54 protein-coding genes and 2 pseudogenes (1 of these 56 cut by a window edge) are annotated in these 54,169 nt (G+C 62.5%); 22 read left to right on the forward strand and 34 right to left on the reverse strand.

Going from position 1 to position 54,169, the window contains the following annotated elements:
- Nucleotides 1-46: 46 nt before the first annotated feature.
- On the reverse strand, nucleotides 47-724 hold the full coding sequence (gene rnt / locus M5C71_RS25290; RefSeq protein WP_103494165.1) for a ribonuclease T: 678 nt from the start codon (nucleotides 722-724) through the stop codon (nucleotides 47-49).
- Complete coding sequence (gene pyrC, locus M5C71_RS25295) at nucleotides 721-1,767, reverse strand: dihydroorotase (RefSeq protein WP_248768982.1); 1,047 nt, start codon at nucleotides 1,765-1,767, stop codon at nucleotides 721-723. The genes rnt and pyrC overlap by 4 nt, the downstream gene beginning before the upstream one ends.
- Nucleotides 1,768-1,925: 158 nt before the next feature.
- Here pyrC and M5C71_RS25300 point away from each other — a divergent pair, with 158 nt between their 5' ends.
- Together M5C71_RS25300 and M5C71_RS25305 are read left to right on the forward strand one after the other, a co-directional pair.
- Nucleotides 1,926-2,849: an OmpA family protein gene (locus tag M5C71_RS25300; RefSeq protein ID WP_103494163.1), complete on the forward strand. Its 924-nt coding sequence runs from the start codon at nucleotides 1,926-1,928 to the stop codon at nucleotides 2,847-2,849.
- Nucleotides 2,850-2,978: 129 nt separating this feature from the next.
- The gene (locus M5C71_RS25305) at nucleotides 2,979-4,196 is read left to right on the forward strand and encodes an argininosuccinate synthase (protein WP_100944481.1); all 1,218 of its coding nucleotides are present in this window, start codon (nucleotides 2,979-2,981) and stop codon (nucleotides 4,194-4,196) included.
- Nucleotides 4,197-4,259: 63 nt separating this feature from the next.
- Here the strand turns inward: M5C71_RS25305 and M5C71_RS25310 are convergent, their stop codons facing one another.
- Nucleotides 4,260-4,802 carry a hypothetical protein gene (locus M5C71_RS25310; protein ID WP_103494162.1) on the reverse strand — a complete coding sequence of 181 codons (543 nt, stop codon included), beginning with the start codon at nucleotides 4,800-4,802 and terminating at the stop codon, nucleotides 4,260-4,262.
- 891 nt (nucleotides 4,803-5,693) lie between these two features.
- On the opposite strand from M5C71_RS25310, the gene M5C71_RS25315 reads away from it, so the two are divergent.
- A complete protein-coding gene (locus tag M5C71_RS25315; RefSeq protein ID WP_040070340.1) occupies nucleotides 5,694-6,320 on the forward strand; it encodes a response regulator transcription factor in 627 nt (208 codons plus the stop codon).
- Between the two features lie 187 nt (nucleotides 6,321-6,507).
- Here M5C71_RS25315 and M5C71_RS25320 read toward each other — a convergent pair whose 3' ends face one another.
- From M5C71_RS25320 to metG, 8 genes and pseudogenes are all read right to left on the reverse strand, one after another.
- Nucleotides 6,508-6,687, reverse strand: coding sequence for a hypothetical protein (locus M5C71_RS25320; RefSeq protein WP_100944479.1), 180 nt, complete (start codon nucleotides 6,685-6,687; stop codon nucleotides 6,508-6,510).
- 107 nt (nucleotides 6,688-6,794) lie between these two features.
- Complete coding sequence (nth, locus tag M5C71_RS25325; protein ID WP_103494161.1) at nucleotides 6,795-7,433, reverse strand: endonuclease III; 639 nt, start codon at nucleotides 7,431-7,433, stop codon at nucleotides 6,795-6,797.
- A complete protein-coding gene (locus M5C71_RS25330; protein WP_103494160.1) occupies nucleotides 7,430-8,053 on the reverse strand; it encodes an Rnf-Nqr domain containing protein in 624 nt (207 codons plus the stop codon). Before M5C71_RS25330 ends, nth begins: the two co-directional genes overlap by 4 nt.
- Complete coding sequence (locus M5C71_RS25335) at nucleotides 8,046-8,645, reverse strand: RnfABCDGE type electron transport complex subunit G (protein ID WP_248768983.1); 600 nt, start codon at nucleotides 8,643-8,645, stop codon at nucleotides 8,046-8,048. Before M5C71_RS25335 ends, M5C71_RS25330 begins: the two co-directional genes overlap by 8 nt.
- Nucleotides 8,642-9,634: an RnfABCDGE type electron transport complex subunit D gene (locus tag M5C71_RS25340; RefSeq protein ID WP_248768984.1), complete on the reverse strand. Its 993-nt coding sequence runs from the start codon at nucleotides 9,632-9,634 to the stop codon at nucleotides 8,642-8,644. Before M5C71_RS25340 ends, M5C71_RS25335 begins: the two co-directional genes overlap by 4 nt.
- Nucleotides 9,635-9,653: 19 nt before the next feature.
- Nucleotides 9,654-10,451 (reverse strand): annotated as a pseudogene (gene rsxB, locus M5C71_RS25345) (electron transport complex subunit RsxB); the annotation flags it as partial.
- Nucleotides 10,448-11,035 (reverse strand): Rnf-Nqr domain containing protein, encoded by a 588-nt coding sequence (locus M5C71_RS25350; protein ID WP_103494191.1) that lies wholly within the window; start codon nucleotides 11,033-11,035, stop codon nucleotides 10,448-10,450. The gene M5C71_RS25350 and the pseudogene rsxB, both read right to left, overlap by 4 nt.
- A gap of 112 nt (nucleotides 11,036-11,147) precedes the next feature.
- Nucleotides 11,148-13,199, reverse strand: coding sequence for a methionine--tRNA ligase (gene metG, locus M5C71_RS25355; protein ID WP_103494156.1), 2,052 nt, complete (start codon nucleotides 13,197-13,199; stop codon nucleotides 11,148-11,150).
- A gap of 142 nt (nucleotides 13,200-13,341) precedes the next feature.
- Between metG and apbC the strand changes: the two genes are divergently transcribed.
- Complete coding sequence (apbC, locus tag M5C71_RS25360) at nucleotides 13,342-14,436, forward strand: iron-sulfur cluster carrier protein ApbC (protein WP_177102760.1); 1,095 nt, start codon at nucleotides 13,342-13,344, stop codon at nucleotides 14,434-14,436.
- A 185-nt stretch (nucleotides 14,437-14,621) separates the two neighbouring features.
- Here apbC and M5C71_RS25365 read toward each other — a convergent pair whose 3' ends face one another.
- Entirely contained in the window at nucleotides 14,622-14,831 is a 210-nt protein-coding gene (locus M5C71_RS25365) for a cold-shock protein (protein ID WP_002554837.1), read from the reverse strand.
- 374 nt (nucleotides 14,832-15,205) lie between these two features.
- Here M5C71_RS25365 and dcd point away from each other — a divergent pair, with 374 nt between their 5' ends.
- From dcd to M5C71_RS25380, 3 genes are all read left to right on the forward strand, one after another.
- Complete coding sequence (dcd, locus tag M5C71_RS25370) at nucleotides 15,206-15,772, forward strand: dCTP deaminase (RefSeq protein WP_100944471.1); 567 nt, start codon at nucleotides 15,206-15,208, stop codon at nucleotides 15,770-15,772.
- 108 nt (nucleotides 15,773-15,880) lie between these two features.
- Nucleotides 15,881-16,114 carry a hypothetical protein gene (locus M5C71_RS25375; protein ID WP_103498263.1) on the forward strand — a complete coding sequence of 78 codons (234 nt, stop codon included), beginning with the start codon at nucleotides 15,881-15,883 and terminating at the stop codon, nucleotides 16,112-16,114.
- A gap of 188 nt (nucleotides 16,115-16,302) precedes the next feature.
- Nucleotides 16,303-17,148 carry a transporter substrate-binding domain-containing protein gene (locus tag M5C71_RS25380; RefSeq protein ID WP_103498264.1) on the forward strand — a complete coding sequence of 282 codons (846 nt, stop codon included), beginning with the start codon at nucleotides 16,303-16,305 and terminating at the stop codon, nucleotides 17,146-17,148.
- Nucleotides 17,149-17,161: 13 nt separating this feature from the next.
- On the opposite strand, the gene M5C71_RS25385 is transcribed toward M5C71_RS25380, so the two are convergent.
- From M5C71_RS25385 to M5C71_RS25410, 6 genes are all read right to left on the reverse strand, one after another.
- Entirely contained in the window at nucleotides 17,162-17,926 is a 765-nt protein-coding gene (locus M5C71_RS25385; protein ID WP_103498265.1) for an ATP-binding cassette domain-containing protein, read from the reverse strand.
- Nucleotides 17,927-17,933: 7 nt separating this feature from the next.
- Nucleotides 17,934-19,052, reverse strand: a complete 1,119-nt coding sequence (locus M5C71_RS25390) for a succinylglutamate desuccinylase/aspartoacylase family protein (RefSeq protein WP_248768985.1) — start codon at nucleotides 19,050-19,052, stop codon at nucleotides 17,934-17,936.
- Between the two features lie 11 nt (nucleotides 19,053-19,063).
- The gene (locus M5C71_RS25395; RefSeq protein WP_100944466.1) at nucleotides 19,064-19,774 is read right to left on the reverse strand and encodes an ABC transporter permease; all 711 of its coding nucleotides are present in this window, start codon (nucleotides 19,772-19,774) and stop codon (nucleotides 19,064-19,066) included.
- Nucleotides 19,771-20,499: an ABC transporter permease gene (locus M5C71_RS25400; protein ID WP_103498267.1), complete on the reverse strand. Its 729-nt coding sequence runs from the start codon at nucleotides 20,497-20,499 to the stop codon at nucleotides 19,771-19,773. The genes M5C71_RS25395 and M5C71_RS25400 overlap by 4 nt, the downstream gene beginning before the upstream one ends.
- Nucleotides 20,500-20,557: 58 nt before the next feature.
- Nucleotides 20,558-21,337 carry a transporter substrate-binding domain-containing protein gene (locus M5C71_RS25405; protein WP_103498268.1) on the reverse strand — a complete coding sequence of 260 codons (780 nt, stop codon included), beginning with the start codon at nucleotides 21,335-21,337 and terminating at the stop codon, nucleotides 20,558-20,560.
- A 312-nt stretch (nucleotides 21,338-21,649) separates the two neighbouring features.
- Nucleotides 21,650-24,103 (reverse strand): penicillin acylase family protein, encoded by a 2,454-nt coding sequence (locus M5C71_RS25410; protein ID WP_248768986.1) that lies wholly within the window; start codon nucleotides 24,101-24,103, stop codon nucleotides 21,650-21,652.
- A gap of 122 nt (nucleotides 24,104-24,225) precedes the next feature.
- On the opposite strand from M5C71_RS25410, the gene M5C71_RS25415 reads away from it, so the two are divergent.
- Entirely contained in the window at nucleotides 24,226-24,786 is a 561-nt protein-coding gene (locus M5C71_RS25415; protein WP_103498270.1) for a cysteine hydrolase family protein, read from the forward strand.
- 4 nt (nucleotides 24,787-24,790) lie between these two features.
- On the opposite strand, the gene M5C71_RS25420 is transcribed toward M5C71_RS25415, so the two are convergent.
- Genes M5C71_RS25420 through M5C71_RS25430 form a run of 3 tightly spaced genes read right to left on the reverse strand, consistent with a single transcriptional unit; the run spans nucleotide 24,791 to nucleotide 28,389 of the window.
- Nucleotides 24,791-25,888: a DUF1513 domain-containing protein gene (locus M5C71_RS25420; protein WP_248769033.1), complete on the reverse strand. Its 1,098-nt coding sequence runs from the start codon at nucleotides 25,886-25,888 to the stop codon at nucleotides 24,791-24,793.
- Nucleotides 25,889-25,890: 2 nt separating this feature from the next.
- Nucleotides 25,891-26,955, reverse strand: coding sequence for an imelysin family protein (locus M5C71_RS25425; protein ID WP_152741330.1), 1,065 nt, complete (start codon nucleotides 26,953-26,955; stop codon nucleotides 25,891-25,893).
- Between the two features lie 12 nt (nucleotides 26,956-26,967).
- Nucleotides 26,968-28,389, reverse strand: a complete 1,422-nt coding sequence (locus tag M5C71_RS25430) for a di-heme oxidoredictase family protein (protein ID WP_248768987.1) — start codon at nucleotides 28,387-28,389, stop codon at nucleotides 26,968-26,970.
- Between the two features lie 146 nt (nucleotides 28,390-28,535).
- On the opposite strand from M5C71_RS25430, the pseudogene M5C71_RS33775 reads away from it, so the two are divergent.
- A pseudogene (locus M5C71_RS33775) lies at nucleotides 28,536-28,613 on the forward strand (outer membrane lipoprotein carrier protein LolA); the annotation flags it as partial.
- 20 nt (nucleotides 28,614-28,633) lie between these two features.
- On the opposite strand, the gene M5C71_RS25435 reads toward M5C71_RS33775, so the two are convergent.
- From M5C71_RS25435 to M5C71_RS25455, 5 genes are all read right to left on the reverse strand, one after another.
- Nucleotides 28,634-29,974 (reverse strand): imelysin family protein, encoded by a 1,341-nt coding sequence (locus tag M5C71_RS25435; RefSeq protein ID WP_103498273.1) that lies wholly within the window; start codon nucleotides 29,972-29,974, stop codon nucleotides 28,634-28,636.
- Nucleotides 29,975-30,146: 172 nt separating this feature from the next.
- Nucleotides 30,147-32,198, reverse strand: coding sequence for a bifunctional diguanylate cyclase/phosphodiesterase (locus tag M5C71_RS25440; protein ID WP_103498274.1), 2,052 nt, complete (start codon nucleotides 32,196-32,198; stop codon nucleotides 30,147-30,149).
- 286 nt (nucleotides 32,199-32,484) lie between these two features.
- Nucleotides 32,485-33,081 carry a superoxide dismutase [Fe] gene (gene sodB, locus M5C71_RS25445; RefSeq protein ID WP_103498275.1) on the reverse strand — a complete coding sequence of 199 codons (597 nt, stop codon included), beginning with the start codon at nucleotides 33,079-33,081 and terminating at the stop codon, nucleotides 32,485-32,487.
- Between the two features lie 179 nt (nucleotides 33,082-33,260).
- The gene (locus tag M5C71_RS25450) at nucleotides 33,261-33,863 is read right to left on the reverse strand and encodes a LysE/ArgO family amino acid transporter (protein ID WP_103498276.1); all 603 of its coding nucleotides are present in this window, start codon (nucleotides 33,861-33,863) and stop codon (nucleotides 33,261-33,263) included.
- A gap of 5 nt (nucleotides 33,864-33,868) precedes the next feature.
- On the reverse strand, nucleotides 33,869-34,270 hold the full coding sequence (locus M5C71_RS25455) for an ACT domain-containing protein (RefSeq protein ID WP_103498295.1): 402 nt from the start codon (nucleotides 34,268-34,270) through the stop codon (nucleotides 33,869-33,871).
- Nucleotides 34,271-34,365: 95 nt separating this feature from the next.
- On the opposite strand from M5C71_RS25455, the gene M5C71_RS25460 reads away from it, so the two are divergent.
- The 4 genes from M5C71_RS25460 (at nucleotide 34,366) to M5C71_RS25475 (ending at nucleotide 37,869) form a co-directional block, all read left to right on the forward strand.
- Nucleotides 34,366-35,259 carry a LysR family transcriptional regulator ArgP gene (locus M5C71_RS25460; protein WP_103498277.1) on the forward strand — a complete coding sequence of 298 codons (894 nt, stop codon included), beginning with the start codon at nucleotides 34,366-34,368 and terminating at the stop codon, nucleotides 35,257-35,259.
- A 52-nt stretch (nucleotides 35,260-35,311) separates the two neighbouring features.
- Nucleotides 35,312-36,310: an NAD-dependent epimerase/dehydratase family protein gene (locus M5C71_RS25465; protein WP_103498278.1), complete on the forward strand. Its 999-nt coding sequence runs from the start codon at nucleotides 35,312-35,314 to the stop codon at nucleotides 36,308-36,310.
- Between the two features lie 114 nt (nucleotides 36,311-36,424).
- On the forward strand, nucleotides 36,425-37,273 hold the full coding sequence (locus M5C71_RS25470) for an ATPase (RefSeq protein WP_248768988.1): 849 nt from the start codon (nucleotides 36,425-36,427) through the stop codon (nucleotides 37,271-37,273).
- Nucleotides 37,274-37,545: 272 nt separating this feature from the next.
- On the forward strand, nucleotides 37,546-37,869 hold the full coding sequence (locus M5C71_RS25475) for a hypothetical protein (RefSeq protein ID WP_248768989.1): 324 nt from the start codon (nucleotides 37,546-37,548) through the stop codon (nucleotides 37,867-37,869).
- Nucleotides 37,870-37,884: 15 nt separating this feature from the next.
- Here the strand turns inward: M5C71_RS25475 and M5C71_RS25480 are convergent, their stop codons facing one another.
- Nucleotides 37,885-39,003 (reverse strand): enoyl-CoA hydratase/isomerase family protein, encoded by a 1,119-nt coding sequence (locus tag M5C71_RS25480; RefSeq protein ID WP_248768990.1) that lies wholly within the window; start codon nucleotides 39,001-39,003, stop codon nucleotides 37,885-37,887.
- 130 nt (nucleotides 39,004-39,133) lie between these two features.
- On the opposite strand from M5C71_RS25480, the gene ung reads away from it, so the two are divergent.
- On the forward strand, nucleotides 39,134-39,826 hold the full coding sequence (gene ung / locus M5C71_RS25485) for a uracil-DNA glycosylase (protein WP_152741321.1): 693 nt from the start codon (nucleotides 39,134-39,136) through the stop codon (nucleotides 39,824-39,826).
- 142 nt (nucleotides 39,827-39,968) lie between these two features.
- Here ung and M5C71_RS25490 read toward each other — a convergent pair whose 3' ends face one another.
- The 3 genes from M5C71_RS25490 to M5C71_RS25500 are packed head-to-tail and all read right to left on the reverse strand — an operon-like array spanning nucleotide 39,969 to nucleotide 42,981.
- The gene (locus M5C71_RS25490) at nucleotides 39,969-41,483 is read right to left on the reverse strand and encodes a tripartite tricarboxylate transporter permease (RefSeq protein WP_103498283.1); all 1,515 of its coding nucleotides are present in this window, start codon (nucleotides 41,481-41,483) and stop codon (nucleotides 39,969-39,971) included.
- Nucleotide 41,484: 1 nt separating this feature from the next.
- Nucleotides 41,485-41,943 (reverse strand): tripartite tricarboxylate transporter TctB family protein, encoded by a 459-nt coding sequence (locus tag M5C71_RS25495; protein ID WP_152741320.1) that lies wholly within the window; start codon nucleotides 41,941-41,943, stop codon nucleotides 41,485-41,487.
- 57 nt (nucleotides 41,944-42,000) lie between these two features.
- Nucleotides 42,001-42,981 carry a tripartite tricarboxylate transporter substrate binding protein gene (locus tag M5C71_RS25500; protein WP_103498285.1) on the reverse strand — a complete coding sequence of 327 codons (981 nt, stop codon included), beginning with the start codon at nucleotides 42,979-42,981 and terminating at the stop codon, nucleotides 42,001-42,003.
- 244 nt (nucleotides 42,982-43,225) lie between these two features.
- On the opposite strand from M5C71_RS25500, the gene M5C71_RS25505 reads away from it, so the two are divergent.
- Nucleotides 43,226-43,897, forward strand: coding sequence for a response regulator (locus tag M5C71_RS25505; RefSeq protein WP_248768991.1), 672 nt, complete (start codon nucleotides 43,226-43,228; stop codon nucleotides 43,895-43,897).
- Entirely contained in the window at nucleotides 43,890-45,281 is a 1,392-nt protein-coding gene (locus tag M5C71_RS25510) for a sensor histidine kinase (RefSeq protein ID WP_248768992.1), read from the forward strand. The genes M5C71_RS25505 and M5C71_RS25510 overlap by 8 nt, the downstream gene beginning before the upstream one ends.
- Here the strand turns inward: M5C71_RS25510 and M5C71_RS25515 are convergent.
- The gene (locus M5C71_RS25515) at nucleotides 45,278-46,099 is read right to left on the reverse strand and encodes an HDOD domain-containing protein (protein WP_103498288.1); all 822 of its coding nucleotides are present in this window, start codon (nucleotides 46,097-46,099) and stop codon (nucleotides 45,278-45,280) included. The two genes, M5C71_RS25510 and M5C71_RS25515, sit on opposite strands and share 4 nt — an antisense overlap.
- A gap of 23 nt (nucleotides 46,100-46,122) precedes the next feature.
- A complete protein-coding gene (locus M5C71_RS25520; protein WP_248768993.1) occupies nucleotides 46,123-47,064 on the reverse strand; it encodes a folate-binding protein YgfZ in 942 nt (313 codons plus the stop codon).
- A gap of 151 nt (nucleotides 47,065-47,215) precedes the next feature.
- Here M5C71_RS25520 and M5C71_RS25525 point away from each other — a divergent pair, with 151 nt between their 5' ends.
- Both M5C71_RS25525 and M5C71_RS25530 read left to right on the forward strand, forming a co-directional pair.
- Complete coding sequence (locus M5C71_RS25525) at nucleotides 47,216-47,470, forward strand: succinate dehydrogenase assembly factor 2 (protein ID WP_100944438.1); 255 nt, start codon at nucleotides 47,216-47,218, stop codon at nucleotides 47,468-47,470.
- Nucleotides 47,454-47,906: a protein YgfX gene (locus M5C71_RS25530; protein ID WP_103498290.1), complete on the forward strand. Its 453-nt coding sequence runs from the start codon at nucleotides 47,454-47,456 to the stop codon at nucleotides 47,904-47,906. Before M5C71_RS25525 ends, M5C71_RS25530 begins: the two co-directional genes overlap by 17 nt.
- On the opposite strand, the gene nadB is transcribed toward M5C71_RS25530, so the two are convergent.
- Nucleotides 47,875-49,491 (reverse strand): L-aspartate oxidase, encoded by a 1,617-nt coding sequence (gene nadB / locus M5C71_RS25535; protein WP_103498291.1) that lies wholly within the window; start codon nucleotides 49,489-49,491, stop codon nucleotides 47,875-47,877. The genes M5C71_RS25530 and nadB overlap by 32 nt on opposite strands.
- Nucleotides 49,492-50,032: 541 nt before the next feature.
- Between nadB and rpoE the strand changes: the two genes are divergently transcribed.
- From rpoE to M5C71_RS25555, 4 genes are all read left to right on the forward strand, one after another.
- Nucleotides 50,033-50,614, forward strand: a complete 582-nt coding sequence (gene rpoE, locus M5C71_RS25540) for an RNA polymerase sigma factor RpoE (protein WP_017127586.1) — start codon at nucleotides 50,033-50,035, stop codon at nucleotides 50,612-50,614.
- A gap of 31 nt (nucleotides 50,615-50,645) precedes the next feature.
- A complete protein-coding gene (locus M5C71_RS25545; protein ID WP_103498292.1) occupies nucleotides 50,646-51,239 on the forward strand; it encodes an RseA family anti-sigma factor in 594 nt (197 codons plus the stop codon).
- A gap of 8 nt (nucleotides 51,240-51,247) precedes the next feature.
- Nucleotides 51,248-52,225: a MucB/RseB C-terminal domain-containing protein gene (locus M5C71_RS25550; protein WP_103498293.1), complete on the forward strand. Its 978-nt coding sequence runs from the start codon at nucleotides 51,248-51,250 to the stop codon at nucleotides 52,223-52,225.
- A 205-nt stretch (nucleotides 52,226-52,430) separates the two neighbouring features.
- Entirely contained in the window at nucleotides 52,431-53,864 is a 1,434-nt protein-coding gene (locus M5C71_RS25555; RefSeq protein ID WP_248768994.1) for a DegQ family serine endoprotease, read from the forward strand.
- A gap of 63 nt (nucleotides 53,865-53,927) precedes the next feature.
- Here M5C71_RS25555 and M5C71_RS25560 read toward each other — a convergent pair whose 3' ends face one another.
- Nucleotides 53,928-54,169: the end of an RDD family protein gene (locus M5C71_RS25560; RefSeq protein WP_103494224.1), read on the reverse strand. It continues 244 nt past the right edge of the window; 242 of the gene's 486 nt are visible here — the last part of the coding sequence; the start codon falls outside the window, past its right edge — the gene reads right to left on this strand; the stop codon is at nucleotides 53,928-53,930.

Below are 54,169 nucleotides of genomic sequence, written 5' to 3' on the forward strand. Positions count from 1 at the left end.
TTGATGACCGGTTTTTTTATGGGCGGTGATTGCTTCGTCGACCGGATCAGTCGTTGTAGTCTTCCCAGCCACCCATTTGTTTCCAGCGGTTGACGATGCCGCAGAACAGATCGGCGGTCTTCTCGGTGTCGTAGCGGGCCGAGTGGGCTTCGCGTCCGTCAAAGTCGATATCGGCCGCCTGGCAGGCCTTGGCCAATACGGTCTGACCGTAGGCGAGACCGGCGAGGGTGGCGGTGTCGAAGCTGGAGAACGGGTGGAACGGGTTGCGCTTCATGTCCAGCCGCGCCACGGCGGCGTTGAGGAAGCCCAGGTCGAAGCTGCTGTTGTGACCGACCAGGATCGCGCGTTTGCAACCGTTGGCCTTCAGGGCCTTGCGCACACCACGGAAAATGTCGGTCAGTGCGGCTTCTTCGCTGACCGCCATGCGCAGTGGGTGATCGAGCTTGATCCCGGTGAACTCCAGGGCAGCGGCTTCGATATTGGCGCCTTCGAACGGTTCGACGCGGAAGAAATAGGTGTGCTCCGGGAACACAAAGCCTTTTTCGTCCATGCCGATGGTGGTCGCGGCGATTTCCAGCAGGGCGTCGGTGGCGGCGTTGAAACCTCCGGTCTCGACATCGACGACAACCGGCAGGTAGCCACGAAAGCGTGCGGCCATCGGGTGCCGGGAACCGGTACCGCCGCCATTGCCTTCTTGTTCGTCGTCGAAATGCTCTTCACTCACAGCGTTTTCTCCAGCAGGCGCCAGCGCAGTTTTTCACCGGCGCGCAGCGGGATGACTGACAGCTCGCCGAATGGCAGGCTGGTCGGGGCGGTCCATTCTTCACGGACCAGGGTGATCTGTTCGGTGTTCGCCGGCAGGCCGTAGAAGCGCGGGCCATGCAGGCTGGCGAAACCTTCGAGTTTGTCCAGCGCATTGCGCTGTTCGAAGGCTTCGGCATACAACTCGATCGCGGCATAGGCGGTGTAGCAGCCGGCACAACCGCAGGCGGCTTCCTTGGCGTGCTGGGCATGGGGCGCCGAGTCGGTGCCGAGGAAAAACTTCGGATTGCCACTGGTCGCTGCCGTCAGCAGGGCTTCCTGGTGCGTGCCGCGCTTGAGGATCGGCAGGCAGTAGAAGTGCGGGCGGATACCGCCCACCAGCATGTGGTTGCGGTTGTACAGCAGGTGATGAGCGGTGATGGTCGCGCCGACGTTGGCCGGGGCCTCGCTGACAAACTGCACCGCATCCGCCGTGGTGATGTGTTCGAACACCACCCTCAGGCTCGGGAAACGCTCGACGACGCGGCGCATATGCTCGTCGATGAAGAGTTTCTCGCGGTCGAACACATCGACCTCGCCACGGGTGACTTCACCGTGGATCAACAGTGGCATACCGACTTCGGCCATGGCTTCCAGGACCGGGAAGATCGTGTCGATGCTGGTCACGCCGGAGTCCGAGTTGGTGGTCGCGCCGGCCGGGTAGAGCTTGGCGGCGTGGACGAAACCACTGGCCTTGGCGGCGCGGATGTCCTCGGGCTGGGTCCGGTCGGTGAGGTAGAGCACCATCAACGGTTCGAAGCGGCTGCCGGCCGGGCGCGCAGCGAGAATACGCTGGCGATAGGCGTCGGCTTCCGCGGCGTTGCGCACCGGTGGCAGCAGGTTTGGCATGATGATGGCGCGGCCGAAGGTGCGCGCAACATCCGCGACAGTGTGGGGTAACGCAGCACCATCGCGAAGATGAATATGCCAGTCGTCGGGACGCAGCAGGGTCAGGCGGTCGGACATTGGGGATTCCAGGCGGGTCGAACTGAAGGGAATGCTACCGGAAAAGACGGCCTCAGGCACTCGCTATCAAGTTTTGCCACGGGCAACCGATACCACAGAGGTAGGGCGTGGAATCGGCATGCCTGTCTTGACGATGTAGACATTCAGTGGAGCCTCCCGTGCGCCAGCGTTATTTAGCCTTGCTCAGTATGTTCGCCAGCCTGCCCGCCATGGCCATGACTTTCCAGACCCGTCTGGAGAGCATCGAGTGGAAGGTGGAAGGGGACAAGTTCGAGTGTCGGCTGAGCCAGCCGATCACCGACTTCGGTGCCGGTGAGTTCGTGCGCCGGGCCGGCGAGCAGGTGACCTTTCGCCTGAAATCCTACAACCACGTACTCGGTGGCGGTTCGGCGACCCTGCTGGCCGCTGCGGCACCGTGGCAGCCGGGGCGCGGCGACATCAACCTGGGCTCGGTGCAGATCGGCAGTGGCGATGTGCTGTTTAACAGCTCCCAGGGCCAGGCCGGGCGTCTGGTCAGTGGCCTGATGGAGGGCCGCAGCCCGTTGGTTCGTCACTACTCCAGAGACGGTGGCGTTTCGGAAATACGCCTGCTGCCGGTGAAGTTCAGCAAGGCCTACAGCGACTACCAGGAGTGCACCGCGAAACTGCTGCCGAAGAATTTCGAGCAAGTGAAACAGGCGCAGATCGGTTTTCCCGGCACCGGCGTCGACCTCGATGCCCAGGCCAAGGCCGAGTTGCAGGTGATGCTCGACTTCATCAAGGCCGACCCGACCGTCAACCATATCGAGCTCGACGGGCACTCCGACAATGCCGGCAATCGCCTGGCCAACCGTGACCTGTCACGCCGCCGGGCGCTGGCGGTGATGGACTTCTTCAAGGCCAATGGCATCCCCGAATCGGAGATTGTCATGCGCTTCCACGGCGAACGTTATCCGCTGGTGCCGAACAACAGTGCGGCCAACCGGGCGAAGAATCGCCGGGTCAATATCCATCTGGAGCGTGTCCCGGTCGCCGAGAAGTCCGCGCCGGCTCCTGCTCCCGCGCCTGTCGCCAATGCGGCGAGTGCCGCGAAGACCTCCTGAAGCGGCTGTTTTCGTCGCCGCCTCGACATTATCTGTCGCTTTGCCGTCCTAAGCTGTCGCGCCTCTGTAAATCCACCGGTTTGAGCGTTAGAATCGACGCCTTTCCGTACAACCCCGTGGAGTGATGGCATGGCCGACGTAAACAAGGTCGTTCTGGCGTATTCCGGCGGCCTGGACACTTCGGTGATCCTCAAGTGGCTGCAGGATACTTATAACTGTGAAGTGGTGACCTTCACCGCTGACCTGGGTCAGGGCGAAGAGGTCGAACCTGCACGTGCCAAGGCGCAAGCCATGGGCGTGAAAGAGATCTACATCGACGACCTGCGCGAAGAGTTCGTGCGCGATTTCGTGTTCCCGATGTTTCGTGCCAATACCGTCTACGAAGGCGAGTACCTGCTGGGTACTTCCATTGCGCGTCCGCTGATCGCCAAGCGCCTGATCGAAATCGCCAACGAAACCGGCGCCGACGCCATTTCCCACGGCGCTACCGGCAAGGGCAACGACCAGGTCCGTTTCGAACTGGGTGCCTACGCCCTCAAGCCCGGCGTGAAAGTCATTGCTCCGTGGCGTGAATGGGACCTGCTGTCCCGTGAAAAGCTGATGGATTACGCTGAAAAGCACAACATCCCGATCGAGCGTCACGGCAAGAAAAAATCCCCGTACTCGATGGATGCCAACCTGCTGCACATTTCCTATGAAGGTGGCGTGCTGGAAGACACCTGGACCGAGCACGAAGAAGACATGTGGCGTTGGACCGTCTCCCCGGAGAACGCGCCTGACAAGCCGCAGTACCTGGAACTGACCTACCGCAACGGCGATATCGTCGCGCTGGACGGCGTCGAAATGACCCCGGCCACCGTGCTGGCGACCCTGAACCGTATCGGTGGCGAACACGGTATCGGTCGTCTGGACATCGTCGAGAACCGTTATGTGGGCATGAAGTCCCGCGGCTGCTACGAAACCCCGGGCGGCACCATCATGCTGCGCGCGCACCGGGCGATCGAGTCGATCACCCTGGACCGCGAAGTCGCTCACCTGAAAGACGAGCTGATGCCCAAGTACGCCAGCCTGATCTACACCGGCTACTGGTGGAGCCCTGAGCGTCTGATGCTGCAGCAGATGATCGATGCTTCCCAGGCCCACGTGAACGGTGTGGTTCGCCTGAAGCTGTACAAGGGCAACGTCATCGTCACCGGCCGCAAGTCCGACGAGTCGCTGTTCGATGCCAACATCGCCACCTTCGAAGAAGACGGCGGCGCCTACAACCAGGCCGACGCGGCCGGCTTCATCAAGCTCAATGCGCTGCGCATGCGCATTGCGGCGAACAAAGGCCGTCGCTTGTTCTGATCGGTTGTTGCCCTGAAAAGCCCCGGCCACTGGCCGGGGCTTTTTTTTGCCGTCGGGACGGTATTATTCATCCCGATTGTCGTTGCGGTGATTGAGTTCGAAGCGGTAGTTTTTCCCGAGTTCGCAGACCTGGCGCACGGTCAGGTCGAGTTTTTGTGCGATTTCGATGGCGGTGTAACCGAGCGCGCAATAGTGCATGGCATGTCCGGCTATCGCATCCTGGGCGAACTCCGCGGTGGCGGAGTGCGACGCCCGGCATTTTCGAGTGAGGTGCAGCGAGCGGCTCTGGACGATCTTCAGACCGTTCTCCCGGGCCATGCGCTTTATCTCGTTCTTGTTCATCTTGAGCGAGTACTGCAGGGCGCAGATGCCCGCTCCTTTGGTAATCAGCTCGCGCAGCAGTTCGGTTTTGCGGGCTCTTTCCTGTTCCTCTTCCTCCGATGTGGGGGCGTGATCACCAGTGTCCGGCGGTGCTTGCTCGCAGACCGGGCCCTGCACGCGATCAATGGTGCCGCCGCGTTTGAGGAAGTCGTCTATGGCCAGATCCAGGTCAAGATCCAGAGGTTTGTGTGGGCTGAGATGCTTTTTGAAGGTGTGGTCGTTCATTATATATGGCCTGCTCGTCCGAGTCGTAGGATAGACCTTTGCTAATGTCATTCGATGTTAGGAATTGAATAAACGATTGGGTGGTGTTCGAAGGTCTTGAAGTGAGTCAGCAAGTATCGAGTTTGCAGCCCGCCAGGAAAGGATCAAGTCAGAGGGGGTTGCTTTCGGGCGATGCTTGTAGAATTGAAGGTAAGCGTTCTTGGCGGGGTGTAGTCCATTTCCTGTTCTTTTTATCGGTTGTGGATTGGCGTTTTTAAAGTGTGAGGTTTTACGGCTGTTAATGCTGAGGGCCGGGCGATATGGAGGTTGAACGACTCGGGGCAGATTGTGTAGGGGCGCGCGAAGAGCGCATGCAAGTTGTCAAACGTTTCTGATGACTGAATCTTAGAATAAACATCTTTTTGATAATGCGGTCTTTACTTATGTGTATGCCGGAGCGTTTTATGGCCACTTCCCGAGCCTGGCCCCGTGTGGCCCATGGGCACGGGTGTCACCTGTCCAGGCAACGAGCGCGGGGGCGCGGCCAGGGCAGGGCTTGCCACACAGGAATGCATTATTTCTTGTTGCAGAAATCCATTAGACACACCATCGCCTTGCGTTCTAATGTTTGAAACCGGCAAAACGAAGCAAGAGGATGTCGTTCTGCTGGGGCCATAATGAAACTCTTCCGGGGAGGGGTGTTTATCATGGACTGTATGGCGCCCGGACGACTGGTTGTCCTCTGAGGCGTTGCACTTTTTATGATGGTGCTTTTTTTGTAGGGCAAATCTCTGTTGTTTGTAGGGAATGTCTTTGGCTGGTACTGCCCGGTGGAGGCGCTATGCCCAGGAGGGTATGACTAGGCTATTGTGCTGACTCTGAAAATTCGAACAGCGAAAATTGGACTTGCCCATGAATAAAGTGCTGATCGTGGATGATCATCCCGTCATTCGTCTTGCTGTACGTATGCTGATGGAACGTCATGGCTACGAAGTCATTGCGGAGACGGATAACGGTGTAGATGCTTTACAGCTGGCGCGGGAACATGCGCCGGACATTGTTATACTCGATATCGGGATCCCCAAACTGGACGGGCTGGAAGTCATTGCCCGTTTAACGTCTATGGGACTTTCTTTCAAAGTTCTGGTGTTGACCTCGCAGGCCCCGGGGCATTTCTCCATGCGTTGCATGCAGGCCGGCGCCGCGGGTTATGTGTGCAAACAGCAGGACCTGACTGAAATGCTCAGTGCCATCAAGGCGGTGCTATCCGGCTACAGCTATTTCCCCAACCAGGCCTTGCACACGGTGCGCTCCAGCCTGGGGAATGCCAGCGAGGCCGATATGGTCAACCGGCTTTCCGGCCGTGAAATGATGGTGTTGCAGCAATTGGCGAGAGGGAAGAGCAACAAGGAAATTGCCGATGGCATGTTCTTGAGCAACAAGACCGTCAGTACCTACAAAACGCGTTTATTGCTCAAGCTCAATGCCCGCTCGCTGGTTGACCTGATCGAGCTGGCACAGCGCAACGGCCTGGTTTAACGGCTGGCATTTGGCAGAGGACGCTTGGAGAAGGGGGAAGGCAGCAGGGACGACAAGGAGAGCCCCTGGTATTTAGCCGGCAGGAGAGGGCCGCCGGTGCGGCATCGATGATGCTCCGTGTGAACAACGACACCTCTATAAACCGAAAAGCCTCCGCAAAGGAGGCTTTTGAGTGGGCGCATGTTAATTACAAGTCGAAATCATAATCTGCCAATTGCCTTTTCAGGCGGCGCTCTTCCAGCAGGTTATCGATGGTGCGGCGCTTGCTGAGGTTGGTTTTGGCGACTTCCACCACGGGTTCGCTGTCCTCGGTTTCGGCAGCGATGAAGTCGTCTTCTACGTCCAATTGCTCTTTGTCGGTGCTCATAAACATAACTCCGGGCTAAGACTGCCGTTGGCGCCCCTTATATCGATAAATGCCCGTCTGGTAAAAAAGATTTTTTCAATCGCCTCATCAATAAAACCAATAGCGCCTCAATCGTCCGAGGTCTTGTCCTTGTAATCACACAGGTCTTCGATCCGGCAACTGCCACAACGCGGTTTGCGCGCCTGGCAGACGTAACGCCCGTGGAGGATCAACCAGTGGTGGGCGTCGAGCAGGTAAGGCTTGGGTACAAACTTCATCAATTGCTTCTCGACCGCCACCACATCTTTGCCTGGCGCCAGGCCGGTGCGATTGCTGACCCGGAAAATATGCGTGTCGACGGCCATGGTCAGCTGCCGGAACGCGGTGTTGAGCACCACATTGGCGGTCTTGCGGCCGACGCCGGGCAGGGCTTCCAGGGCCTCGCGGGTTTGCGGCACTTCGCCGCCGTGGTTTTCCACCAACAGACGGCAGGTCTCGATCACGTTCTTGGCCTTGCTGTTGAACAGGCCGATGGTCTTGATATACGCCGACAGCCCTTCGACCCCGAGGGCGTGGATGGCTTGTGGGGTGTTGGCCACGGGATAGAGCTTGGCGGTCGCCTTGTTCACGCTGACGTCGGTGGCCTGGGCGGAGAGAATCACCGCGATCAACAGTTCAAAGGGGCTCGAGTAAGCCAGCTCGGTCTTGGGATCGGGATTGTCTTCGTGGAATCTGCGAAAGATCTCCAGGCGTTTGGCGGCGTTCATGGGGCGGTGGATTCCTTTGAAATTGAGGTTGGGCCCGGCTTGGCTGGCTGGCGCTGGCTCCAGGCCTGCCTGGCGGCCAGCAGCAGGCCCAGAAGGATAAAGGCCCCCGGCGTCAGGCTGGCCAGGTGCAGCCCGTCCTGGGTGGTCCACAGGCGTGGCAGCTCGCTCGCGCTCGGGACCAGCCAGCGCATATGATCCAGCAAGGTGCCGTTACCCAGCAGTTCTCGTAGCGTTCCCATGAGCAGCAGGCCAACCCCGAGGCTGGCGAGCAGGGTGGCGCTGGTCGTCAGGTGACGGCGCTCGAATGCTCCCAGGCGTTCCAATAGCAGGCATTGCAGGCTGATCAGGGCCGGGTAGATGCCCAGGGCCTGGTGCAGTTCCCAGGCCCAGGCCTGAAGGCCGAGCGACAGGCAACTGACCAGGGTGGCGGCGAGCAGGATGCTGCCCAGCGCGGCCAGCCCCGGGTGAATCCAGGGCTTGAGAGCCCGGCTCAACAAGCCATAGGCGCTGATCGTGATCAGGCTCAGGAGCCCGATCGAGAACGCCTTGAGCAGCGAGTCGCTGGCACCGAGCAACGGCGTCAGGACCAACGTTCCCTGGAACATCGCGGGTCTATTCATGAGCAGCTGTTCCCATGAGTGGCGCCAGGTGTTCATCGAAGTAGCGCAGGGCATCATGAATGGCGTCGACGGCGGCGCGGGAGGTGATTGTTGCGCCGGCAATCTGGTCGAATTGCCCGCCATCTTTTTTCAGTTTCCAGTCGTTATCGGGGGTATCCGCACTGGATTTGCCCAACCACTGTCGCCACCAGAGATTACCCGGGTCAGCGATTTTTGCTCCCAGCCCGGGTGTTTCCGAGTGCGACAAGGTCTTGACCCCGAGCAACCTGCCGTTGGCGCCAATCCCGATCATCAGTTCCAGCGGGCCACCGTAACCCTGGGTCCGACTTTGCAGGACAACCGCTGCCGGTTGTCCATCCTTGAGCATCAGGACGGCGCTGATCAGCAGGCTGTGGGGTTGCTGCGGCGCCTCCAGCAACAGTGGGCGGTTCTGGTATTGCCCTGGCGGCAAGACATCGAGCAGCCTGCGGTTTTCAATCGCCTCGCGTTGCTCCTGGACCCGCGGCCACGCGTGTTGCCGTGCCTGCCAGGTCAGGCCGATCCCCAGCCCGGCGATGGCCAGCAGGATAAGTGCCGAGGCGGTTCTGTTCATGCTGTCGGCTCCTTCACAGGGCTGGCCGTCAGGCGTTCCAGGGACGGTACCGCGAGGTTCATCAGCAGCACGGCAAAGGCCACGCCATCGGGGTAGCTGCCCCAGGTGCGGATCACGTAGGTCAGCGTGCCGACGCCGATGCCGAACAGCAGGCGTGCCCTGGGGCTTTTGGCGCCGGAGACCGGCTCGGTGACGATGAAAAATGCACCGAGCATGGTCGCGCCAGTCAGTAGGTGAAACAGCGGCGAGCCGTGGGAATCCGAGCCGGAACCATTCCAGAACAGCAGGCTGAGGATAAACAGGCTGCCCAGCATCCCCGCCGGCGCATGCCAACTGAAGACTTTTTGCCTGAGCAGAAAGGCGCCGCCGGCAAGAAAGGCCAGATTGAGCCATTCGCTGCCCTTGCCGCCAAAATGCCCGAACGCGGGGTTGCCGGCAAAGAGCTCGTCCATGGTCAGGCTTTTGTTGATACGCAGGGTATCGAGTGCGGTGGCCTGGACCCAGGCGTCCGGCTGCCCGTCGAGATGCACGCCGAAGACCGATTGCAGGCCGCCGAGCAGGTCCAGGCCATGGTTGATCGACCAATGGGTCATGGTGCCGGGAAAGCTGACGAGGACCAGGGCATAACCGAGCATGGCCGGATTGAATGGATTTTTCCCCACCCCGCCATACAGGTGTTTGCCCAACAGCAAGGCGCTGGCCGCCGCGGTGATGGTCAACCACCAGGGGCAATAGGGCGGCAGGGCGATGGCCAGCAGGACGGCGCTGACCAGGGCGCTGCCGTCCATCAACGCGGGGCGTACCGGACGGCGACGCAAACCGAGGGCCAGCGCTTCGGCTGCCAGCGCTGTGGTACCGGCCAGCAGCAGGTTGATCAGGATGGCCCAACCCGTGAGCCAGAGCAGCACCGCGATTCCAGGCAAGGTGGCGAGCAACACCCATTGCATGGCCTGGCGGGTGCGTTCGTCTGGCGTTTCAAGGGGCCGCATGGGCTTTCTCGGCGTCGCGCAGGGCCTGTTCCGCCGCCTCGAATTGCTCTTGCAGCAGCACCAGTTGCGCGGCCTGTTCGGCAATGGGCGGGTGGCCGAAAGCTTTCAGCGATTTGTTCAACTGCGCCCGGCTCATGGCCAGAGTGATCTTGGCTTTTTTCAGGGCCGCGTCGGCGGCCTCGGCTTTCTGCGCCTTGATCCGCGCAATGGCGTCCTGCACCGGGTTGGTCGCAACGGGCTCGGGTTGCGCCGCACGCTGCGTACGGGCCAGGCGTTCGGCCTGCTTGCGCTGTTCTTCGGCGTGCAGCCGGGCGTTACGGTTTTCGAAGCGCCGCCGGGCGCGATTGCGTTTTTCCGTGCGCGCCTGTCGTTCTTCGGTGCTGTTGGCCAGGCCGCCGACCACCGGCACGACCTGGGCGATGGGCAGCGGATGCATTTCGATGCAATCCACCGGGCAGGGCGCCACGCACAGGTCGCAGCCGGTGCACTCGTCGACGATCACGCTGTGCATCCACTTGGCCGCGCCGACAATGGCATCCACCGGGCAGGCCTGGATGCACTTGGTGCAACCGATGCACTCGGCCTCGCGGATAAACGCGACCTGGGCCGGGGCGCTGCCGCGTTCCGGATCCAGCAGCAGGACCGGCACGTGCAGCAGTTCGGCCAGGGCGGCAATGGTTTCGCCACCGCCCGGCGGGCATTTGTTGATCGCTTCGCCCTGGGCGATGCCTTCGGCGTAGGGCTTGCAGCCCGGGTGCCCGCATTTACCGCATTGGGTCTGCGGCAGCAGGGCATCGATACGTTGAATCAGGCTCATGGTTTGACCAATGCAGTTAAACCGAGGAAAGCCACGCCCATCAAACCGGCGCCGATCAGCTCGATCGGCAGGCCGCGAAAGGGTAATGGAACCTCCTCGTGGAAAGTACGTTGGCGCAGGTCGTTGAACAGGTTCAGGACCAGCCAGAAACCCAGTCCGGCACCCAGGCTGGTGAGGAGCGCCTGGGCCAGTCCCTGGTCATTGGCGGCGTTGAGCAGGCTCAAGCCGAGGATGCCGGCATTGCCCAGCAGCAGCGTTGTGAGTCCGGCAAACGGCAGGCGTGGCAGGCAGCGCGCAAGCAGGGTCAGGACCGGGCCGATCAGCAATACGCTGGTGGGCAGGAAGACGAACAGCTTGAAGGCCTCCAGGCCCTGGGGCAGCAGCACATAGTGGTAGAGGCTGTGGCTGATCAGCGTTGTGATCAGCATCAGGGTGCTGGTGGCAATTCCCAGCGCGTGGAGTGCCAGGCGTTCGCCGGCGGCGTCTGGCCTGGCCTGCAGCAGTGGATCGACGCCCAGGGGCCAGTGCAACACGAAATTGTTGAGCAGGGCTGCACTGACGAGGGGAAAAACAAAATCGATCATGATCATGCCGGATTAGCGAACAACACTGATTATCCGGCAAGGAGGGACTGCGTACCAGTTTTGCGACATCGCGGGCCATGAATGCACATGGCCCGCGAGCAGGGGCGGACGGTTACTTGATCCGCTGGCCTGGCTTGGCGCCGGTGTCCGGGCTCAGCAGGTAGATTTCTTCACCGCCGGGGCCGGCCGCCATCACCATGCCTTCGGAGATGCCGAAGCGCATTTTCCGTGGCTTGAGGTTGGCGATCATCATGGTCAGGCGACCTTCCAGTTCGGCCGGGTTCGGGTAGGCGCTCTTGATCCCGGAAAACACGTTGCGTTGCTCATCACCGATATCCAGGGTCAGGCGCAGCAGCTTGTCCGCGCCCTCGACGGCTTCGGCCTTGAGAATCAGCGCGACGCGCAGGTCGACGGCGGCAAAGGCGTCGAAGTCGATTTCCGCCGACAGCGGGTCCTTGGCCAGCTCGCCGTTGCCTTGCGGGGCGGCGCTACCGGTGTCGGTCTGGCTGGCGGTGAGGTCTTCCTTCGAGGCGTCGGTCATGGCTTGTACTTTTACCGGGTCGATACGGGTCATCAAGGGCTTGAACTCGTTCAACTGATGGTTGGCGAGCAAGGTGGCGTGATCGTTCCAGGTCAGCGGCGCGACATTCAGGAAGGCCTCGGCATCGGCGGCCAGCAGCGGCAGCACCGGCTTGAGGAAGATGATCAACTGGCGGAACAGGTTGATGCCCACGGCACAGACGGCCTGGACTTCATCCTGCTTGCCTTCCTGCTTGGCCAGGGACCAGGGTGCCTTGTCGGCGATCCAGGCGTTGGCGCGGTCGGCCAGACCCATGATTTCGCGCATGGCCCGGGCGAAATCCCGTGCCTCGTAGGCCTCGGCGATGCTCGGGGTGGCGGCGAGGAAGGCGTCGGTCAGTTCCGGCGCGGCGTTGCCGGCCACCAGCACACCGGCATTGCCCTTGTGGATAAACCCGGCGCAACGGCTGGCGATGTTGACTACCTTGCCCACCAGGTCCGAGTTGACCTTCTGCACGAAGTCTTCCAGGTTCAGGTCGAGGTCGTCGACGCCTTTGCCCAGCTTGGCCGCGTAGTAGTAACGCAGGTATTCCGGTGACAGGTGGTCCAGGTAGGTACGGGCCTTGATAAAGGTGCCGCGGGACTTGGACATTTTCTGGCCGTTGACGGTCAGGTAGCCGTGCACGTTGATCCCGGTCGGCTTGCGGTAGCCCGCGCCTTCGAGCATCGCCGGCCAGAACAGGGCGTGGAAGTTGACGATGTCCTTGCCGATGAAGTGGTACAGCTCGGTGGTGGAGTCCTTGCCCCAGAACGCGTCGAAGTCCAGTTCCGGACGCCGTGCGCAGAGGTTCTTGAAGCTGGCCATGTAGCCGATCGGCGCGTCCAGCCAGACGTAGAAATACTTGCCAGGCTCATCCGGGATCTCGAAGCCGAAATACGGCGCATCGCGGGAGATGTCCCACTGTTGCAGGCCGGCATCCAGCCATTCGGCGATCTTGTTCGCCACGGCGTCCTGCAAGGTGCCGCTGCGGGTCCAGGTTTGCAGCATGGCCTGGAAGTCCGGCAGCTTGAAGAAGAAGTGCTGGGAATCCTTGAGCACCGGCGTCGCCCCGGAAATCGCCGATTTCGGGTCTTTCAGGTCGGTCGGTGCATAGGTGGCGCCGCATTTCTCGCAGTTGTCGCCGTACTGGTCTTCGGTGCCGCATTTCGGGCAGGTGCCCTTGATGAAGCGGTCGGCCAGGAACATCTGCTTTTCCGGGTCGAAATACTGGGTGATCGAACGCGTGGCGATATGCCCGGCGTCGCGCAGGCGCAGGTAGATCTGAGTGGACAGTTCGCGGTTTTCCTCGGCGTGGGTCGAATGGAAATTATCGAACTCCACGAGGAAGTCGGCGAAGTCGCCGCTGTGCTCGACCTGGACGTTGGCGATCAACTGTTCCGGGGTGATGCCTTCCTTCTCGGCGCGCAACATGATGGCCGAGCCGTGGGCGTCGTCAGCGCAGACGTAGATGCATTGATTGCCGCGGTGCTTCTGGAAGCGCACCCACATGTCCGTCTGGACATACTCGACCATGTGGCCAAGGTGAATGGAACCATTGGCATAGGGCAGGGCGCTGGTGACGAGGATCTGGCGTGGCTCGGACATGGGGCTCGGCTACTTGAAGTGAAACGGAGATCGGCCACTATAAAGCCCCGGCGCACATAATTCACCCCTTGTGGAATGTCTCTGCGCTTCAGAACGGTTAGGATAGCTGCCTGTTTTACTCAGTCTTTTTCGGGAGTTGCCCATGAGCGCAGTCAATCGCGCAGCGGTGGAGGCCGTCCTCCGCCAGTACACCGACCCTTATCTGAACCAGGACCCGGTCAGCGCCGGCTGCGTGCGGGCCATCGATATCCAGGGTGATCGCGTAACGGTCCGGCTGGAGCTGGGTTATGCCGCCGGCCTGTTCAAGAGTGGCTGGGCGCAGATGCTGCAGATGGCCGTCGAAGGCCTGGACGGCGTGGCTTCGGCCAAGGTCGAGATCGATTGCGTGATCGCCGCGCACAAGGCCCAGGCGCAGATCCCGGGCCTGGCCAACGTGAAGAACGTGGTGGCAGTGGCCTCCGGCAAGGGCGGGGTGGGCAAGTCGACCACGGCGGCCAACCTGGCGCTGGCGCTGGCTCGCGAAGGGGCTCGGGTGGGGATTCTCGACGCCGATATCTACGGGCCGAGCCAGGGCATCATGTTCGGCGTCGCCGAAGGCACACGGCCGAAGATCAAGGACCAGAAATGGTTCGTGCCCATCGAGTCCCATGGCGTGGAAGTGATGTCCATGGCTTTCCTAACCGACGACAACACGCCGATGGTCTGGCGCGGTCCGATGGTGTCCGGGGCTTTGTTGCAATTGGTGACCCAGACCGACTGGGGCAACCTGGACTACCTGGTGATCGATATGCCGCCCGGGACTGGCGATATCCAGCTGACCCTGGCGCAGAAGGTTCCGGTGGCCGGCGCGGTGATCGTCACCACTCCCCAGGACCTGGCCTTGCTGGATGCGCGCAAGGGCGTGGAGATGTTCCGCAAAGTGAATATCCCGGTGCTGGGTGTCGTGGAGAACATGGCGGTACACATTTGTTCGAACTGCGGTCATGCCGAGCACCTGTTCGGCGAGGGCGGCGGTGAGAAGCTGGCGAGCCAATATGGTGTCGAGCTGCTGGCTTCGTTGCCGTTGTCGATGCTGATCCGTGAGCAGGCCGATGGTGGCAAGCCGACGGTGATCGCCGAGCCGGACAGCCAGATCGCCATGGTCTATCAGGAGCTGGCACGGCACGTGGGCGCGCGGATCGTGTTGCAGGAAGCGGCCAGCCAGGCGATGCCGAATATCACCATCAGCGACGATTGATGCCGTTGCGCCTCAATCGAGGCGCAGCGCGGTCCCTGTAGGAGCCAGCAAGCCGGCTCCTACAGGATTTGTGTCGTACGCTGGGTTGGCGTAGGTCCCGATACCTGGCGCAAGCTGGCAAAAACACCCGGGCACAAAAAAGCCCCGCTTTTGAGGGCGGGGCTTTTTTACTGGATCAGTACAAGTTAGATAACTTGAACTTCTTCAGCTTGCATGCCTTTCTGACCGCGGGTAGCGATGAAAGAAACCTGTTGGCCTTCTTTCAGGCTTTTGAAGCCGTCGGATTGGATTGCTTTGAAGTGTACGAACAGGTCGTCACCGGATTGTGGAGTGATGAAGCCGAAGCCTTTTTCATCGTTGAACCACTTAACGGTACCGGTTTGGCGATTAGACATTTGATGTCTCCTTGGACAAAGTTAACTGCGACTCAGGAAAAGCCCTGGCCGAGACTGAGTGCAAAGAGCAGGAAAAATTCTTGGAGATGGTTGGATCGAAATTCAACATCGTGTAGAGATTCTCAGTGACACAAGCAGCACAGTGGCGCCACCATACCCCACTTTCCGAGACGTGCCAATGGTCTTCAACAAGGTTTCGCCTATTTCGTGACTGACGGCGGCCGGCCAGGGGGACAACCCCGCTCAAATAGCCGATTTGTCAGGCAGGGGGACAGCGTCATCGCGAGAAGCGGCGTCGGCGCTTTAACCCGGCGGCGCACCCCGGTAAGATGCCGGACAGAATTTCTCCACCTCGCTATATCAGGACACCCGCCATGAGCATCAAATCGGACAAGTGGATTCGCCGCATGGCGCAAGAACACGGCATGATCGAGCCTTTCGTCGAGCGCCAGGTGCGTGGCGAAGCCGACAACCGGGTGATTTCCTTCGGTGTCTCGAGCTATGGCTACGATGTGCGCTGCGCCGACGAATTCAAGGTGTTCACCAACATCAATTCGGCGACCGTCGATCCGAAAAACTTCGACGCGGGCAGCTTCGTCGATGTGAAGAGCGACGTCTGCATCATTCCGCCCAACTCCTTCGCCCTGGCCCGCACCGTCGAATACTTCCGTATTCCGCGCAATGTGCTGACCATCTGCCTGGGCAAGAGCACCTACGCCCGTTGCGGGATCATCGTCAACGTCACGCCGCTGGAACCGGAATGGGAAGGCCACGTGACCCTGGAGTTCTCCAACACCACCACGCTGCCGGCGAAGATCTACGCCAACGAAGGCGTGGCGCAGATGTTGTTCCTGGAGTCCGACGAAGAATGCGAAGTGTCCTATAAGGACCGTGGCGGCAAGTATCAGGGCCAGCGTGGCGTGACCCTGCCGCGGACCTGACGAAGGGCGCGTCGAAACAGGGAATTCCTCGGCGCGGGTGCACTCTACTGGGTGCACTGTCCCGGTTTGTGCAAGACAGGCCGGGCTTCCACGCTCAGGAGTACCCCCATGAAGAACGATCCAAGTATCAGCGCTCAACTGGCGAAACTTGAACCCAATCAAGTGGGTCTGTTGGCCTGGTCGTTGCTGGCGCATCCCCAGGGCATGACCAGTGGCATCCCGGGTATCCCGGGGCAGCCTGATCCGGATACGCCGCAACCCTCCGAGCCCACCACGCCCACCCAGCCGCCCGACAACGGCGAGCCGCTGATTCCCGACAATACGCCGTCTCCCGACGCCTGAGCCCTGTTTTGGCCTTTCGACGGGCTTCGATCGAGCGCGACTCCTGTAGGCGCATGGCTTGCCAGCGACTTTTTTGGCGGCCTCAAGGGCCATTTCGTGGGTAAGCCATGCTCCTGCAGGACGGTGTCGACTCTCGATCATCTATACGATACAAAGCTGTGGCCAAGACCCAGAAAAAAAGGCCACCCATGACGTTTGCCATTCCCGCGTATTTTTCCCGCTGCCTGTTCGCCGGGTTGTTACTGACCGGCACTGCCATTGCCGCGCCACAGCCGCTGACCAGTAGCGCTGTTTCCCAACAGGAAGCCACCAGCAGCCGACTTGACCGTATCGTTCAGCAGGGCGTATTGCGCGTTGGCACCACCGGTGACTACAAACCGTTCAGCTACAAGAATGCGGATGGTTTTATCGGCCTGGATATCGAGCTGGCCGAAGGGCTGGCGGCATCCCTGGGGGTCAAGCTGGAACTGGTGCCGACCACCTGGCCGACGCTGATGGGCGATCTGCTGGCCGACAGGTTCGACCTGGCGATCAGCGGAATCTCGGTGAACATGGAGCGCCAGAAGCTGGCGTTTTTCTCACAGCCTTACCAGCGTGACGGCAAGACGCCGATCACCCTCTGCTCCCGGCAGCAGGACTTCCAGACCCTGGCCCAGATCGACCGGCCGAATGTCCGGGCTATCGTCAATCCCGGCGGGACCAACGAGAAGTTCGCCCGTGCCAACCTCAAGCAGGCGCAGATCCTCGTGCATCCGGACAATGTGACGATTTTCCAGCAGATCGTCGACGGCAAGGCCGACCTGATGATGACCGACGCGGTGGAGACCCGGGTGCAGCAGAAACTGCACCCCGAGCTGTGCGCGGTGCATCCGGACCAACCTTTCGATTTTTCCGAGAAGGCCGTGTTGCTGCCCCGTGACATCGTGCTCAAGCAGTATGTCGACCAGTGGCTGCACCAGGATATGGAAAGCGGCCGCTTCGCCAAGCGCCTGGAGACGTGGCTGGCCTATCCATGGCCGGCGGCGCACGGCTGAAGAGCCGTTTTGATTACTTCAGATTGCCACTGAGGAACTGCCGCAGCCGCTCGCTCTGCGGATTGCCCAACACATCGTCCGGCGCGCCCTGTTCTTCCACCAACCCCTGGTGCAGGAACAGCACCTGGCTGGAAACCTTGCGGGCGAAGCTCATTTCGTGGGTCACCATGATCATGGTCCGGCCTTCCTCGGCCAGCCCCTGGATCACCTTGAGCACTTCACCCACCAGCTCCGGGTCCAGCGCCGAGGTCGGTTCGTCGAACAGCATCACTTCCGGCTCCATCGCCAGCGCCCGGGCAATTGCCACGCGCTGCTGCTGGCCGCCAGACAGGAATGCCGGGTACTGATCGGCAACCCGCGCCGGCAGGCCGACCTTGTCCAGGTAGCGACGGGCACGGTCCTCGGCGTCTTTCTTGCTCACCCCCAGCACCCGGCGCGGGGCCATGGTGATGTTTTCCAGCACGCTCATGTGGCTCCACAGGTTGAAGTGCTGGAACACCATGGCCAGGCGGGTGCGCAGGCGCTGCAACTCGGCGTCGTCGGCGACGCGCATGCCGTGCTTGTCGCTGACCATGCGGATCGCCTGGCCGTCGAGGCTCATGGCGCCGTCATTGGGCGTTTCGAGAAAGTTGATGCAGCGCAGGAAGGTACTCTTGCCCGAGCCGCTGGCGCCGATCAGGCTGATCACGTCGCCGGTCTTGGCCTTGAGCGAGACGCCCTTGAGCACCTGGTGTTCGCCATAGCTCTTGTGCAGGCCTTCAATGGTCAGTTTGTACATGGGCACCTCAAGGAGAAAGTAGATAGCCGCTGCGATAGGCTTCGCGGCCGGCGACATGGGCAATCACCATGCCGGCCGTGGCCATGCGGCGTAGCGAGCGGGCATAGAGCAGGCCCGCCGCGCTGCAATGAACAGGGGTGACGCGGTCGCTGAGCGGGTCGATGATCTCGGCGATCAACTCTCCGGCTTCCAGGTATTGCCCCGGCACGGCGCTGAACACCAGCAGCCCGCCCAGCGGCGTGCTCACCGGCTCGACACCGGCCAGCGGCGTTGCCGGGTGCGGCAGCTCCGGCAAGGGCGCGGGCTCGTCGGCGATGGCGCCGAAGTGCGTCAGGTAGTCGAGGATCGCCTGGCAGTCGAGACGTGCCTGGGGATGATTCACATCGCCCTGGCCGCGCAGTTCCACGGTCACCGAAAAACTGCCCTGGGGAATCGCGAACCGGTCGCCGAAGCGCTGGCGCAGGTCCCACCAGAGCAGGGTGAAGCATTCGTCGAACGACTGGCCGCCGGAATCGGTCGCCAGCAGGCTGGCTTGCGAGCCGATATAACGGGCCAGCGGTTCAACCTGCGGCCAGGCTTCGGGCGTGGTGTACAGATGGGCCACGGCTTCGAAGTCGCAGTGCAGGTCCAGGACCATGTCCGCGTCGCAGGCCAGTCGTTGCAACGCCAGGCGCTGGGATTGCAACTGGGTCGCCGGCACCTCCGCCGCCAGGGCGGTCTTGAGGTGGCTGCGGATCAGTTGCAGGTTGTGCGCCGGATCGTCGCTGAGTTGCTCTTCGATCTGGTTGCCGATCTCGTCACTCAGATCGACGAACCAGCGATTGAAGTTCTGCCCGCTTTCCAGCTCATAGCGCCCCAGCGGCACGTCCATCAGCACCTGTTCCAGGCCGATCGGATTGGCCACCGGCACCAGCACGATTTCGCTGCGCAGGGCGCCGGCCTGTTCCAGCTCGGCCAGGCGTTGCTTGAGGTGCCAGGCCACCAGCATGCCGGGCAGTTCGTCGGCGTGCAGGGACGACTGGATGTAGATCTTGCCCGCGGACCGCGACGGACCGAAATGAAAGCTGTGGATCTGCCGGGTCGTGCCCGGCAGGGGAGCCAGCAGCTCGTGAGTCAGATGACGCATGCTCTGGAGTCCTAGTGTGCCGGGCCGAGAAAGGCCAGCCAACGGCGCTCGGCCAGACGGAACAGACCGACCAGGGTAAAGGTGATCGTCAGGTAGATGATCGCGGCGATACCGAACGACTGGAAAGTCATGTAGGTCGCCGAGTTGGCGTCCCGGGCGATTTTCAGGATGTCCGGGATGGTCGCGGTGAACGCCACGGTGGTGGAGTGCAGCATCAGGATCACTTCGTTGCTGTAGTAGGGCAACGAGCGGCGCAGGGCCGAGGGCATGATCACATAGGCGTAGAGCTTCCAGCCGCTCAGGCCATAGGCCTTGGCCGCCTCGACTTCACCGTGGTTCATGCTGCGGATCGCCCCGGCAAAGATCTCCGTGGTGTAGGCGCAGGTGTTCAGGGCGAAGGCCAGGATGGTGCAGTTCATCGCATCGCGGAAGAACGAGTTCAGTAGCGGCTGTTCGCGGACCGCTTCCAGGCTGTAGATCCCGGTGTAGCAGATCAGCAGTTGGATATACAGCGGCGTGCCACGGAACAGGTAGGTGTAGAACTCCACCGGCCAGCGGATGCGACGCTTGGGCGAGACCCGGGCGATGGACAGCGGGATCGACACCAGGAAACCGAAGAAGATCGAGGCGCTGAGCAGCCATAGGGTCATGGCCAGGCCGGTGATGTGCTGGCCGTCGCTGTAGAGGAACGGCCGCCAGTATTGCTGCAGGAGTTCGATCATCGCACGGCCTCCCGGGCGCCCGCGGCGTAGCGGCGTTCCAGCCAGCGCAGGACATAGTTCGAAGCACTGGTAATGAGCAGGTAGATCAAGGCGGCGAGTACCAGGAAGTAGAACAGTTGATAAGTGCTCTTGCCGGCGTCCTGGGCAGCCTTGACCAGGTCGGCCAGGCCGATGATCGAGACCAGCGCGGTGGCCTTGAGGATCACCATCCAGTTGTTGCCGATCCCCGGCAGGGCAAAGCGCATCATTTGCGGAAAGGTCACGAAGCGGAACCGCTGGGCCCGGGTCAGGCCATAGGCGGTGGCGGCTTCAAGCTGTCCGCGTGGCACGGCGAGAATCGCACCACGGAAGGTTTCGGTGAAATAGGCACCGTAGATAAAGCCCAGGGTGATGACCCCGGCGGCAAACGGGTCAATCTCGATGTAGTCCCAGTCCATGGCATCGGTCAGGGTCGAGAGCCAGGTTTGCAGGCTGTAGAAAATCAGCAGCATCAGCACCAGGTCGGGCACCCCGCGAATCAGCGTGGTGTAGAGCTGGGCCGGAATGCGCAACAGGCTGAAGCTGGATAATTTGGCACTGGCGCCGAGCAGGCCCAGTAGCACGCTGACCAGCAGCGAGAGGATGGAGAGCTGGACGGTCATCCAGGTGCCTTGCAGCAGGATCGGGCCAAAGCCCTTCAGGCTGAAGGCCGAAAGCCCCAGAATTTGCAGGAGGTTGTCGAACATGAAAAATCAGACCTTTGGCAGTCGAAAAGGCGCCCCTCGGGCGAGGGGCGCCAAGGGATCACTTCCCGCTGTACAGGTTCAGCTCACCAAAGTTCTTCTTCTGGATTTCCGCGTACTTGCCATCTTTGTGCAGTGCTGCAATACCCTTGTCCAACAGGGCTTTCAGCTCTTTGTTGCCTTTTTTGATACCCACTGCGGTTTTAGCCGGCAGCAGCGGATCGTCGATCGGCTTGCTGACTTCGTAGCCGGCGCCCGCTGGCGACTTCAGGAAGCCCAGCTCGGCTTGCAGCATATCCTGCACCGAAGCGTCGAGACGGCCGGAGGTCAGGTCAGCGTACACCTGGTCCTGGTTGGCGTAGGCCTTGGTGGTTACACCAGCCTTGTCCAGTACGGCCTTGGCGTAGGCTTCCTGGATGGTGCCTTGCTCGTAGCCCACGGTTTTGCCCTTGAGGGACTCAGGCGTGGAGAAGTTCGCACCCTTTTTGAACACCAGGGAGGTTGGGCCGGAGAACAGCTCGTTGGAGAAGTCGATGGCCTTCTCGCGGGCTTCGGTCACGGTCATCGACGAAATCACACCGTCGAATTTGTTGGCATTCAGGCCCGGGATCATGCCGTCGAAGTCACTTTCGACCCATTTGCACTTGACCTTCAGCTCGGCACAGATGGCGTTGCCCAGATCAATGTCGAAGCCGACCAGGCTGCCGTCTGCGGCCTTGGATTCGAATGGCGCGTAGGAAGGATCGACGCCGAAGCGCAGTTCCTTGTATTCCTTGGCCATAGCGGAGCCGGCGGCCATGCAGAGAGCCAGTGCAGAAAGGGTCAGCAATGCTTTTTTCATTATTTATTCCCTAAAAACCAATATGAGCGCTTGTGGCGCACTGAGTACTGTTACTGGAACGCGTATGACCTGATAAAAGTAGCAATTTCCGAACCAGAGTCACGAACAAGTGTTTTAAAAGGCAGGAATATGGCTCCGAGCCAGCTAATCATGCCCGAAATTGGGCGGCTGAAATAAATTGCACAATATTGGTGCGTTCGCGAGTGAGAAAAGAGTGCAGTTACGCGGCGGGAAGGGTGACATCCGTAACTTTAGGAACCGACTTGCCAGCGATGAGGCCATCGCTGGCAGGCCGGACCCGGCCGTGGAGTGTTACTTGCCGGGCGTCAGGGTCAGGCGCGTGGTGCCGTAGGCCTTGTCGAAGTTCTGCTGCTGCATCGGGAAGCTGACGTACTGGGCCTTCAGCCAGCCATCGATACCGCTGGCATAGCTCGGACTGGCCGGGTTGCCGGACTGTCCGGGGCTCTGTTGGCCGCTCATCGGTTCGATCTGGCCGAAGTCGACGATCATGCGCACCCCCGGCACCTGGGTGACGTCGAAGCTTGCGCCGCCCCAGGCATAGGCCGAGGTGTTCAGCGTGGTGTGGTCGCCGCCGGCCTGGATCGGTCCGCGAATCACCTGGCCGGCGCCGTTCTTCCAGCTATAACGGTGCAGCGTGCCCCATTGCCAGGCCTTGTGATCGCTGCCCAGCAGGCTGTCACCGGCGCTGATCGCCGCCGCCAGGCTACGGGCCAGGATCGCCGGCTTGTCTTCTTTCTGTGGCGTGCGGCTGTCATCCCAGAACGGGCTGTCTTCGCGGCCCAGCAGGTGATCGGCCTGGGCCGAGTAGGACAGCTTGCCGTTGGCGACAAAGGCCTGCCACACCGGACCGTTTTCCGGGCCGAGTTTGTCGAGGAAGATCTGCTTCATGCTTTCCTGCAGGAACAGTTCGTACAGCGCGGCGTCGGCCGAGGTCGCGCTGAGCCTGCCGTCGAACGCCATCAACCGGCTGAGGGCTTCGCGTGCCTTGCCGCGTTCGGCTTCCGGCAGGGCGTCGATGGCCTGCTTGAGCGGCAAGGCCATGCCTGGCGCTTCGAACATCTTCTTCAGCTTGTTGGCGAACGTGGTGCTCTGGTCGTATTGCATGGCGATGGTGCTGCGGCTGTCCTGCTTGCCGGCCGCGGCCAGTTCAGCCAGGCGTTCGCCGCGTTCCGGGTAGTACCAGGCGTTGGACAGTTGCATGCCGTAGCCGCGCGCCGCCGTGCGCTGGTTGGCGGTGCCCAGCCAGCCCTGGCCCGGGTCCTGGTCATAAGGGTGGAGCATCGCGTCGGCGTAGCCGTCCCAGTCGAAGCGGCCGTCCCAGCCCGGCGACGGCAACAGGCCTTCGCCTTCGCGGCGGTTGGGGAAGCGCCCGGTGACCTGCCAGCCGATATGACTGGCGTCGGCAAAGACCATGTTCAGCGCGATGGCGCGGATTTCCCGGCTGGCATCCGAGGCTTTCTCGGCGCTCTGGGCACGGGACAGGTCGAAGAACGCATCCAGGCTCTTGTCGTCCTTGAACGAGGCGCTCTGCAGGGCCAGGCCGTAGCCGCCGGTCAAGGCGCTGTTGTCCAGTGCACTGTTGAGCAGCGGGCCGTGGCGGGTTTCGAACACCGTCTCGCGGATCGAGCGCTGGCCCTTGATGAAGTAGGTTTCGTTGCGCACGATGGCTGGCAGCCACTTGCCGTCGGCTTCGTAATAGAGCGCATTGCCCTGGCGCTTGAGTTTTTCCAGGAACAGGTCCTGGTTGTCCCCCGGGACGGCGGCCATGCTCCAGGCCACCTTGCCGTTGAAACCGGACAGCAGCATCGGCAGGCCGGCGATCGAGGTCCCGGCGGCCCGGTACTTCGGCGCGTAAATTTGTACGTAGTTCCAGGCGGCGGGGGCGCTGGTCGGCTGTTGCAGGTCGGCGGCCAGCAGGCTCTTGCCGCTGCGGGCGCGTTGCGGGCCGATGGCCCAGTTGGTCGAGGTGCCGGAGCCGAGGATATTCAACGCGGCGACTTGCTCGGCGGCCTTGTTCAGCGCGCCGAGGCCCGAGACCTGGCTCAGGGCGATGCCCTTGAGTTTCTCGGCTTCGGCCAGGGGCAGCGGTTCGTCCGTGGCGGCCGGGGTCAACCAGGCGAGCTTGTCGACGCCGACTTTCTGCGCCAGGACCAGGCTGGCAATCTCTTGCTGCAGGTTGGCCGACAGGTTGAAGTTGAGCAGGCAGAAGATCAGCGCCGAATCTTCCGGCTTCCAGTATTCCGGCTGGTAGCCGCTGCTGGCCAGGTCCGGCGGCAGCTTGTCGCGGTAGCGGAACAGGTAGGCGTTGACGCCGCGCGCATAGACTTCGAAGAAGCGCTTGAGCCGTGGCGACGAGGCGTTGTACAACTCGCCGGCGCTTTTCTTCAGGTTGACGGCGCGCATGAATCGGTCGCTGTCGAGGGCGTCCGGGCCGTTGATTTCGGCGAGCCGGCCCTGGGCGAGCAGGCGCAGGGTGACCATCTGGGTGATGCGGTCGCTGGCGTGGACATAACCGAGGGTGAACAGCGCATCGTGAAAGCTGTTGCTTTCGATCAGCGGCATGCCGAGGCTGTTGCGGCGTACCGAGACGTTCTGTGCCAGGCCCTTGATCGGCTGTACGCCGGAGGTCGGTGGCAGGCTGTCCTGGGAGTTCCAGGTCTGGCAACCAGTCAGGCCGAGCAGGCCCGCCATGGCGGCGGCAACGCCACATTGCTTGAGAGAGAAGGAAAAGGCTGGCGAGGCCATGGCAAAGCTCCTGCGGGGGGTAGCGTCAGTAAAGGCGCTACGTTAGTGAGCAGGAGGAAGGCGCGCAAGACAGCGGGCGGGCTTATTTCGAATTTTGAGCGATAAATCGGAAGGGAAAAGGCATGAACAGGGATATCCAGGTAAACGCGGCGTTGATCCTGATCGACCAGCAGCAAGGCATTCTTCATCCGCGGCTGGGACCACGCAACAATCCCGAGGCCGAGGCGCGCATGCTTGAGCTGTTGCAACAGTGGCGTGAAACCGCGCGTCCGATTGTGCATGTCCAGCATCTGTCGCATTCGCCGGAGTCGGTGTTCTGGCCCGGACAGTCGGGAGTCGAGTTCCAGCAGCGCTTTGCGCCGGGGGAGGGCGAACGGCTGGTGCGCAAGCGGGTGCCGGATGCGTTTTGCGCGACCGGGTTGGAGGCTTGGCTGCGCGAGAGCGGTATCGAGCAGTTGGTGATTGTCGGCGTAGCGACCCATAACTCCGTGGAGGCGACCGCGCGGACGGCCGGCAACCTCGGGTTTGAGACCTGGGTGGTGGAGGATGCGTGCTACACCTTCGACAAAACCGACTATTTTGGTACGCCCCACACTGCCCAGGAGGTCCATGCCATGTCCCTGGGCAATCTGCACGGCGAGTATGCGACGGTGGTGTCCAGCCGTTTGGTGCTTGGGGTGTGATCCATCAGACCAGATGCAGATGGTTGTCCCACAGCCCGGCCGGCAGCTCCAGCGGCTGGGCTGTCAATTCCTTCTGGCGACAATCGTAGAAGCGACAGCGGCCCTGGCCAGAGGTGACCACGAAACCGTCTGCCACCGCGCCGACGCCCGCGCAGTCCGGTAATGGTGCATCCAAGCGTACGGCGCCGCTGTCCAAATCCCAGATAATGAAGCGGTTGCCCCGAGGCGCGGTCAACGCCACCAGGCGCAATTCGCTGTGCACCGCAACACTGGCGGTGTAATGCGCCATGGCCTGCAACTGTTGCTCGGCCACCGGGAAGGCGACAAAGGGCTGGCCGGGACGCTTGATCGCCAGCAACTCGGATGACTCGTGGGACGGGCCCATGAACTGTTGGCCTGCAACGATGGTGCCGTCACTGGCCACGCCCAGGTGGCGTACGCTGTTCATCTGCTGTGGCAGGGTTTCCTTGCTCAGCAGGGCGCCGTCGCGGCGCATCAGCACCAGGCTCGGCTCCATGGCATCGAGGTTCATCTCCACCCGGCTTTCTGCTTCGGTGCGAATCCCGCCGTTGGCGACGACCAGGGTCTCGCCATCGGGCATCCACGACACCTGGTGTGGGCCGATGCCATGGGTCGAAATCTCGCCACTATGAACCAGACGCTCACCTTCGAAACGATACACACCCAACAGGCCACGGCCCGGATCGGTGGTGTCATTCTCGGTGGCGTACAACCAGTCGCCGCTCCTGTGGATTACCGCATGCCCATAGAAATGCCGGTTCGGCTGCGAGGCGAGGGTCTGGAGCAGGCGGCCATCCCGCAGGTCGATCAGGTAACTCTCGGTGCCGGGACGTCGCGCGACGAACAGCGCCAGGGGCTGGCTCGGGTGGTTGATGATGTCGTGGCAACGCTGGCCGACCCGGGTGGCGAAGACCTGCGTCCCGTCCAGCCGATAGCCCACGGCATAGTGCCCGCCGTCGCTGTCGTCACGGGCAGAGAGCAGCAGCGGGCTTTGGTCTTTTTGCCGGAGCAGGCGCCAGCCGCCCAGCGTCAATGCGCTGAGCAGCAGGCTGCCGAAAGTCAGGGCCTGGCGTCGCAACATCATCAATCCCCGTCGTTGGCGTTGAAGCCCAGTTGGATACCCAGCGCCTTGGCCAGTTCGCCTTCGTGCAGGCGGTGGACGACGTTGAGGCTGTCGTAGAGGTCGTTGAGCTGCTGGCGCCCGGCATCGTCGCCGAGCAGGTCGGTGAGCGAGCGCTGGGTGCTGTCGAACAACTTCAGGGACGCGGCATAGGCGGCGTCGATTTTCTCGGCCAGCGGCTTCTGTTCCGCCGGCAGCAGGTTGCGCAGGCCCTTGTTGTCGACCCCGACCCAGACGGTCCGGGCGGCGGCCAGGCTGGCGCGCATACCTTGCAGCGACGTCTGGCTGCGCCAGGCCTCGGCCTGGAAGGGCTGCGGGATGCCCTTGGTCTGGCGGCCCATGGGCGTGCCGAGTTTTTTCTTCAGGGTATCGAGGGCGGTGACCTGGACCCGCAGCAGATCGGCGATGGCTTCGTGGGAGTCGGCGTAGCGCTGGTTGGGGAACTTGCTCATCTGCGCGAGCATGCCGTCGCTGGTTTCCCAGCGCGAGAGGATCTCTTCGGCGAGGACTTTCTGGCGTTTGCCGATGGCCGTCAGCAGTGGGCAATAGCGGGCTTTCTGCGCGCTGTCGGCCATATCGATCTTGCTGTCGTAGAGGATGTATTCGTAGGCCGAGAGGCCCTGGACCACGACGCTGGACTTGGCCAGGGCGTCGGCGTCGATCTGCGGCTGGGCGCTGACCAGTTGCTCGACCTGGCGACCTACCAGGTTTTTCTTGTCCGGCCAGAACTGCACCTGCCAGGAGCGATTGCCTTCGGCCAATGGCCCGATCAGCAGCGGCTGCAATTCCGCCCAGGCTTTCTGCGCATGGAGGAAGTCGGCGCGGGCGGTTTCCAGGCTCTCTTTGCCTTCGCAGAAGGCCAGGGCGCTGATGGCCAACTGGCGGTCGGCGTCGACCCAGCGGCTATAGGTCGGCAGGATTACCTGCTTGGCGATCGCGGCGGAGGTCAGCGCCTGCGGGTCCTGGGGCGAGCAGGCGCCGAGGACGAGGGCGGCCAGGCTGGTGAACAACAGTTTCGGGCGGAACATGTCCGTGTCCTCTTACAAAGAATTCAGGAATGCCAGCAACGCGGCGCGTTGTTCGGCATTGAAGGACAGCACCTGCTGCTGCGCCGGCAAGGCCTCGCCGCCATGCCAGAGCACGGCTTCGAGCAGGTTGCGGGCGCGGCCGTCATGCAGGAACTGGGTGTGGCCGCTGACGGTCTGCGTCAGGCCGATGCCCCACAGCGGCGGGGTGCGCCAGTCGTTGCCGTCGGCCAGGAACTCGCTGCGCTGGTCGGCGAGGCCGGGGCCCATGTCATGCAGCAGCAGGTCGCTGTAGGGCCGGATCAACTGGTTGGCCAGCTCGGGTTCGGCGGCCGTGGCCGAGGTGGTGAATTGCGGGGTATGACAGGCCTGGCAACCGACCTGGTAGAACAGGCTCTTGCCGGCCAGTACCTGCGCCGCGCCGACGTCACGCCGTGCCGGTACCGCGAGGTTGCGGGTGTAGAAGGTCACCAGGCGCAGGATGTTGTCGCTGACTTCCGGCTCGCCGTCCGGACCGCCGCCGTGGGGCGCTTGCAGGCAGTCGGTCTGGGTCGGCGTGCAGTCGTCGAAGGGGCGCAGGCTGGTGGTCAGGCCCATGTCGCTGGAAAACGCGTGGACGTTCTGTTGATTGATATTCGGTTGCCCGGCCTTCCAGCCGAAGCGGCCGAGGACGGTCTTGCGCTGGGCATCGTCCCAGACCCGGTTCGGCCGGCCATTGACCCCCAGCCGTTGTTGCTGCCGGGCATTGGCCAGGATCGCTTCTTCGGGAATCGCTTCGAGCAGGCCGAGGCCGATCATCGGCGGGGCGATGCGCGCGGAAAACAGCGTTTGGGGGTGCATCGGGCCGTAGCCCAGCTGGGTGATGCGCAGCGTCGGTCGGCGCAGTTCGATTTCGGTGCCGTCCTTGAAACGTATCGGCACTGCTTCGTAGTCGACCCGCACCTTGCCTTCCGGGGTGACACCGGGGATGGCCATGTCCTGCAACTGTCCGCCATAGGCGGGTTCCGGTACCACGCCCTGGCGTTCGATCAGATTGGCGTACATCGGGTTGTTGGGAATCGACAGGCGCACCAGCATCGACACCGCGTTATCCGCCCCCGGCGCCGGCGGATGGCCGCGGCCGTCCTTGATATGGCAGTTCTGGCAGGCGTTGGTATTGAACAGCGGGCCGAGGCCGTCGCGGGCTGTGGTGGTTGAAGGCGCGATGACCCAGGGGCTGCGGAAGAAACTGTTGCCGACGCTGAAGTCCAGGCGCCGTTCCGGCGAGAGGTTGGCCGAGGGTTGCGAGAAGGCATTGCGATCGTGTTTGCCCACCGTGGTGGTGCCACCGGATCGAGCTTCGCCGGGTTCGGGCTTGGTAAAGCGCGGGGCGTCGTCGCAGGCGGCCAGGCCAAGGGCCAGGAGCAGCGTCGACAGGCGAAGGGGCAGCGAGGGCATCGGTGTCCAGGGGGTGAGAGGGACCGGGCGCGAGTTTATCAGTCCCGATACAATTGAATAAGAGGGATTAGCATTTACTTGATTTATGACACTGCGTGGCTTTGTGGGGGCTGGCTTGCCCTCATGTAGGAGCGAGCTTGCTCGCGATGGTCGTCAACGATGACACGGGGCATCTGATACCCCGCGGTGCCTGGGCTACCATCGCGAGCAAGCTCGCTCCTACATGAGGGGGGACAAGGGCCGATCAGAAATCGTGATCGGCGTTATCCGGGTTCAGGTCGCTGATGCCCAGCTTGGCCGCCGCCTGCTCGATGGAACCGGTCTGCTTGACCAGCGCGGAGATGGCGTCACGCACGATCTTGTTGCCAGGCTCGTTGCCGGACGCGATCAACTGGTCGTAATGCTCACCCTTGTTGGCGTGGTCGACCATGATCTGGATCTTCGCTTCGGTGGCCTGCAGGTCGTTCTTCAGTGCTTCGTCGGTCGCCGGGTCGGCCTTGGCCACCAGGGAGGACAGGCTCGGGCCGGTCAGCTTGGTGCCGTCGACACGGGTGTATTCACCCAGGTAGACGTTGCGAATGCCCTTGGCATCGTAGAAGTGCGAGTTATGGGTGTTGTCGCTGAAGCAGTCTTGCTCGTCTTCCGGCGAGTTGGCCTCCAGCGACACCTTCATGCGCTCGCCCGCCAGTTCACCGAGGGACAGGCTGCCCATGCCGAACAGCATCTTGCGCAGGCCACTTTCCGCCGGCTCGGCTTCCAGGCTGGCGCGATAGTTGTCGGCCACACCCGGTTTCCAGTTGCCGACCATCTCTTCCAGGTCGTTGACCAGCAGTTGGGTCACGGCCTTGAGGTAGGCACGCCGACGATCGTTGTGCCCGCCAGTGGCGCCGGCACCTTCCAGGTAGTCCGAGGCCGGACGGTTGCCGGCGCCCGGGCCGGTGCCGTTCAGGTCCTGGCCCCAGAGCAGGAATTCGATGGCGTGGTAGCCGGTGGCGACGTTGGCTTCGGAGCCACCCAGCTCGTTCAGGCTGGCGAGTTTTTCCGGGGTGATCTCGCTGACATCGACCTTGTCTTCGCCGACCTGGATCTGCGGATTGGCGATGATGTTGGCGGTCGCGGCCGGATTGCCCAGGGCATGTTCGTAGGAGCTGTCGACGTAGTCGATCAGGCCTTCATCCAGGGGCCAGGCGTTCACCTGACCTTCCCAGTCGTCGATGATGGTGTTGCCGAAGCGGAACACTTCGCTTTGCAGGTACGGCACGCGGGCGGCGATCCAGGCGGCGCGGGCGGCCTTGAGGGTCTCTTCGTTCGGCTTGGCGAGGAAGGCGTCGACAGCGGCTTGCAGGTTCTTCGCGGTGGATTCGGCATCGCTGAACACGGCGAAGACGATCTCGGTGTAGTGGGCGACCACGGCCTTGGCGGCGGCTTCATCGACCTTGGCGGCGGCATCGTCGGCGGGCACCTGGGCGGCCGCGGCAGGGGCCTGGGTGGCCGCTGTGGATTTTTCCTTGTCCTTGTCGCCACAACCGGCGAGGGTGATGGCGATGGCCAACAGACTGGCGGTGGCCAGAGGCATGCGAATCATGGCGAACATCCTGCTTCGAGAGGGGGGATGGGGGCGCACGGCCCCGCAAAACCGGCACATAATGCGAAGGATTTGCATTCTGTGTAAAGGGCTTAGTGATTGAAATATTTGGTATTAAAACCCCGGTTGATCCCGGCGGATTTTGCAGGTGCGAGCTTGTTGGCCCCGAGCCTTACAAGATCGCCGCATTGCTGCGCTGTGCCTGCTTGAGATACGCCGCCAGCTCCCGGGCCGGCAGCGGCTTGCTGTAGTGGTAGCCCTGGCCCTCGTGGCAGCCTTCGGAAATGATGTAGGCCTCCTGCTCGACGGTCTCCACGCCTTCGGCGATCACCTGCATGCCGAGGCTCTTGCCCAACTGGATGATCGCCCGGACGATGGTCGCGTCGTCGTCGTCATCGAGCAGGTCCTGGACGAAGCTCTTGTCGATCTTGATCTTGTCCAGCGGCAGGCTCTTGAGATAGCTCAGCGACGAGTAGCCGGTACCGAAGTCATCGATGGCGATCAGCGCGCCGGAGCGGCGCAGGCTCAGCAGGTGCTGGGCGGCGGTGCTGATGTCTTCCATCAGGCCGGTTTCGGTGACTTCCAGTTCCAGGCTGCGCGGCGGCAGGCGGTACATCTGCAGGAGGTTGTTGACCACCCGCGGCAGCTCGGCGTGGTGCAGTTGCACGGTGGACAGGTTGACCGCCATGCGCAGGTCGCTGAAGCCCTGGTCGTGCCATTCGCGCAACTGGCGGCAGGCCTGGTCCAGCACCCATTCGCCGATGGCGATGATGGTGCCGTTCTGCTCGGCCAGGGGAATGAACAGGTCCGGCGGTACCAGGCCGTGTTCCGGGTGCTGCCAGCGGATCAGTGCCTCGACGCCCACCACCCGGTGGTCGCGGTAGCTGATCTGTGGCTGGTAGACCAGGTAGAACTGATTGCGGTTGAGGGCTTCGCGCAGGTCTTTTTCCAGTTCGCGACGGCGGCGCATTTCGCTGTCGACGCTGGCAATATAGAACTGGTAGCGGTTGCGCGAGCGGGTCTTGGCCAGGGTCATGGTCTGTTCGGCTTTCTGCAGCAGCTTCTCGGTGCTGTCGCCGTCTTCCGGGAACAAGGTGATGCCGATGGTGGCGCGCAGGCGGATTTCCTGGTGATCCAGGGCAAACGCCGCTTCCAGGTCGTCAAGGATACTCTGGGCCAGCTCGGCCGCTTCATAGGGTTGTTCGATATCGGCCTGGACCAGGGCGAACTGGTCGCCACCCAGCCGGGCCAGGGCGCCGAGGCGACCGCTGTGGGCGCGCAGGCGGTCGGCCAGGGCCAGCAACAGTTGGTCGCCGACCTGGTAGCTGAATTGTTCGTTGATGCCCTTGAAGTCGTCCAGACCCACGCAAAGTACCGCGACCCGACGTTGCAGGCGCCCGGCGTCCACCAGGATCTTGTCCAGTTGCTGTTGCAACTGCTGGCGATTGGGCAGGCCGGTGAGGAAGTCGTACTGGGCCATGCGCAGCAGGCTGTTTTCCGCTTCGTGACGCAGGTGGGTGTTGCGCTCGATGGATGCCAGCAACTGGTTGGCGGTGTTGACCCAGATGCCCAGTTCGTTCTTTTCATGGCCCTTGAGCTGCGGCAACAGGTGTTCGCTGGGGCGGTCCGGGTTGACGGTACTCAGGTGCCCGATGATCCGCGACAGCGGTTTGGTCAGCAGCCAGTGATAGACCAGGTACAGCACCAGGCCGAGGAACAAGGCCCGCAGCACGCCGGAGATGAAGATGATCACCGAGTTGACCAGGAACCCCTGGCCGTAGGTGGCGGTGTCGAGGGTGATGCTCAGGTCGCCGTAATATTCGCTGTAGGGGCCGCGACCGACCAGTTGTGTGCTGAAGGTGCTTTCCTGGCCAAGGATAGGATCGGTCAGCCAGCGGCTGGAAGTCTTTTGCAGATCGCGGGATTTTTCCGCGAGCATGGCCTCGTTGGGATGGCCGATGGAGGCCATGCGCACGGCGTCATCCTGGAACAGGCCTTCGATCACTTGCATGCCCATCTCGCGGTCGAGGCTGTAGACGGCCTGGGTCGAGGGGTCGCGGAACATATCGAGAATGCGCTGGGCATCGCTGGCCACGGCCTGCCGAGTCTTGTAGGCATCAAAGACGATCTGCGCACAGCTCAGTACGGCGCCGACAATCAGCGCCGACAGCAGCACGACCCGGAGCAACTTCACCGACAAGCTGTTCTTGAGTTCCAGCTTCAAAGGGCTATTCCTTGTTCCGTGCGGATGGCATCAAGTTGCCATGAGTATTGGCAATCCGGCCCGGTCAGTCAAAGGGACAATGCAAGCGGCGAGAACCCGTGCTCATGCTTGGCCGATCAGGTGGCTCCCGGACTCTTCAGGCCATGGAGACTGTGTCGGTCGCTCAAGCCGTCTACTTGAGGGGCTAGCGCGTCATTTTCCCGGATTATTCAGGTTAGTTCCTGTCGGCGTGGCAGGCATAAAAAAACCCGGCGAGGCCGGGTTTTTTTGCGCAGCGGGTTCAGTCTCAAGCGGTGAAGGCTTTGCCTTCGAACTGCTCGGCGACGAATTTCCAGTTCACCAGGTTCCAGAACGCCTCGACATACTTCGGACGGACGTTGCGGTAGTCGATGTAGTAGGCGTGTTCCCAGACGTCGCAGGTCAGCAGCGGGGTGTCGCCGCTGGTCAGCGGGTTGCCGGCGCCGATGGTGCTGGCCAGGGCCAGGGAGCCGTCAGCCTTTTTCACCAGCCAGCCCCAGCCGGAACCGAAGGTGCCGACGGAAGTCTTGGTGAACTCTTCCTTGAACTTGTCGAAGGAACCGAACGCGGCGTTGATGGCTTCAGCCAGCTTGCCGGTCGGTTGACCGCCGGCGTTTGGCGCCAGGCAGTTCCAGTAGAAAGTGTGGTTCCAGACCTGAGCGGCGTTGTTGAAGATGCCGCCGGAGGAAGACTTGACGATTTCTTCCAGGGTCTTGCCTTCGAACTCGGTGCCTGGCACCAGGTTGTTCAGGTTCACGACATAGGTGTTGTGGTGCTTGTCGTGGTGATACTCCAGGGTTTCCTTGGAGATGTGCGGCTGCAGGGCATCATGTGCATAAGGCAGCGGAGGCAATTCGAAAGCCATGGTGATTCTCCTAATCAGGTCAGTTGCGGTGAGCGCAAGGCCGATCACGGCGGCCATACAGGCGTGCGCCGGGGAGTTTGTACTCTTTGCGGCGCAAGACTCGGATCATAGCACCGGGGTGGCGGCTTAACCACGCAACAACTGTGTGGAATAGAGGTTCCAGAGCCTTTTGGAATAAGTCAGCCGGCGCCGATCAACTGGGCGGCGACGCTGAACATCATCACGGCCACCAGCAGGTCGAGCAGGCGCCAGGTGGCCGGGCGCGCCAGCCACGGGGCCAGCCACGCCGCGCCTAGGGCCAGGCTGAAGAACCACAGCAGCGAAGCGCTGGCGGCGCCCATCACGTAGGCGCCGGGCTCGGTCTGCTGGGCGCCGAGTGAACCGATCAGCAGCACGGTGTCGAGGTACACGTGGGGGTTGAGCAGGGTCACGGCGAGAGCGCTGAGCAGTACGGCGCGCAGTGAGCGCACGGTCTGGCCTTCGCCTTGTTGCAGGCTCTGGCGGGAAAAGGCCCGGCGCAGCGCCAGGCTGCCGTACCAGAGCAGGAAGGCCGCGCCACCCCAGCGGGCGAACGCCAGCAGCGTCGGGTTGTGTGCCAGGACGGTGGCGAGGCCGAAGACCCCCGCGGCCACCAGGATCGCATCGCAGAGTACGCACAGGGCCGCCACCGGCAGGTGGTGTTCGCGACGCAGGCTCTGGGCCAGGACAAAGGCGTTCTGTGTGCCGATCGCCATGATCAGGCCGGCGGCCACCAGCATGCCATTTAGATAGCTCTGCCACATGACGCTTACTCCCCGTGTTCGGCCAATTGCCGCAAGACCTGCAGGGCGCGTTCGGCGTCGTCGCGGCCGACGAACAGGTGGTCGTGGTAATAACCGGCGATCACGTTGCAACTGATACCGGCTTTGCCCAGGGCGCCGGCGAAAGCGGCGGTGAGGCCGACCGCTTCCAGGGCCGAGTGCACATTGAGGGTGATCCAGGCCGCCAGATAGTCGAACGGCAGGCCGAGGGCCTGGGCGTCTTCGCGACGCAGGATGACGGTCAGGCCTTCGCGTTCGCGAAAGCTGCCGATGGGCTCGCGGCCATTGAGCCGGCTGGCGTCGGTCAGGCTGCAGAAAACGTAGTCGCCCTCGTTGAGTTCGGGGCTCATGCTGCGCAGCAGCACGCTCAGGGAAGTTTCGCCGGCCATGTCGGTGTCCTTGGATAAACAGTGGATGTGGGCATTCTGCGGGGCGATGTTGTATAAGAAAAACAAATAGTGCTGATCGCCCATTAGGAAAACTGATGTTCGACTATAAATTGCTCTCCGCCCTGGCGGCCGTGGTCGAGCAGGCCGGCTTCGAACGGGCGGCCCAGGTGCTGGGGTTGTCGCAGTCGGCGATTTCCCAGCGGATCAAGTTGCTCGAAGCCCGGGTCGGCCAGCCGGTGCTGGTGCGGGCCACGCCACCGAGCCCGACCGAGATCGGCCGGCGCCTGCTCAATCATGTGCAGCAGGTGCGTCTACTTGAACGCGACCTGCAGAGCCAGGTGCCGGCGCTGGACGAGGAGGGCCTGCCGGAACGCCTGCGTATTGCCCTGAATGCCGACAGCCTGGCGACCTGGTGGGGCGAGGCGGTGGGGGATTTCTGTGCTCGTCAGCACCTGCTGCTGGACCTGGTGGTGGAAGACCAGACCGTGGGCCTCAAGCGCATGCGTGCTGGCGAGGTGGCCGCGTGTGTCTGCGCCAGCGAGCGCCCGGTGGCCGGCGCCCGCAGCGTATTGCTGGGGGCAATGCGCTATCGCGCGCTGGCCAGCCCGGCGTTTATTGCCCGGCACTTTCCCCAAGGCATCGATGCGCAGACGCTGGCCCGCACGCCAGCGCTGGTGTTCGGTCCGGACGACTTTCTGCAACACCGTTACCTGGCGGCACTGGGCGTGGAGGGTGGTTTCGAACATCATCTATGCCCCTCATCGGAAGGCTTTATCCGCCTGACCGAGGCTGGCCTGGGTTGGGGGCTGGTGCCGGAATTGCAGGTGCGCGGGCAGCTGGCCCGGGGCAGCCTGGTGGAATTGATCGCGGATAAAACCATCGATGTGCCGTTGTACTGGCATCATTGGCGCAACGGCGGGCAATTGCTCGGGCAGTTGACCGAGCACCTGGCGCGTTCGGCGGCGCAATGGCTGGTGCCTCTGGCATGATCGGCGGCGTCCAGGTAGCAGGCAGGACGAATCAAGGTATGTGGAGCAATCGATGAAAATTCTGGTTACCGGCGCAAGCGGCTTTATCGGCGGGCGCTTTGCGCGTTGCGCCCTGGAGCAGGGCCATGAGGTGCGGGTCAATGGCCGCCGGGCCGAGAGTGTCGAGCATCTGGTGCGGCGTGGCGCCGAGTTTATCCAGGGCGACCTCAGCGACCCGCAGTTGGTACGCGAGCTGTGCCACGATGTCGAGGCCGTGGTGCATTGCGCCGGCGCGGTGGGTTTGTGGGGGCGCTACCAGGACTTCCACCAGGGCAATGTGCTGGTCACCGAGAACGTGGTCGAGGCCTGCCTCAAGCAGCAGGTCCGGCGCCTGGTGCACCTGTCGTCGCCGTCGATCTATTTCGACGGTCGTTCGCACCTGGGGTTGACCGAGGAACAGGTGCCCAAGCGCTTCAGGCATCCGTACGCCGCTACCAAGTACCTGGCCGAGCAAAAGGTTTTCGGCGCCCAGGAGTTCGGCTTGGAGGTACTTGCCCTGCGTCCGCGCTTTGTCACCGGTGCCGGCGATATGAGCATCTTCCCGCGCCTGCTGAAGATGCAGCGCAAAGGCCGGCTGTCGATTGTCGGCAACGGCCTGAACAAGGTCGATTTCACCAGCGTGCACAACCTCAACGAAGCCTTGCTGAGCAGCCTGCAGGTCGGTGAATCAGCCCTGGGCAAGGCCTACAATATCAGCAACGGCACCCCCATTCCGTTGTGGGATGTGGTGAACTACGTGATGCGCCAGATGCAGGTGCCGCAGGTGACCCGCTACCGCTCCTTCGGCCTGGCCTACAGCGTCGCGGCCTTGAACGAAAGTGCCTGCGCTCTCTGGCCGGGACGCCCGGAACCGACCCTGTCGCGCCTGGGCATGCAGGTGATGAACAAGGATTTCACCCTCGACATCAGCCGCGCCAGGCATTATCTCGGGTACGACCCCAAGGTCAGCCTGTGGGCGGCCCTCGACGAGTTTTGCGCCTGGTGGAAAGCCCAGGAACCGGCGGCCGTTTAAATATTCGGTTACCACAACTGAACCCGGTTCCGGGTTCAGGGTCGATCAGAGCGGCGGGTTGGGGGGTTATACTCGCCGTATTTCGCTATCACTGCGGTTCAGAAAGGTTCCTTCATGCGTAACGATGCCAACGACGATTTCGATGATGTGCCCAGCCTGCGTGCCGATGCGGACGACCATGAGGAACATGTGGGCACCGCGCCCGTGCGTGAACGCACGCGTACCCAGGTCGCCGCCACGCCACGGCTCAAGGTCAAGGTGCCGAGCACCGGGCCGCTGTGGGCGCTGGTCGGGGCCTTGTTCATTGCCTTCGCTGGCCTTGCCTGGTGGAGTTTCCAGCAGATCAGCCTGATGGAGCAGCAACTGGTGGCGACCCAGGAAAGCTTTGCGCGTATCAGCGAGGAAGCGGCTGGGCGTTTGCAGGCGATTTCCGGGAAAGTGGTCGCCAGCGAGTCAAGCGTCAACAGCGACAGCGAAGCGCTGAAGTTGCAGATCCGTCAGCTTGAAGGCAAGTTGCTTGAGCAGGGCCGCCAGCAACAGGGCGTTGCCGGGCAGGCCACCGGCCTTGAGCAGCGGCTGCAACAGATGAGCGCGCTGACGGCGGACCAGCAGACGGCCAACACCCAGTTGCAGGCCCAGGTCAAAAGCCTGACGGCGGAACTGGCCAACTTGAAGGCCGGCCAGGGCGATGCGGGCAAGCTCGACGCGCAGGTGAAGAGCAACGCCGCCGAAATTGCCGCCTTGAAAAAGCAGGGTAATAGCAGCGCGGCGGTCGAGCGCATCGAACAGGAACTGATCGTGCTCAAGAGCGAGCAGGACAACCGTCAGGCCGCGGGTGGACAGGCGGCTGGCAACACGGCGGAGTTCGATGCTTTCCGTGGGCAGGTCACGCGCAATATCACCACCCTGCAGAACCAGATCCAGAACCTGCAGGAGCAGATCAGCGCCAAGCCCGGAGCATAGCGCCTGGCTTCAGGGCCTCTTCGCGGGCAATCGAGCGTCGACCGGCCGCTCCTACAGTTTCGTGTCGTACACAAGATTTGTATTCGACGCTGAACTGTAGGAGCAGGGCTTGCCCGCGAAGCTTTTGGCGACCACGCGGTATGGCGGGGGAATTTTTGGTTTCAGGGCACTCGCCAAGGGTTTCACGGTCTGATCAGGTGTAGGCGGGCATTGGCCCGCCTACGTCGGTCAGCGTCGCTGTCCGGCGCCCCTTAGCGGTCCAGGAGGCCGCCATGTACCCTCGAATCCTTCTCGCTGCAAGCCTGTCCCTGCTGCTGTCCGCGTGCGTGCCCTACTACGATGGTGGGGCCACCTACTACCGCTCCGATGTCTACACCGCCCCGGCCCCGGCCTATTACTACGGCGACGGCTCCTACTACCGGCGCGACTATTATGTGCCCGCGCCACGCTATTACGCACCGACCTATCGCCCTTACCCGAACCGGGGTTGGGGTTGGGATCGGCATCAATGGAGCGGTGACGACCATGGCGGCCGCGGTGGTCACCGTGGCGACGGTGGCCGTGGACACGGCAACGGCAACGGCAACGGACGCTGACCCGGGCAACTTCGATCAGTAGTCCGACAAGTCCGCCAGCGGGTGACGTCCCTCCCAGGCCTTGTGGAAGTGCGCCTCGACCACCGCTTCCGGCACGGCGGCGATATCCGGCCAATGCCAGCGCGGTTCGCCGTCCTTGTCGATCAGCCGTGCCCGCACGCCTTCGCTGAACTCCGGATGACGGCAGCAGTTGAGGCTCAGGGTGTATTCCATCTGGAACACCTGCGCCAGCGACAGGTGCCGGGCCCGGGCGATCTGTTCCCAGACCAGGTGCGCGGTCAGCGGGCAGCCTTCCTTGAGTTGCCTGGCCGCCCGGGCCAGGCGTTTGTCGGCGTCTTCGGCCAATTGCGCAATGGCCTTCCAGGCACAGTGCACATCGCTGACATCCAGCAATTCATCGATGCGATCGCGTAGCGACAACCATTGCGCCTGCGGCTGCGGTTGCTGATCGCGGGCCTGACGCTCCAGGGCCTTGAGCAGGCTGTTGAGCTGCATCGCCGTCTGTTCCTGCCAATTGAGTTGCAACAGCCCTTCGATCAGCTCTTCCTGTTGATCGTCGGCCAGGAGCCGGTCAGCCAGGCCCAGGTCGATGGCGTCGCGTGCGTTCATCTGCGCGCCGGTCAGGCCGAGAAACAAGCCCAGCTTGCCCGGCAGTCGCGAGAGGAACCAACTGGCGCCGACATCCGGGTACAAGCCGATGCCGATCTCCGGCATCGCCAGGCGGCTGCTCGGGGTGACGATACGAATGGATGCGCCTTGCAGCAGGCCCATGCCGCCGCCGAGGACATAACCATGGGCCCAGCACAGCACCGGCTTGGGATAGGTGTGCAGGCGATAGTCGAGGCGGTACTCCGAGGCAAAGAACACGCTGGCCAGCGGAGGTACGGCGCCGGGGTGCGCCTGGCAGGCCTGGGCCAGGCTGCGCACTTCGCCGCCGGCGCAGAAAGCCCGGGCGCCGTTGCCGCGCAACAGCACGCAGGCAATGTTCGGATCCCGCGCCCAGGTCTCCAGACGTTCGTCCAGAACCTGGATCATCGGCAGGGACAGCGCGTTGAGGGTGTGTTCGGCATCCAGGGTGGCGATACCCAGGCGGGCACCGTTGATACCGGTGAGCTCTTCGAAATGCAGGTTCATCGTGACCTCGCTACTCGTTGAATGCACAGTATGATCCTTGTGTGGGAAAGTGCCGGTTCTGTCGCGGATCAATTGACAAGCGTGATGGGCTTTCCTAGTGTCCGCCCCATTGTTATTTCCGGACACGATCATGACCGACGAAGACCGCATCAAACTCGAGCCCAGCTGGAAGCAGGCGCTCCGTGAAGAGTTCGACAAGCCCTACATGAGCGAGTTGCGAGAATTTCTGCGCCAGGAGCGTGCCGCCGGGAAAGAGATCTACCCGCCGGGCCCGCTGATCTTCAATGCCATGAACACCACGCCGCTGGATCAGGTGAAGGTGGTGATCATCGGCCAGGACCCCTACCACGGCCCCGGTCAAGCCCATGGCCTGTGCTTTTCGGTGCAGCCAGGTGTTCCGGCGCCACCGTCGCTGGTCAATATCTATAAGGAATTGCAGCGCGACCTGAATATCGACATTCCCCGGCACGGCTACTTGCAAAGCTGGGCCGAACAGGGCGTGTTGTTGCTCAACACCACCATGACCGTGGAACGCGGCATCGCCGCCTCACACGCCAATCGTGGCTGGCAGTTCTTTACCGATCGGATTATCGAGGTGGTCAGCGAGCGCCAGGACAAACTGGTGTTCCTGCTGTGGGGTGCCCATGCCCAGGGCAAGCAGAAGCTGATCGACGCGACCAAGCACCTGGTGTTGAAGTCGGTGCACCCGTCGCCGTTGTCGGCCTATCGCGGGTTTATCGGTTGCGGGCATTTCAGCCGGACCAACAAGTTCCTCGAGCAGAACGGCCTGGCGCCGATTCAGTGGGCCTTGCCGCCGCTCTGACGGTCTTGCCCACCCCCTGTAGGAGCGAGCTTGCTCGCGATGGATGACCAGACACCACGGGGCATCAGACTACCCGCGTTATCGTTGACCACCATCGCGAGCAAGCTCGCTCCTACAGGGAGAAGTGACAGTTCGTCAGTTCTCAAGCATTCGCCAATGCGCGGCGCTGGGCCGAACGCTTGCGCCAGATCCGCAGCAGCGGCATCAGCAGCATGATCGCCGTCAGTGCCCAGACCCCCGCCGTGATCGGGCTCGACCAGAGAATTTCCAGCGCACCGTTGGAAATCGACAGCGCCCGGCGCAGGTTCGACTCCATCAATCCGCCGAGGATAAAGCCGAGCAATACCGGCGACAGCGGGAAATCCAGTTTGCGCAGGATATAGCCGAAGATACCGATGCCGACCATCAGGAACAGGTCGAAGGTGGTGGCGTGGACGGCGTAGACCCCGATCGCGGTGATGATGGCGATCACCGGCACCAGCGCCCAGTTCGGCACGGCGAGGATGCGGGTGAAGATACGGATCATCGGGATATTGAGGATCACCAGCATGACGTTGGCGATAAACAATGACGCGATCAGGCCCCAGACGATGTCCGGCTGCTGCTGGAACAACAGCGGGCCGGGGGTGATGTTGTACAGCGACAGGGCGCCGATCATCACCGCCGTGGTCCCGGAACCGGGGACGCCGAGGGTCAACATCGGCACCAGGGCACCGCAGGCCGAGGCGCCGATGGCGGTTTCCGGTGCGGCGAGGCCACGTTTGTCACCTTGGCCGAAGGTGCCGCTGGCACCCGCCAGGCGTTTTTCCGTCATATAGGCCACGGCACTGGCCAGTGTCGCGCCGGCACCCGGCAACACGCCCATGATGAAACCCAGCAGGCCGCAACGGATATTCACCACGAACACCGAGGCGGCTTCCTTGAAGTTGAACATCATCCGCCCGGTAGCTTTCACCGCTTCCTGGCCGCGATGGGTCTTTTCCAGCAGCAGGAGGATTTCACTGATGGAAAACAGGCCCAGCACCAGCACCACGAACTGGATGCCGTCGGTGAGGTGGATATTGTCGCCGGTGAAACGGTACACACCGCTGTTGGCATCGATCCCGACACTCGACAGGAACAGGCCGATCAGCGCCGCGATAAAAGTCTTCAGCGGTCGGTCGCCGGCCATGCCGCCAAGGCAGACGATGGCAAAGACCATCAGCACGAAGTACTCCGCCGGACCGAAGGCAATCGCCCATTTCGCCAGCAACGGGGCGAACAGCACCATGCCGCAGGTGGCGATAAAGGCACCGATGAACGAGCTCCAGGCCGACAGCGACAGGGCTACGCCGGCCAGGCCCTGGCGGGCCATGGGGTAGCCGTCGAGGGTGGTCATCACGGTGGAGGCTTCGCCGGGGATATTGAGCAGGATCGAGCTGATCCGCCCGCCGTATTCGCAACCCAGGTACACCGCCGCCAGCAGGATCAGCGCCGACTCCGGCGGCAGGCCGAGGGCGAAGGCAATCGGGATCAGCAGCGCCACGCCGTTGATCGGGCCCAGGCCCGGGAGCAGGCCGACGACGGTGCCGATCAGGGTCCCGCACAGTGCGGTCACCAGGTTGTAGGGGCTCAGGGCGACGCCGAAGCCCTGGCCCAGATAGCCGAAAGTATCCATGTCAGTTCTCCAGTACGTCGAGCAATCCGAGGGGCAGCGGCACGTCCATGGCTTTATCGAACAGCAGATAAAGTCCGATGCTCATCAGGCTGATGATCAGCGCGCTCGGCAACCAGCGGCCGCCGTACAGGCGCGCCATGGGGATGCCCACCAGGATGCTGCTGAGGATGAAACCCAGGGATTCGAAGGTGGCGGCGAACGCCAGCAACAGCACCACGCAAACACCGATCTTGCGCAAGGTGGCAGGGTCCAGCGGCGGCTCTTCTTCGCTGTGCACAATGGGGGTGGGACGAAACAGCAGGTACAGCAAGCCCAGGCCCATCAGGCCGAGCATCAGTAGCGGGTAGGCGCGGGGGCCGACCGGTTCGTAGGAAAATGCGGCCTGATAGGGCCAGGCCATCAATGCCAGGCCGGCGCAGGCCAGCAGCAACACGACGGCAAACAGTCGTTGTAAAAGCATGGGACGAACTCCTGTGGCGCGCCCCTTTGCAGGGGCGCGAACGCTAGGCGCGGATGATCACTGGATCAGGCCGAATTCCTTGGCCAGCACCTTGTAGTCGGCGACCTGTTTCTTCACATAGGTGTCGAGCTCGGGGCCGGTCATGGCGAAAGGGAAGAGTTCGCGCTGGTCACGCAGCTTGGCGAAGTCTTCCGAGGCCAGGAGTTTGTCGAAGGCGGCTTTCCACCAGGCGTAGTCTTCGTCACTGACCTTTGGCCCCAGGTAGAAACCGCGCACCACCGGCCAGACAATGTCGTAGCCCTGTTCCTTGGCGGTGGGGATGTTCTTCATTTCCTCTTCGTCCAGGCGCTTTTCGGCGAACACCGCCAGCAGGCGCATATCGCCGCTCTGGATATGGGGCATGGAGTCGGAAATGTCGGTGCTGCCGACCTGGATATGTCCGCCCATCAGCGCGGTGACGATTTCACCGCCGCCTTCGAGGGCCACATAGCGCAGGTCACGCGGGTTGATCCCGGCGGCCTTGGCGATCAGCGCGGTCTGCATCCAGTCCTGGCTGCCGACGGTGCCGCCGGAGCCGATGACCACCTTGCTCGGGTCGGCCTTCAGCGCCTTGACCAGGTCGTCGAGGGTTTTATACGGCGAGTCGCTTTTCACCGCGATGGCCCCGTAGCTGGTGCCGACGGCCGCCAGCCAGCGCACCGCGCCTTCGTCGAAGCGGCCGAACTTGCCTTGCGCCAGGTTCAGCAGCGAACCGCTGGACCAGGCCACGAGGGTGCCGGCATCGGCCGGGCGCTGGGCGACCACGGCGTTGTAGGCCACGGCCCCGACGCCACCGGGCATGTAGGTGACACGCATGGGTTTGCTGAGGATCTTTTCGTTGACCAGGGCACTTTGCGCCAGCTTGCAGGTCAGGTCGAAACCACCGCCGGGGGAGGCCGGGGCAATGCATTCGGGGCGTTTGGGTTCGGCGGCGCAGAGGTGTCCGGCAAACAGCAGGCAGCCGGCGGCGAGGGCGAAGGTGCGCAATGGCAACATCATGGGTGACTCCATTATTGTTCTTATTCGAACGAAAACGCATCGAGGCGTTTTCGGGTTTCCAAGGACCTGCTCCGACGGTGGTCGTCACTGTCCGTGAGGGGACTCTAATGGGTCAACCTTTCACCAGGCTTTCAGCGCAAAAGGTCCGCTGAACTCGGCCGGCGATGGCTAGCGGCGCTTTGTTTATCCGGTAGACTCCCGGCCAAAAGGGCGTTTAAGTCAGCCCGGTCGAGGTAGGAAATCCATGCGCGTGCTTCTGGTCGAAGACCATCCCCAACTGGCTGAAAGTGTTGCCCAGGCGCTCAAGAGCGCGGGCTTGACCGTGGATGTGCTGCACGATGGGGTGGCCGCCGACCTGGCCTTGAGCAGCGAGGAATACGCCGTGGCGATCCTCGACGTGGGCCTGCCGCGCCTGGACGGTTTTGAAGTCCTGGCCCGTTTGCGCGCCCGCGGCAAGAACCTGCCGGTGCTGATGCTCACCGCGCGCAGTGATGTGAAGGACCGCGTCCATGGCCTGAACCTGGGGGCCGACGATTACCTGGCCAAGCCGTTCGAACTCACTGAGCTGGAAGCACGGGTCAAGGCGCTGCTGCGCCGTAGCGTGCTCGGCGGTGAGCGCCAGCAACGTTGCGGGCCGCTGGTCTACGACCTGGACACCCGGCGTTTCAGCCTTGGCGACGAACTGCTGACCCTGACTTCGCGCGAACAAGCAGTGCTCGAGGCACTGATTGCCCGACCGGGTCGGGTGATGAGCAAGGAGCAGTTGGCCGCGCAGGTCTTCGGCCTGGACGGGGAGGCCAGCGCCGACGCCATCGAGATCTACGTGCACCGCCTGCGCAAGAAGCTCGACGGCCAGGCGGTGGTCATCGTCACCTTCCGTGGCCTCGGCTATCTGCTGGAACACCGCGATGCATAAGGCCGGCAGCCTGCGTTGGCGGCTGCTGTGGAACCTGGCGTTGTTGCTGGTGGCATTGATGCTCGCCAGCGGCTGGAGCGCTTATTACAACGGTCGCGAGGCGGCGGATACGGCCTATGACCGTACCTTGCTGGCCTCGGCGCGGACCATCGCCGCCGGCCTCTCGCAACGCGACGGCAGCCTGAGCGCCAACGTGCCCTACGTGGCCCTGGACACCTTTGCCTATGACAGCGCCGGGCGGATCTACTACCAGGTCAACGACATCCACCAGCAGTTGATTTCCGGTTACGAAAACCTCCCCGCACCGCCGCCCGGCACGCCGCGCACCGATGACTATCCGGCACTGGCACGCTTCTACGACGGCCAATATCGCGGGCAGAACGTGCGGGTGGTGAGCCTGCTCAAGGCGGTCAGCGAGCCGAACATGAACGGCATGGCGGAAATACGAGTGGCCGAAACCGATGAAGCCCGGGTCAACATGGCCCGTAGCCTGATGGCTGACACCCTGCTGCGCCTGGGAATGCTGGCGGGGGGCGCGTTGCTGCTGGTGGGCTTTGCCGTGAGCGCGGCCTTGCGTCCGTTGGAGCGTTTGCGCGCGGCGGTGGAAGAGCGCCAGCCGGACGATCTGCGGCCCTTGCCGCTGGTGGAGGTGCAGCATGAACTCTGGCCATTGGTGCGCTCGCTCAATCACTTCACCGAACGCCTGCGTCGGCAGTTCGAGCGCCAGGGGCAGTTTATCGCCGACGCCGCCCATGAACTGCGCACGCCGCTGGCGGCGCTCAAGGCGCGTCTTGAGCTGGGCTTGCGGGCGAACGAGCCGGCGATCTGGCGCGAGACCCTGGAAGCCACGGCCCAGGGTACCGATCGCCTGACCCATCTGGCCAATCAGTTGCTGTCGCTGGCGCGGATCGAAAATGGCGCGCGGGCGATTGCCGAGGGCGGCGCGCAGTTGCTCGATCTCAGTCAGCTGGCGCGGGAGTTGGGCATGGCGATGGCGCCGCTGGCCCATGCGCGGGGTGTGGCGTTGGCGTTGGAGGCCGACGAGCCGGTGTGGTTGCGGGGTGAGCCGACCTTGCTCAACGAGTTGTTGAGCAACCTGGTGGACAACGCCCTGGCCCATACACCGTCCGGTGGCAATGTGATCCTGCGGGTCGGCTTGCCGGCGGTGCTGGAGGTCGAGGACGACGGGCCGGGGATTCCGTTGGAGGAGCGGGGACGGGTCTTCGAGCGTTTTTACCGGCGTCATCAGCAGGGCGTCGGTGCCGGGCTGGGGTTGGCGATTGTCGGCGAGATCTGCCGGGCGCATCTGGCGCAGATCAGTCTGCACGAGGCCCAGCCCCACGGTTTGAAGGTCCGTGTGAGCTTTATCGCCGGATCAGTCTAGCGGAACATCTCCCGCGCTTCGTTGAGCTGGTCACTGAGGGCGCTGCTCTGCGCATCCAGCCCCAGCTTGATAAAGGCTTTCAAATCACCCAGGGCGATTTGCCCGAAAGGATGCGCCGTGCCCTGATGGCAAAACACACTGGCGATCTGCACCAGGCCGATATAGTCGACGCCCTTGCTGTCACGCTCCAGGTTCAGGTATTGCCCGGGCAGCTTGGCGAGCATCTCCGGAAACTCCCAGACCTTCAGCAACTCGTCGCCGAGCAATGGGTGAATGCTGTCGATCACATGATCCAGGCTCAGCGGATCGGCGAGCAACTCATAGTGGTCCTCGGCATAGGTCAGGATCGGCAGAACGCCGATCTGGTGCACGAGCCCACCCAGCGCCGCCTGGTCCGGCTTGAGCAGGGTGAAGTTGCGGCACAGCACGTAGCAGACCCCGGCGATCTCCAGGCTCTTGCGCCAGACCTCGCGCATCTTCTGTTCCACCACCTCGGAGCGGGCATGGAAAATCTGCTCCATGACCAGGCCGATGGCCAGGTTGCTGCTGTAGTTGACGCCCAGCCGGGTGATAGCCGTGTGCAGGTCGGTAACTTCATGGCTGGCCCGCAGCAACGGGCTGTTGACCACCTTGATCAGGCGCGCCGACAAGGCAGTGTCGCCACCGATCACTTTGCTCAAGGTGCTGACACTGATCTCCGGATCTTCCGCCGCCTTGCGAATCTTCAGGGCCACTTCCGGGAGGGTCGGCAGAACCAGGTCATCGTTGTCGATGGCCTTGACCAAATCCCGTTGGACCTTTTCCGCCAGCTTGTTCATTTCAATTCTCTAGGGCGGTGCGTTTAACGCTGGATTTCGCTGTCGCGGTCCAGTTGATAGGGCAAGTCCAGTAATGTCAGGGCCGGACCTTGCAAATCGCCCAGGTGCACATGACCTTCCTGCGCAGCTTCGGCTTGCAGAACGGCCAGGAGTTCAATGCCATTTTCCGCTCGGGCGGCGATCACCACTTCACCGATGGCGCTGCCATGGGAGGGAGCGAACAGCGTACTACCCGGTTCCGGCAGCTGGTCGGCCACCAGCGCCAGACGATAAAGGCGGCGCTTGAGCTTGCCCAAGTACTGCATGCGGGCGACGATTTCCTGCCCTGTATAGCAGCCTTTCTTGAAGCTTACGCCACCGACCGCCTGCAAATTGAGCATTTGTGGAATAAACAGTTCGCGGGTCTGCGGCATGACCTGGCCGATACCGGCACGCACCTGGCCGAGCAGCCAGGTGTTCAGATCGGCTTCACGCAGTTGCGCGGCCAGATGCTCGCGCACCCGGGCGGCCTGATCCGCTGGAACCCAGAGTTCGCTGCGTCCCGGGGAAACCCGCAGGGCGATCAGATTGTCCGCGCGGACCACCGCGTCGGTCTCTGTCGGCAGCTCAAGGCCCAGGCCGCGCAAGGCGGCGTCGCCGTCGCCGAGGCCGAAACGGACCCAGCCGGCGCTTTCGTCGGTGAGCTTGGATTTGGAGAACACCGCGTATTTTTTCAGGTCCGCCAGTTGCGGCTCCAGCAGCTCGCCGGCCATCGCCAGCAGCACGCCGTCATCTTCGAGCAGGATACGGAAGCTCGACTGCATGCGGCCTTTTTGCGTGCAGCGGGCACCGAGGCTGGCCCGCACGTCACTCAGGTAGTTGAGGTTGCAGGTCAGCTGGCCCTGGAGAAACTTGGCGGCGTCGGAGCCGCGGACGGCAAGAACGCCTTCGTGGGTCAGCGTGCAGAAAAAAGCGGAATCGGCCATGGGTCATCGCAGCGGAATAAAGGATGGGAGACATCATAGAGGGGCGCCTGGCAAATGGGTAGTTCACAACAGTGCCCGTGCCCCCGACCAAAGCCGACTGTCCGCACGCGCGCAGGGCTGTATACTTGCGCTCAAATTTGAGGAGCGCTCCATGGTCGAAGATGTAGAACTCAATCGCCTCTATTGGCACAGCCGGCGCGGCATGCTGGAGCTGGACGTGTTGCTGGTACCGTTCGTCAGGGAGGTGTACCCGCATCTGAGCCAGGCTGACCGCGACTGCTATCGCAACCTGCTCGAATGCGAGGACCAGGACATGTTCGGCTGGTTCATGGAGCGCTCCGAATCGGAAGATCCTGAGTTGCAGCGAATGGTTCGCATGATCCTGGATCGTGTCCAGCCCAAGTAATCTGTTCGAATGCCGCTGGCAGGCCTCACGGCTGCTGCCGGCGGTGTATCTCGGGGCCCTGGGCCTTTCGTTGGTTTCGCTTTGTCTGCTGGATATTCCGCGCTGGGCCAGTCTGTCCGGGGCTTTGCTGTGTCTGCTGCATAGCGCCTGGGTGTTGCCACGGCAGTTGCTGCTGAGCCATCCGTCGGCTTTTACCGGCTTGCGCCGTGACGAGCAGGGCTGGCAGCTGTGGAGCCAGGCCGCTGGCTGGCAGCCGGTGCAGTTGTGTCGCGACAGCCTGGCCCTGCCGTGGCTGGTGCTGCTGCGTTTTCGCCTGCCGGGCGAGCGCCGGGTCCGTGCGCTGTGTGTCCCCTGGGATGCGCAGGCGCCGGATGTGCATCGGCGCCTGCGTGTACGCCTGAAGTTCAGCCGACGTAGGTGGGCGGCACCAGGATAGTGTCCAGCGCCTCGGGCAGCAGGTCCGGGTAGTCGAGGGTGTAATGCAGGCCCCGGCTTTCCTTGCGTTCCATGGCTGAACGAATCATCAGTTCGGCGACCTGGGCCAGATTGCGCAACTCGATCAGGTCGCGGCTGACCTTGTAGTTGCTGTAGAACTCATCGATCTCGTCCAGCAGCAGGCGCACGCGATGTTGCGCCCGTTGCAGGCGCTTGTTGGTGCGCACGATGCCGACGTAGTCCCACATGAAGCGCCGCAGTTCGTCCCAGTTGTGCGCGATGATCACGTCCTCGTCGGAGTCGGTCACCTGGCTCGCATCCCAGCTCGGCAGGGCGGCCGGCACGGCGATCTGCGGCAGTTGCTGGAGAATGTCCGCCGCCGCCGAGCGGGCGTAGACGAAACATTCGAGCAGCGAGTTGCTGGCCATGCGGTTGGCGCCGTGCAGGCCGGTGAAGCTGGTCTCGCCGATGGCGTACAGACCGGGCACATCGGTACGGCCCTGTTGGTCCACCAGCACACCGCCACAGGTGTAGTGCGCGGCCGGGACCACGGGAATCGGGCCTTTGGTGATGTCGATGGAGAATTCCAGGCAGCGCTCGTACACCGTCGGGAAGTGCGCCTTGATAAAGGCTTCGGGCTTGTGGCTGATGTCCAGATAGACGCAGTCGATGCCCAGGCGCTTCATCTCGTGGTCGATGGCCCGGGCCACGATGTCCCGTGGCGCCAGTTCGGCCCGTGGATCGAAGCGCGGCATGAAGCGTTCGCCGTTGGGCAGCTTCAGGTGCGCGCCTTCGCCACGCAGGGCCTCGGTGATCAGAAAACTCTTGGCCTGGGGGTGATACAGGCAGGTGGGGTGGAACTGGTTGAACTCCAGGTTCGCCACCCGGCAGCCCGAGCGCCAGGCCATGGCGATGCCGTCGCCGCAGGCACCGTCGGGGTTGCTGGTATAGAGGTAGACCTTGGCCGCGCCGCCCGAGGCGAGCACGGTGAAACGCGCACCATAGGTGTCCACCTCGCCGGTGCCGCGGTCAAGCACGTAGGCCCCCAGGCAGCGGTCGCCGGCCAGGCCCAGGCGTTTTTCGGTGATCAGGTCGACGGCCACCCGTTGTTCCAGCAGCTCGATATTGGGCCGCCGGCGGGCTTGCTCCAGCAGGGTCTTGAAGATTGCCGCGCCGGTGGCGTCGGCGGCATGGATGATCCGTCGATGGCTATGGCCGCCCTCGCGGGTCAGGTGGAACTCGAAACCGCCGTCATCGGCACTGGCCTCTTCGTCGCGGGTAAACGGCACGCCCTGGTCGATCAGCCACTGGATGGCCTCGCGGCTGTGCTCGACGGTGAAGCGCACGGCGTCTTCGTGGCACAGGCCACCGCCGGCGTTGAGGGTGTCCTCGACGTGGGACTGCACGGTGTCGGTATCGTCGAGCACCGCGGCGACTCCGCCCTGGGCCCAGAAAGTCGAACCGTTGGCCAGGTTGCCCTTGCTCAGGACGGCAATGCGCAGATGGCTGGGCAGGGTGAGGGCCAGGCTCAGGCCGGCGGCACCGCTGCCAATCACCAGCACATCGTGTTGAAAATGTCGGCTCATCAGAAACATCCGAAAAAAGCGCCCGGGGGCAGTTGCCGGGCCCCGCCCGACAGCCCACTAGTATATGGCTGGGGGGAGCGGCACAATAGCCGGGCCTTTGTGGCATTGTGAAAGGGCTGTGGGCGCTGAGTGTGCGCCAGTCCATGCCGCCATGCATGCGCTTTTGCAGGGTAAGGCAATGATTTTTCAGCTATAACCAAGGCTCAGGCAGCCGTGGTCAGCACAGCCATTACAATGCCATTACCCGCAGGGGGTTCCGGGAACTTTTACGGGGCTCCGGGCTCCCATGCGGGGTGCCTGAAAGAAGGGGACAGCGTCGGCTTTATGCGAGGTGCCTGAGACGGCCTTCGCAAGCAGATTCGACGACCAGATTATTCACGCAGTCGGCGCTGGCCGTGCTGCGTTTTTCGTGTGTGTCCGTTCGGCGGGCCACAGGAAACTTGCTTGAAGGGGGAGAACTTTTGCCAGAAGCCCGAGTCTATGTTTGCAAGCCTGGTCAATTCGCGATGCACGCCTCCTTCAGGTCCTATGAGGAGTGTTCATGCTAACCCAGGAAGAGGATCAGCAGCTGGTCGAGCGCGTTCAACGCGGCGACAAGCGGGCATTTGATCTGCTGGTGCTGAAGTATCAGCACAAAATTCTCGGGTTGATCGTGCGATTCGTGCACGACACCCATGAAGCCCAGGACGTTGCACAGGAAGCCTTTATCAAAGCCTACCGTGCATTGGGCAATTTTCGCGGTGACAGTGCTTTTTACACCTGGCTCTACCGCATCGCCATCAACACGGCGAAGAACTACCTGGTGTCCCGCGGTCGCAGGCCACCGGACAGCGATGTGAGTTCAGAGGACGCGGAGTTCTACGACGGCGATCATGGCCTCAAGGACCTCGAGTCGCCGGAGCGTGCATTGTTGCGGGATGAGATCGAAGGCACCGTCCATCGGACCATCCAGCAATTGCCAGAAGATTTGCGTACGGCTTTAACTTTACGTGAATTCGACGGTCTGAGTTATGAGGACATTGCAGCCGTCATGCAGTGTCCGGTGGGCACCGTGCGCTCCCGGATTTTCCGCGCTCGGGAGGCCATCGATAAAGCCCTGCAGCCGTTGTTGCAGGAAACCTGAGACAGCGGCGACAGCCAAGAGAGGAACCGCCATGAGTCGTGAAGCCCTGCAGGAATCGCTGTCCGCGGTGATGGATAACGAAGCGGACGAACTGGAATTGCGTCGGGTGCTCAATGCCCTTGACGATGCCGAGACCCGTGCCACCTGGTCTCGTTACCAAATCGCCCGGGCAGTGATGCACAAGGAACTGTTGGACCCGCGCCTGGACCTGGCCTCGGCCGTTTCCGCGGCCCTGGCCGGCGAAGAAGTCCCGGCTAAAAACACTCGCGGTCCGTGGCGTACCCTCGGTCGCCTGGCCGTCGCGGCCTCGGTCACCCTGGCCGTACTGGCCGGTGTGCGTCTGTACAACCAGGATGACATTGTCGGTGCCCAACTGGCCCAGCAATCGAACCAGCCAGGCTTGGTTGCCCCTACGGCCAAAGGCCCGGCGGTGCTGGCCGGCTACACTGAAAGCAGCGACCAGTCGACCGGCCCGATGGCCAATGGCGTGCTGCAGCAAGGCCAGTCCGGCTGGCACGATCAGCGTTTGCCAGGCTACCTGCGCCAGCATGCGCAACAGGCCGCACTCAAGGGCTCTGAAAGCGCTCTGCCCTACGCCCGTGCCGCCAGCTTGGAAAACCGTTAAGGAGGATCATGCGCGCGCTACCTCTTCTAACGCTGGTGCTCAGTGGCTGGTGGGCTCTTCCAGCCCAGGCCGATGAGGCCCAGGACTGGTTGAACCGTCTTGGGCAAGCCGAGCAGCAGCAAAGCTTTCAGGGCACTTTCGTCTACGAGCGCAACGGTAGTTTTTCTACCCATGGCATCTGGCACCTGGTGCGCGATGGCAAGGTTCGTGAGCGTCTGATCCAGCTCGATGGCTCGGCACAAGAGGTTGTTCGCGTCGATGGTCATACCCAGTGCGTCAGTGGTGCGCTGGTGGCGGGGCTCGGCGATATGCCCGATTCCCATACCCGCTCCCTGGACACCCAGACCCTCAAGACCTGGTACGACATCGCCGTCGTCGGCAAGTCGCGGGTGGCCGGTCGTGCCGCCGTGGTGGTCTCGCTGACGCCGCGTGACCAGCATCGTTATGGTTTTGAACTGCATCTGGATCGTGAGACCGGCTTGCCCTTGAAGTCATTGTTGCTCAATGACAAGGGGCAGTTGCTGGAGCGTTTCCAGTTTACCGAATTGAATACCACCCAGCCTCCCGAGGAAAGCCAGGTACAGCCGAGTGCCGAGTGCAAGCCGGTGGTCCTGTTGACCAACCAGGCCCAGCCCAAGGTGCAGGCACTGGGAGCAGCGGTGGCCCAGTTGTGGCATTCGGACTGGCTGCCGCCGGGTTTCGAACTGGTCAGCAGCACGGCGCGGGTCGACCCGGCCACCAAGGTCGAGGTCAGCAGCTTGATGTATGACGACGGTCTGTCGCGTTTTTCGGTGTTCCTTGAGCCCCTCAACGGTGCCACGGTAACCGACGCCCGGGCCCAGTTGGGGCCGACGGTCGCGGTGTCGCGACACCTGACCACGCCGAGCGGCGACATCATGGTCACGGTGGTGGGTGAGATTCCCATCGGTACGGCCGAACGGATTGCACTGTCCATGCGTTCCGGCAATGCGCAGGCCAAGCAGTGAGCTGCTGAATCATGGGGGCTGTGGGGGCTGGTGCAGAAATGTTTGGTGATCAAATTCATTTGCAAATATCCCTGAATTTTCCTATAGGTCAGAGCCCCTCAGCTCTGGCCTTGTTTGCTGTTTCCGGTCCGAAAGTCCCGGTGTTTCATGCCTGGGGCTTGCAAGGGCCTATCGCTTAATCATGCTCGTTGTTCACGGGAGCCATATGTCGATACCACGCTTGAAGTCTTATCTGTCCATTGTCGCCACCGTCCTGGTGCTCGGCCAGGCGATGACCGCCCAGGCCGCTGACTTGCCCGACTTCACCGAACTGGTGGAGCAGGCTTCGCCGGCGGTGGTCAATATCAGCACCACCCAGAAACTGCCGGATCGCAAGGTTTCCGACATGCAGGGGCTAGAAGGCCTGCCGCCGGAAATCCAGCAATTCTTCCGCGGTTTCCCGCAGCCGCGCAGTCCGAAAGGTGGTGGCGGTGGCGGCGGTCGCCAACGTGAAGCCCAGTCCCTGGGATCGGGCTTCATCATCTCCAAGGACGGCTACATCCTGACCAACAACCATGTGGTCGCCGATGCCGACGAGATCGTGGTACGCCTGGCTGATCGCAGCGAGCTCAAGGCCAAGCTGGTGGGCACTGACCCACGTTCCGACGTGGCGCTGTTGAAGATCGACGGCAAGGACCTGCCGACCCTCAAGCTCGGCAAGTCCAAGGACCTGAAGGCCGGCCAGTGGGTGGTCGCCATCGGTTCGCCGTTTGGCTTCGACCATACCGTGACCCAGGGCATCGTCAGCGCCGTGGGCCGCAGTCTGCCGAACGAGAACTATGTCCCGTTCATCCAGACCGACGTGCCGATCAACCCGGGTAACTCCGGTGGCCCGCTGTTCAACCTTGACGGTGAAGTGGTCGGGATCAACTCGCAGATCTATACCCGCTCCGGTGGCTTCATGGGGGTTTCCTTCGCGATCCCGATCGACGTGGCCATGGACGTCTCCGACCAGTTGAAGGCCGGTGGCAAGGTCAGCCGTGGCTGGTTGGGCGTGGTGATCCAGGAGGTCAACAAGGACCTGGCCGAGTCGTTCGGCCTGGACAAGCCTGCCGGTGCCCTGGTCGCCCAGGTGCAGGACGGTGGTCCGGCGGCCAAGGGTGGCCTGCAGGTCGGTGACGTGATCCTCAGCCTGAATGGCCAGCCGATCGAGCTGTCGGCTGACCTGCCGCATCTGGTCGGCGCGTTGAAGGCCGGTGACAAGGCATCCCTGGAAGTGATTCGTGAAGGCAAGCGCAAGACCGTGGACCTGACGGTCGGTGCGATTCCGGACGAAGGCAAGGAAATGGATCTCGCCAAGGCCAACGGTGCCGAGCGCAGCAGCAACCGCCTGGGGATTTCCGTGGTCGAGCTGAGCGATGAGCAGAAGAAAGACAACGACCTCAAGGGTGGCGTGGTCATCAAGGATGTCCAGGACGGTCCCGCAGCCTTGATCGGCCTGCAACCGGGCGATGTGATCACCCACCTGAACAACCAGGCGATCACTAGCGCGGCGCAGTTCACCGACATTGCCAAGGCCCTGCCGAAGAATCGTTCGGTGTCCATGCGCGTACTGCGTCAGGGACGTGCCAGCTTCATTACCTTCAAACTGGCTGAATAAGCCCGACTGAAGTCGCTGTATGAAAAAGCCCGCCTCGAAACAGGCGGGCTTTTTTGCGCCGGTTTACTTGGAAGGTTTGGGCAGGCGGACCAACTGGCTGTTGGAGTAGATGTCGTGCCAGCTGCGCTTCTGCTTGTCGACCAGCGACCAGAGGAAGCCCAGGCCGAAGATCCAGGAGGCAATGGATACGATAAACCGTAGCAGCGCCTGCCAGAGACTGATGGCTGTACCGTCGGTGTTCTGTACGCGAATGCCCCAGACCTGCATGCCCAGGGTCTGGCCCTTGTAGGTCCAGAACTTGGCGA

The sequence above is a fragment of the Pseudomonas sp. MWU12-2345 genome, from assembly GCF_023242385.1.
GTDB classification, from domain to species: Bacteria; Pseudomonadota; Gammaproteobacteria; order Pseudomonadales; family Pseudomonadaceae; genus Aquipseudomonas; species Aquipseudomonas gingeri_D.

What these genes read in the sequence shown, in the direction of transcription:
- pyrC (WP_248768982.1), bottom strand. Translation starts at nt 1,767, where the DNA reads ATGTCCGACCGCCTGACCCTGCTGCGTCCCGACGACTGGCATATTCAT.
- M5C71_RS25305 (WP_100944481.1), top strand. Translation starts at nt 2,979, where the DNA reads ATGGCCGACGTAAACAAGGTCGTTCTGGCGTATTCCGGCGGCCTGGAC.
- M5C71_RS25310 (WP_103494162.1), bottom strand. Translation starts at nt 4,802, where the DNA reads ATGAACGACCACACCTTCAAAAAGCATCTCAGCCCACACAAACCTCTG.
- M5C71_RS25315 (WP_040070340.1), top strand. Translation starts at nt 5,694, where the DNA reads ATGAATAAAGTGCTGATCGTGGATGATCATCCCGTCATTCGTCTTGCT.
- M5C71_RS25320 (WP_100944479.1), bottom strand. Translation starts at nt 6,687, where the DNA reads ATGAGCACCGACAAAGAGCAATTGGACGTAGAAGACGACTTCATCGCT.
- nth (WP_103494161.1), bottom strand. Translation starts at nt 7,433, where the DNA reads ATGAACGCCGCCAAACGCCTGGAGATCTTTCGCAGATTCCACGAAGAC.
- M5C71_RS25330 (WP_103494160.1), bottom strand. Translation starts at nt 8,053, where the DNA reads ATGAATAGACCCGCGATGTTCCAGGGAACGTTGGTCCTGACGCCGTTG.
- M5C71_RS25335 (WP_248768983.1), bottom strand. Translation starts at nt 8,645, where the DNA reads ATGAACAGAACCGCCTCGGCACTTATCCTGCTGGCCATCGCCGGGCTG.
- M5C71_RS25340 (WP_248768984.1), bottom strand. Translation starts at nt 9,634, where the DNA reads ATGCGGCCCCTTGAAACGCCAGACGAACGCACCCGCCAGGCCATGCAA.
- M5C71_RS25350 (WP_103494191.1), bottom strand. Translation starts at nt 11,035, where the DNA reads ATGATCGATTTTGTTTTTCCCCTCGTCAGTGCAGCCCTGCTCAACAAT.
- metG (WP_103494156.1), bottom strand. Translation starts at nt 13,199, where the DNA reads ATGTCCGAGCCACGCCAGATCCTCGTCACCAGCGCCCTGCCCTATGCC.
- apbC (WP_177102760.1), top strand. Translation starts at nt 13,342, where the DNA reads ATGAGCGCAGTCAATCGCGCAGCGGTGGAGGCCGTCCTCCGCCAGTAC.
- M5C71_RS25365 (WP_002554837.1), bottom strand. Translation starts at nt 14,831, where the DNA reads ATGTCTAATCGCCAAACCGGTACCGTTAAGTGGTTCAACGATGAAAAA.
- dcd (WP_100944471.1), top strand. Translation starts at nt 15,206, where the DNA reads ATGAGCATCAAATCGGACAAGTGGATTCGCCGCATGGCGCAAGAACAC.
- M5C71_RS25375 (WP_103498263.1), top strand. Translation starts at nt 15,881, where the DNA reads ATGAAGAACGATCCAAGTATCAGCGCTCAACTGGCGAAACTTGAACCC.
- M5C71_RS25380 (WP_103498264.1), top strand. Translation starts at nt 16,303, where the DNA reads ATGACGTTTGCCATTCCCGCGTATTTTTCCCGCTGCCTGTTCGCCGGG.
- M5C71_RS25385 (WP_103498265.1), bottom strand. Translation starts at nt 17,926, where the DNA reads ATGTACAAACTGACCATTGAAGGCCTGCACAAGAGCTATGGCGAACAC.
- M5C71_RS25390 (WP_248768985.1), bottom strand. Translation starts at nt 19,052, where the DNA reads ATGCGTCATCTGACTCACGAGCTGCTGGCTCCCCTGCCGGGCACGACC.
- M5C71_RS25395 (WP_100944466.1), bottom strand. Translation starts at nt 19,774, where the DNA reads ATGATCGAACTCCTGCAGCAATACTGGCGGCCGTTCCTCTACAGCGAC.
- M5C71_RS25400 (WP_103498267.1), bottom strand. Translation starts at nt 20,499, where the DNA reads ATGTTCGACAACCTCCTGCAAATTCTGGGGCTTTCGGCCTTCAGCCTG.
- M5C71_RS25405 (WP_103498268.1), bottom strand. Translation starts at nt 21,337, where the DNA reads ATGAAAAAAGCATTGCTGACCCTTTCTGCACTGGCTCTCTGCATGGCC.
- M5C71_RS25410 (WP_248768986.1), bottom strand. Translation starts at nt 24,103, where the DNA reads ATGGCCTCGCCAGCCTTTTCCTTCTCTCTCAAGCAATGTGGCGTTGCC.
- M5C71_RS25415 (WP_103498270.1), top strand. Translation starts at nt 24,226, where the DNA reads ATGAACAGGGATATCCAGGTAAACGCGGCGTTGATCCTGATCGACCAG.
- M5C71_RS25420 (WP_248769033.1), bottom strand. Translation starts at nt 25,888, where the DNA reads ATGTTGCGACGCCAGGCCCTGACTTTCGGCAGCCTGCTGCTCAGCGCA.
- M5C71_RS25425 (WP_152741330.1), bottom strand. Translation starts at nt 26,955, where the DNA reads ATGTTCCGCCCGAAACTGTTGTTCACCAGCCTGGCCGCCCTCGTCCTC.
- M5C71_RS25430 (WP_248768987.1), bottom strand. Translation starts at nt 28,389, where the DNA reads ATGCCCTCGCTGCCCCTTCGCCTGTCGACGCTGCTCCTGGCCCTTGGC.
- M5C71_RS25435 (WP_103498273.1), bottom strand. Translation starts at nt 29,974, where the DNA reads ATGATTCGCATGCCTCTGGCCACCGCCAGTCTGTTGGCCATCGCCATC.
- sodB (WP_103498275.1), bottom strand. Translation starts at nt 33,081, where the DNA reads ATGGCTTTCGAATTGCCTCCGCTGCCTTATGCACATGATGCCCTGCAG.
- M5C71_RS25450 (WP_103498276.1), bottom strand. Translation starts at nt 33,863, where the DNA reads ATGTGGCAGAGCTATCTAAATGGCATGCTGGTGGCCGCCGGCCTGATC.
- M5C71_RS25455 (WP_103498295.1), bottom strand. Translation starts at nt 34,270, where the DNA reads ATGGCCGGCGAAACTTCCCTGAGCGTGCTGCTGCGCAGCATGAGCCCC.
- M5C71_RS25460 (WP_103498277.1), top strand. Translation starts at nt 34,366, where the DNA reads ATGTTCGACTATAAATTGCTCTCCGCCCTGGCGGCCGTGGTCGAGCAG.
- M5C71_RS25465 (WP_103498278.1), top strand. Translation starts at nt 35,312, where the DNA reads ATGAAAATTCTGGTTACCGGCGCAAGCGGCTTTATCGGCGGGCGCTTT.
- M5C71_RS25470 (WP_248768988.1), top strand. Translation starts at nt 36,425, where the DNA reads ATGCGTAACGATGCCAACGACGATTTCGATGATGTGCCCAGCCTGCGT.
- M5C71_RS25475 (WP_248768989.1), top strand. Translation starts at nt 37,546, where the DNA reads ATGTACCCTCGAATCCTTCTCGCTGCAAGCCTGTCCCTGCTGCTGTCC.
- M5C71_RS25480 (WP_248768990.1), bottom strand. Translation starts at nt 39,003, where the DNA reads ATGAACCTGCATTTCGAAGAGCTCACCGGTATCAACGGTGCCCGCCTG.
- ung (WP_152741321.1), top strand. Translation starts at nt 39,134, where the DNA reads ATGACCGACGAAGACCGCATCAAACTCGAGCCCAGCTGGAAGCAGGCG.
- M5C71_RS25490 (WP_103498283.1), bottom strand. Translation starts at nt 41,483, where the DNA reads ATGGATACTTTCGGCTATCTGGGCCAGGGCTTCGGCGTCGCCCTGAGC.
- M5C71_RS25495 (WP_152741320.1), bottom strand. Translation starts at nt 41,943, where the DNA reads ATGCTTTTACAACGACTGTTTGCCGTCGTGTTGCTGCTGGCCTGCGCC.
- M5C71_RS25500 (WP_103498285.1), bottom strand. Translation starts at nt 42,981, where the DNA reads ATGATGTTGCCATTGCGCACCTTCGCCCTCGCCGCCGGCTGCCTGCTG.
- M5C71_RS25505 (WP_248768991.1), top strand. Translation starts at nt 43,226, where the DNA reads ATGCGCGTGCTTCTGGTCGAAGACCATCCCCAACTGGCTGAAAGTGTT.
- M5C71_RS25510 (WP_248768992.1), top strand. Translation starts at nt 43,890, where the DNA reads ATGCATAAGGCCGGCAGCCTGCGTTGGCGGCTGCTGTGGAACCTGGCG.
- M5C71_RS25515 (WP_103498288.1), bottom strand. Translation starts at nt 46,099, where the DNA reads ATGAACAAGCTGGCGGAAAAGGTCCAACGGGATTTGGTCAAGGCCATC.
- M5C71_RS25520 (WP_248768993.1), bottom strand. Translation starts at nt 47,064, where the DNA reads ATGGCCGATTCCGCTTTTTTCTGCACGCTGACCCACGAAGGCGTTCTT.
- M5C71_RS25525 (WP_100944438.1), top strand. Translation starts at nt 47,216, where the DNA reads ATGGTCGAAGATGTAGAACTCAATCGCCTCTATTGGCACAGCCGGCGC.
- nadB (WP_103498291.1), bottom strand. Translation starts at nt 49,491, where the DNA reads ATGAGCCGACATTTTCAACACGATGTGCTGGTGATTGGCAGCGGTGCC.
- rpoE (WP_017127586.1), top strand. Translation starts at nt 50,033, where the DNA reads ATGCTAACCCAGGAAGAGGATCAGCAGCTGGTCGAGCGCGTTCAACGC.
- M5C71_RS25545 (WP_103498292.1), top strand. Translation starts at nt 50,646, where the DNA reads ATGAGTCGTGAAGCCCTGCAGGAATCGCTGTCCGCGGTGATGGATAAC.
- M5C71_RS25550 (WP_103498293.1), top strand. Translation starts at nt 51,248, where the DNA reads ATGCGCGCGCTACCTCTTCTAACGCTGGTGCTCAGTGGCTGGTGGGCT.
- M5C71_RS25555 (WP_248768994.1), top strand. Translation starts at nt 52,431, where the DNA reads ATGTCGATACCACGCTTGAAGTCTTATCTGTCCATTGTCGCCACCGTC.